Source organism: Mycobacterium sp. OAE908 (assembly GCF_017872775.1).
GTDB lineage: Bacteria > Actinomycetota > Actinomycetes > Mycobacteriales > Mycobacteriaceae > Mycobacterium.
In genome coordinates this window covers 4758596-4816266 of the sequence record NZ_JAGGJL010000001.1, presented here as the reverse complement: position 1 = coordinate 4816266, position 57671 = coordinate 4758596, and the positions used below count along the sequence as shown (strand labels likewise).

The 57671-nt window shown below is 66.0% G+C and carries 50 protein-coding genes (2 of these 50 running past the window's edge); 13 read left to right on the top strand and 37 right to left on the bottom strand.

The annotated features are described in order from the left end of the window. The 5 genes in view from J3E61_RS23770 to J3E61_RS23750 are tightly spaced (at most 40 nt apart) and all read right to left on the bottom strand, a layout consistent with a single transcriptional unit that may run on beyond the window. On the bottom strand, positions 1-323 hold the 5' end (the start) of the coding sequence (locus J3E61_RS23770) for an amino acid ABC transporter substrate-binding protein (RefSeq protein ID WP_210085209.1). 388 nt of this gene lie to the left of the window's left edge; 323 of the gene's 711 nt are visible here — the first part of the coding sequence; the start codon lies at positions 321-323; the stop codon falls past the left edge of the window. A gap of 4 nt (positions 324-327) precedes the next feature. Next, positions 328-2955, bottom strand: coding sequence for an adenylate/guanylate cyclase domain-containing protein (locus J3E61_RS23765; protein WP_210085208.1), 2628 nt, complete (start codon positions 2953-2955; stop codon positions 328-330). Continuing rightward, on the bottom strand, positions 2952-5609 hold the full coding sequence (locus tag J3E61_RS23760) for an adenylate/guanylate cyclase domain-containing protein (RefSeq protein ID WP_210085207.1): 2658 nt from the start codon (positions 5607-5609) through the stop codon (positions 2952-2954). Before J3E61_RS23760 ends, J3E61_RS23765 begins: the two co-directional genes overlap by 4 nt. Then, positions 5606-8242, bottom strand: a complete 2637-nt coding sequence (locus J3E61_RS23755) for an adenylate/guanylate cyclase domain-containing protein (protein ID WP_210085206.1) — start codon at positions 8240-8242, stop codon at positions 5606-5608. Before J3E61_RS23755 ends, J3E61_RS23760 begins: the two co-directional genes overlap by 4 nt. Before the next feature lie 40 nt (positions 8243-8282). Next, positions 8283-8804 carry a short chain dehydrogenase gene (locus J3E61_RS23750; RefSeq protein WP_210085205.1) on the bottom strand — a complete coding sequence of 174 codons (522 nt, stop codon included), beginning with the start codon at positions 8802-8804 and terminating at the stop codon, positions 8283-8285. A 176-nt stretch (positions 8805-8980) separates the two neighbouring features. Here J3E61_RS23750 and J3E61_RS23745 point away from each other — a divergent pair, with 176 nt between their 5' ends. Continuing rightward, on the top strand, positions 8981-9232 hold the full coding sequence (locus J3E61_RS23745; RefSeq protein ID WP_192720658.1) for a hypothetical protein: 252 nt from the start codon (positions 8981-8983) through the stop codon (positions 9230-9232). Between the two features lies 1 nt (position 9233). On the opposite strand, the gene whiA is transcribed toward J3E61_RS23745, so the two are convergent. Genes whiA through uvrC form a run of 4 tightly spaced genes read right to left on the bottom strand, consistent with a single transcriptional unit; the run spans position 9234 to position 14120 of the window. Next, positions 9234-10211, bottom strand: coding sequence for a DNA-binding protein WhiA (gene whiA, locus J3E61_RS23740; protein WP_192722350.1), 978 nt, complete (start codon positions 10209-10211; stop codon positions 9234-9236). Then, positions 10208-11233 (bottom strand): uridine diphosphate-N-acetylglucosamine-binding protein YvcK, encoded by a 1026-nt coding sequence (gene yvcK / locus J3E61_RS23735; protein ID WP_210085204.1) that lies wholly within the window; start codon positions 11231-11233, stop codon positions 10208-10210. The genes whiA and yvcK overlap by 4 nt, the downstream gene beginning before the upstream one ends. After that, a complete protein-coding gene (gene rapZ, locus J3E61_RS23730; protein WP_192722351.1) occupies positions 11230-12129 on the bottom strand; it encodes an RNase adapter RapZ in 900 nt (299 codons plus the stop codon). The genes yvcK and rapZ overlap by 4 nt, the downstream gene beginning before the upstream one ends. An 8-nt stretch (positions 12130-12137) precedes the next feature. Further along, on the bottom strand, positions 12138-14120 hold the full coding sequence (uvrC, locus tag J3E61_RS23725; RefSeq protein ID WP_210085203.1) for an excinuclease ABC subunit UvrC: 1983 nt from the start codon (positions 14118-14120) through the stop codon (positions 12138-12140). Between the two features lie 53 nt (positions 14121-14173). On the opposite strand from uvrC, the gene J3E61_RS23720 reads away from it, so the two are divergent. Together J3E61_RS23720 and J3E61_RS23715 are read left to right on the top strand one after the other, a co-directional pair. Continuing rightward, entirely contained in the window at positions 14174-16114 is a 1941-nt protein-coding gene (locus J3E61_RS23720; RefSeq protein ID WP_210085202.1) for a gamma-glutamyltransferase family protein, read from the top strand. Then, on the top strand, positions 16111-16587 hold the full coding sequence (locus tag J3E61_RS23715) for a GNAT family N-acetyltransferase (RefSeq protein ID WP_210085201.1): 477 nt from the start codon (positions 16111-16113) through the stop codon (positions 16585-16587). The genes J3E61_RS23720 and J3E61_RS23715 overlap by 4 nt, the downstream gene beginning before the upstream one ends. On the opposite strand, the gene J3E61_RS23710 is transcribed toward J3E61_RS23715, so the two are convergent. The 4 genes from J3E61_RS23710 to J3E61_RS23695 form a co-directional block, all read right to left on the bottom strand. After that, positions 16574-17026 (bottom strand): PH domain-containing protein, encoded by a 453-nt coding sequence (locus tag J3E61_RS23710; protein WP_210085200.1) that lies wholly within the window; start codon positions 17024-17026, stop codon positions 16574-16576. The genes J3E61_RS23715 and J3E61_RS23710 overlap by 14 nt on opposite strands. Further along, positions 17023-17499 carry a 6,7-dimethyl-8-ribityllumazine synthase gene (locus tag J3E61_RS23705; RefSeq protein ID WP_210085199.1) on the bottom strand — a complete coding sequence of 159 codons (477 nt, stop codon included), beginning with the start codon at positions 17497-17499 and terminating at the stop codon, positions 17023-17025. Before J3E61_RS23705 ends, J3E61_RS23710 begins: the two co-directional genes overlap by 4 nt. A 28-nt stretch (positions 17500-17527) precedes the next feature. After that, complete coding sequence (locus tag J3E61_RS23700; RefSeq protein WP_192720665.1) at positions 17528-18799, bottom strand: bifunctional 3,4-dihydroxy-2-butanone-4-phosphate synthase/GTP cyclohydrolase II; 1272 nt, start codon at positions 18797-18799, stop codon at positions 17528-17530. A gap of 62 nt (positions 18800-18861) precedes the next feature. Then, on the bottom strand, positions 18862-20661 hold the full coding sequence (locus J3E61_RS23695; RefSeq protein WP_210085198.1) for a VCBS domain-containing protein: 1800 nt from the start codon (positions 20659-20661) through the stop codon (positions 18862-18864). 73 nt (positions 20662-20734) lie between these two features. On the opposite strand from J3E61_RS23695, the gene J3E61_RS23690 reads away from it, so the two are divergent. Further along, positions 20735-21187: a hypothetical protein gene (locus tag J3E61_RS23690; RefSeq protein ID WP_210085197.1), complete on the top strand. Its 453-nt coding sequence runs from the start codon at positions 20735-20737 to the stop codon at positions 21185-21187. 393 nt (positions 21188-21580) lie between these two features. Here the strand turns inward: J3E61_RS23690 and J3E61_RS23685 are convergent, their stop codons facing one another. Further along, complete coding sequence (locus J3E61_RS23685; protein ID WP_192722352.1) at positions 21581-22174, bottom strand: riboflavin synthase; 594 nt, start codon at positions 22172-22174, stop codon at positions 21581-21583. A 109-nt stretch (positions 22175-22283) separates the two neighbouring features. Between J3E61_RS23685 and J3E61_RS23680 the strand changes: the two genes are divergently transcribed. After that, a complete protein-coding gene (locus J3E61_RS23680) occupies positions 22284-22982 on the top strand; it encodes an LppX_LprAFG lipoprotein (protein WP_210085196.1) in 699 nt (232 codons plus the stop codon). After that, positions 22982-24547 (top strand): MFS transporter, encoded by a 1566-nt coding sequence (locus J3E61_RS23675; RefSeq protein WP_210085672.1) that lies wholly within the window; start codon positions 22982-22984, stop codon positions 24545-24547. The genes J3E61_RS23680 and J3E61_RS23675 overlap by 1 nt, the downstream gene beginning before the upstream one ends. Positions 24548-24551: 4 nt before the next feature. On the opposite strand, the gene J3E61_RS23670 is transcribed toward J3E61_RS23675, so the two are convergent. Further along, on the bottom strand, positions 24552-24704 hold the full coding sequence (locus J3E61_RS23670) for a hypothetical protein (protein ID WP_210085195.1): 153 nt from the start codon (positions 24702-24704) through the stop codon (positions 24552-24554). A 148-nt stretch (positions 24705-24852) separates the two neighbouring features. On the opposite strand from J3E61_RS23670, the gene J3E61_RS23665 reads away from it, so the two are divergent. From J3E61_RS23665 to J3E61_RS23650, 4 genes are read left to right on the top strand one after another with little or no spacing between them, the layout of a single operon-like run. Then, positions 24853-25416, top strand: coding sequence for a type 1 glutamine amidotransferase (locus tag J3E61_RS23665; protein ID WP_210085194.1), 564 nt, complete (start codon positions 24853-24855; stop codon positions 25414-25416). A 46-nt stretch (positions 25417-25462) separates the two neighbouring features. Further along, a complete protein-coding gene (locus tag J3E61_RS23660) occupies positions 25463-26512 on the top strand; it encodes an ABC transporter permease (protein ID WP_210085193.1) in 1050 nt (349 codons plus the stop codon). 3 nt (positions 26513-26515) lie between these two features. Next, a complete protein-coding gene (locus tag J3E61_RS23655; RefSeq protein ID WP_210085192.1) occupies positions 26516-27508 on the top strand; it encodes an ATP-binding cassette domain-containing protein in 993 nt (330 codons plus the stop codon). 32 nt (positions 27509-27540) lie between these two features. Continuing rightward, positions 27541-27975 carry an ester cyclase gene (locus J3E61_RS23650; RefSeq protein WP_210085191.1) on the top strand — a complete coding sequence of 145 codons (435 nt, stop codon included), beginning with the start codon at positions 27541-27543 and terminating at the stop codon, positions 27973-27975. On the opposite strand, the gene ribD is transcribed toward J3E61_RS23650, so the two are convergent. Genes ribD through J3E61_RS23610 form a run of 8 tightly spaced genes read right to left on the bottom strand, consistent with a single transcriptional unit; the run spans position 27956 to position 37057 of the window. Beyond that, entirely contained in the window at positions 27956-28957 is a 1002-nt protein-coding gene (ribD, locus tag J3E61_RS23645; RefSeq protein WP_210085190.1) for a bifunctional diaminohydroxyphosphoribosylaminopyrimidine deaminase/5-amino-6-(5-phosphoribosylamino)uracil reductase RibD, read from the bottom strand. The genes J3E61_RS23650 and ribD overlap by 20 nt on opposite strands. Continuing rightward, complete coding sequence (gene rpe, locus J3E61_RS23640; RefSeq protein ID WP_192720675.1) at positions 28954-29631, bottom strand: ribulose-phosphate 3-epimerase; 678 nt, start codon at positions 29629-29631, stop codon at positions 28954-28956. The genes ribD and rpe overlap by 4 nt, the downstream gene beginning before the upstream one ends. Before the next feature lie 5 nt (positions 29632-29636). Then, the gene (locus J3E61_RS23635; RefSeq protein ID WP_210085189.1) at positions 29637-31007 is read right to left on the bottom strand and encodes an rRNA cytosine-C5-methyltransferase; all 1371 of its coding nucleotides are present in this window, start codon (positions 31005-31007) and stop codon (positions 29637-29639) included. Beyond that, a complete protein-coding gene (fmt, locus tag J3E61_RS23630; RefSeq protein ID WP_210085188.1) occupies positions 31004-31933 on the bottom strand; it encodes a methionyl-tRNA formyltransferase in 930 nt (309 codons plus the stop codon). Before fmt ends, J3E61_RS23635 begins: the two co-directional genes overlap by 4 nt. 31 nt (positions 31934-31964) lie before the next feature. Beyond that, on the bottom strand, positions 31965-32501 hold the full coding sequence (locus J3E61_RS23625; protein ID WP_210085187.1) for a LemA family protein: 537 nt from the start codon (positions 32499-32501) through the stop codon (positions 31965-31967). Further along, on the bottom strand, positions 32495-34306 hold the full coding sequence (locus J3E61_RS23620; RefSeq protein ID WP_210085186.1) for a DUF2207 domain-containing protein: 1812 nt from the start codon (positions 34304-34306) through the stop codon (positions 32495-32497). Before J3E61_RS23620 ends, J3E61_RS23625 begins: the two co-directional genes overlap by 7 nt. Positions 34307-34343: 37 nt before the next feature. Further along, a complete protein-coding gene (locus J3E61_RS23615) occupies positions 34344-36338 on the bottom strand; it encodes a primosomal protein N' (RefSeq protein ID WP_210085185.1) in 1995 nt (664 codons plus the stop codon). After that, positions 36335-37057, bottom strand: coding sequence for a lysoplasmalogenase (locus J3E61_RS23610; RefSeq protein WP_210085184.1), 723 nt, complete (start codon positions 37055-37057; stop codon positions 36335-36337). The genes J3E61_RS23615 and J3E61_RS23610 overlap by 4 nt, the downstream gene beginning before the upstream one ends. Between J3E61_RS23610 and J3E61_RS23605 the strand changes: the two genes are divergently transcribed. Continuing rightward, entirely contained in the window at positions 37056-38003 is a 948-nt protein-coding gene (locus tag J3E61_RS23605; RefSeq protein WP_210085183.1) for an alpha/beta hydrolase, read from the top strand. The two genes, J3E61_RS23610 and J3E61_RS23605, sit on opposite strands and share 2 nt — an antisense overlap. Before the next feature lie 10 nt (positions 38004-38013). Here the strand turns inward: J3E61_RS23605 and J3E61_RS23600 are convergent, their stop codons facing one another. Further along, the gene (locus tag J3E61_RS23600; RefSeq protein WP_210085182.1) at positions 38014-38970 is read right to left on the bottom strand and encodes a GlxA family transcriptional regulator; all 957 of its coding nucleotides are present in this window, start codon (positions 38968-38970) and stop codon (positions 38014-38016) included. Between the two features lie 83 nt (positions 38971-39053). On the opposite strand from J3E61_RS23600, the gene J3E61_RS23595 reads away from it, so the two are divergent. Then, positions 39054-39695 carry an HD domain-containing protein gene (locus J3E61_RS23595; protein ID WP_192720683.1) on the top strand — a complete coding sequence of 214 codons (642 nt, stop codon included), beginning with the start codon at positions 39054-39056 and terminating at the stop codon, positions 39693-39695. Between the two features lie 90 nt (positions 39696-39785). Next, positions 39786-41276: an NAD(P)/FAD-dependent oxidoreductase gene (locus tag J3E61_RS23590; protein ID WP_210085181.1), complete on the top strand. Its 1491-nt coding sequence runs from the start codon at positions 39786-39788 to the stop codon at positions 41274-41276. A 14-nt stretch (positions 41277-41290) separates the two neighbouring features. Here the strand turns inward: J3E61_RS23590 and metK are convergent, their stop codons facing one another. The 13 genes from metK to J3E61_RS23525 form a co-directional block, all read right to left on the bottom strand. Next, the gene (gene metK / locus J3E61_RS23585; RefSeq protein ID WP_192720685.1) at positions 41291-42499 is read right to left on the bottom strand and encodes a methionine adenosyltransferase; all 1209 of its coding nucleotides are present in this window, start codon (positions 42497-42499) and stop codon (positions 41291-41293) included. A 115-nt stretch (positions 42500-42614) separates the two neighbouring features. After that, complete coding sequence (coaBC, locus tag J3E61_RS23580) at positions 42615-43868, bottom strand: bifunctional phosphopantothenoylcysteine decarboxylase/phosphopantothenate--cysteine ligase CoaBC (protein ID WP_192720686.1); 1254 nt, start codon at positions 43866-43868, stop codon at positions 42615-42617. A gap of 13 nt (positions 43869-43881) precedes the next feature. Then, entirely contained in the window at positions 43882-44199 is a 318-nt protein-coding gene (locus J3E61_RS23575) for a DNA-directed RNA polymerase subunit omega (RefSeq protein ID WP_192720687.1), read from the bottom strand. 62 nt (positions 44200-44261) lie between these two features. Further along, positions 44262-44861, bottom strand: a complete 600-nt coding sequence (gmk, locus tag J3E61_RS23570) for a guanylate kinase (RefSeq protein WP_192720688.1) — start codon at positions 44859-44861, stop codon at positions 44262-44264. Positions 44862-44870: 9 nt separating this feature from the next. Beyond that, positions 44871-45188 carry an integration host factor MihF gene (mihF, locus tag J3E61_RS23565; RefSeq protein WP_003932123.1) on the bottom strand — a complete coding sequence of 106 codons (318 nt, stop codon included), beginning with the start codon at positions 45186-45188 and terminating at the stop codon, positions 44871-44873. Positions 45189-45755: 567 nt separating this feature from the next. Next, positions 45756-46574 carry an orotidine-5'-phosphate decarboxylase gene (pyrF, locus tag J3E61_RS23560; protein ID WP_210085180.1) on the bottom strand — a complete coding sequence of 273 codons (819 nt, stop codon included), beginning with the start codon at positions 46572-46574 and terminating at the stop codon, positions 45756-45758. After that, a complete protein-coding gene (carB, locus tag J3E61_RS23555; RefSeq protein WP_210085179.1) occupies positions 46575-49913 on the bottom strand; it encodes a carbamoyl-phosphate synthase large subunit in 3339 nt (1112 codons plus the stop codon). An 87-nt stretch (positions 49914-50000) separates the two neighbouring features. Further along, complete coding sequence (carA, locus tag J3E61_RS23550; RefSeq protein WP_210085178.1) at positions 50001-51119, bottom strand: glutamine-hydrolyzing carbamoyl-phosphate synthase small subunit; 1119 nt, start codon at positions 51117-51119, stop codon at positions 50001-50003. Continuing rightward, the gene (locus tag J3E61_RS23545; protein WP_192720692.1) at positions 51116-51613 is read right to left on the bottom strand and encodes a transporter; all 498 of its coding nucleotides are present in this window, start codon (positions 51611-51613) and stop codon (positions 51116-51118) included. The genes carA and J3E61_RS23545 overlap by 4 nt, the downstream gene beginning before the upstream one ends. A 31-nt stretch (positions 51614-51644) precedes the next feature. Beyond that, positions 51645-52937, bottom strand: a complete 1293-nt coding sequence (locus tag J3E61_RS23540; RefSeq protein WP_192720693.1) for a dihydroorotase — start codon at positions 52935-52937, stop codon at positions 51645-51647. Then, positions 52934-53878: an aspartate carbamoyltransferase catalytic subunit gene (locus tag J3E61_RS23535; RefSeq protein WP_192720694.1), complete on the bottom strand. Its 945-nt coding sequence runs from the start codon at positions 53876-53878 to the stop codon at positions 52934-52936. The genes J3E61_RS23540 and J3E61_RS23535 overlap by 4 nt, the downstream gene beginning before the upstream one ends. A gap of 28 nt (positions 53879-53906) precedes the next feature. Continuing rightward, a complete protein-coding gene (gene pyrR / locus J3E61_RS23530) occupies positions 53907-54491 on the bottom strand; it encodes a bifunctional pyr operon transcriptional regulator/uracil phosphoribosyltransferase PyrR (RefSeq protein WP_192720695.1) in 585 nt (194 codons plus the stop codon). 121 nt (positions 54492-54612) lie between these two features. After that, positions 54613-57671, bottom strand: partial view of a beta-propeller fold lactonase family protein gene (locus J3E61_RS23525; RefSeq protein WP_210085177.1) — the 3' portion only. It continues 1519 nt past the right edge of the window; the window shows 3059 of its 4578 coding nt (coding positions 1520-4578); the start codon falls outside the window, past its right edge; the stop codon is at positions 54613-54615.

Sequence of the window (57671 nt, the reverse complement as noted above, 5' to 3'; positions counted from 1 at the left end):
TCGAGGTCGTCGACGGACGTGACGTTCGGCAACCGGGTGGTGTCGACGGCCAGCGACTGGCCGGAGATCAGGTAGGGCGCGACGAACTGCGCCTTCGTTTCGCGTTCGGGGGTGACGGTGGTGCCTGCGGCCACGCAGTCGTAGGCGGAGCCGAGGGCATCGAAGATGCCGTTGAAGTCAGCACCGCCATACGGGATGAATTCAACTGTGGCGCCGAGGGCTTCGGCGATCGCGGTCATCAGGTCGATATCGAGTCCGCTGTTATCCGGCATGCCGTTGAACGGTGGATCGGGAAAGGCCGCACCGACCCTCAGCGTCTCCATGCGTTCACCGTAGTAGTTCGAGTTGCGCTCGCGCCTGGTCGATTTGGTCGTAGGCGTGGGCGACCACCGCAGCGGCGGTCATTGACTGGCCCACGTTGGCAAGCGTTTCGTAGACCTCATCGCCGAGCGCATCCCTCAGTTGAGCGATCGCGCTCTCCAGGTCCGGAACGGCCCCTACAGCGAGAGGGCTGTACGCGAATCCTGCGATCGTCGCCGCCGGTTCGAAACGCCTGAGCCGGATTAGAAATCCTGCGAGCACAGCCAGCGGGCTGCGTAGACTCGCGACGTTTCCGGAGTCGTGATAGTTGCGAATGACTAGAGTCAGATGATCGATCGCCTGCACATTGACGGCTTCCTGTGCCTCGAGGCGGGCCAGGTTCAGCGCAAGGATTGATTCGTTGAAGTGATTGCCGCTGGATTGAGCCAGTGCCAGCCCTTCGCGACACGCCTGCATCGCATGCGCATTATCACCAGTGGTGAGAAAGAAGGCGGAGGCGGCGACCGCGAACGTACGCATGTACGGATTGCCTGTCGCTATCCCTGCTTCGATCAGTCCTTCGGCGTCGTCAACGGCCTCATCTATCGCGCCGGCAAAACTGAGCGCGAAGACCCGGCAAGCACGTATGTAGACGTGGTTGTCACCTCGGCGTTCGAGCTGAGCGCGGCATAGTTCCGCCCATCGCTCTGGCTGCCCGACGACTGCATACGCCGCTCCGACCCAGCCTTCCATCGCGTACGGCGGCGTACGCAGTGCGCTGCCCATGACGGTTTGAGCGGTGTCGGCATAGCCGAGCGCGTCATCAACCCGGCCAGCCATCCAACACAGCGACGCAATCACATACAAACTCGCGAGGCGCGGGTGTCCAGTCGCGCGGGCGGGCTCGATCAGCTCTTCTGCCCAGGAAACCGGCTCGTAGTTCTCAACGCCGAAGCCGAGAAGGCCGACGAAGGTCACGATGGAAGCGGCGACCTCGAGGTCGCCGTGATCGGCCGCCCAACGAAACGCTATGCGCAGGTTGGCGAGTTCGGTGCCGAACCAGTCATAAGCCTCGCGCTGGCGCGCGCTGTCCCATAACGCCATGATTTCGGTTTCGCGGCCGGCGAAATGCTCGGCGTGCGCCGAGCTTGCCTCTGCTGCCGCCCCGCGCGCGACCAGCTTCTCCTCGGCGAACTGGCGGATGGTCTCCAACATGGAAAAGCGGGTTCGCCCTGTCGACCGATGCGCGACGACCAACGATTTTCGCACCAGCGCGTCGAGCAAGTCAAGGACTACAAACTCGTCGATGTTGTCGAATCCCGCTACAGCACAGGCGCTTTGAACATCAAAACTGCCCGCGAATACCGAACAACGTTCCAGCAGCGATCTTTCCGAGTCATCGAGCAGGTCATACGACCAGGACACCGCCTGGCGCAGCGTCTGGTGGCGTGCGAGTCCGCGTCGCGACCGGACGAGTAGCTTGAATCGGTGATCGAGGCGGTCGCGCATCTCTGTCGCGGTCATCGATTCCATCCGCGAGGCGGCAAGCTCGATAGCCAACGGAATACCGTCGAGTCGGCGACACACCTCCTCGACCGCCCCTGATTCGTCAGCCGACAATGCCCGCGCAGCCCGTTCCGTGAACAACTCAATGGCCGCAACGACTTCCAGTGATGGAACTCGCCACAACCGTTCGTCGGCGAGTCCCAACCCCTCACGGCTTGTGGACAGGATCTTCACCGTGGCCGAGCGCGCGAGGACCAGATCGATCAGATCCGCTGCGGAGTCGACGACGTGCTCGCAGTTGTCGAAGACCAGGAGGCGGACCCTGCCCTCCAAAGTGGCAGCAATCGACTCACTCATCGTCATGCCGGGCTGCTGTGTGATGCCCAGCACCGCGGCCACGGCGTCGGGTACGGCCGCAGGATCAGTGACCGAAGCCAGTTCGAAAACCCAGACGCCGTCCGGAAATTCGTCGGCCAGCACGGTGGCAATCTCAAGCGCCAATCGAGTCTTACCGACACCACCCACACCCGCCAACGTGACAAGCCGGTGCGACCGCATCGCCGCTGCGACGAGGTCGACTTCGTCGTCGCGACCGATGAGCCGGCTGGCTGCCGGCCGCAGATTGCCAAGACTGGAATCGATCGTCCGTAATGGCGGAAAATCCGTCGGCAAGCCAGATGCGTGCAATTGAAACACTGTGATCGGATTCGGTAGATCTCGCAGCCGACGAGGTCCGAGGCTGACCAGCTCAGCGTCGCTGAGCAGGCTTGCCGTTGAGTCTGCGACCAGTATCTGGCCGCCGTGGCCCGCGGCCATCACCCGCGCAGCGCGGTTGAGCACCGTGCCGAAGTAATCGTTGTCGCGCAGTTCGGCCTCACCCGTCGCGATGCCCATCCGCACCGGCAACTGCAACTCGCGCTGCGCATCGATTGCCGCGTCCACGGCCGCCTTCGGTGATGCGAAAGCCGCGACCACGCCATCGCCGGTATGACTGAACAGGTAGCCGTCGTGCGCCTCGATCGCGGTGCGCAGCACCTTGTCATGGGCAAGTAGTGCGACCCGCATCGCATCCGCGTCTGCTTCCCACCGACGGGTCGAGCCCTCGATATCGGTGAACAGAAACGTCACAACCCCCGACGGCGGCTTCATTGCGATTGTTCGAGTTCTACTCGCGCCTGGTCGATTTGGTCATAGGCGTAGGCCACCAACGTGGCGGCGGTCATCGCTGCCCCCTTTTCGCTGAGTTCGACGTATCTCTGGTCGCCGAGAACGTCCCGCAGATGCGCTATCGCGCTGCCGAGTTCAGGGAGCCACGCCCTGGCAAGGTGACCGGACGCAAAGCCCGCGATGACCGCCGCTCCTTCCCAATACTCGAGGCGCTCGAGGCACGCCGCGAGGCTGGCGAGCGGGATCCGAAGAGTAGAGGTGTTTCCGCAGTCGTGGTAGTTGCCGATCGACAGTTGGAGGTATTCGAGCGCCGACCTCGCGTCACCGTGTCGCGCCTCCAGCCGACCAAGGACGCTCGCCAGATGCGATTCGTTGTAGCGAATACCGCTGTCCTGAGCAATCGCAAGGCCCCGCCGCAGAGCGTCACGAGCACCGGCAGGATCGGCATCACACCACGCCATGCCGTACACCAACAGGGCGTAGGACTGTCCCCATGGGTTGATTATCTCTCCGGCAGAGTCGACAAGATCCTTGGCGACGGCCATCGCCTCGGCGGGAGACCCAGCTCTCATCAGGCCCAATGCGAGCCCCGAGCGCGTCAACCCGTACGGGTCATCGTCTCGGCGTGCGAGCATGCGACGGTATGCCTCGATCGAGTCCTCGGGCAGCCCGATGTTGTTGGACACGCCGGCCGACCAGCTCTCCAACCCGCGCGGCACCCCGTATCGGCCGCTGTCGACGAGCGCTTGTCCTTCGTCGCCGTACTGCACGGCCTGATCGATGCGTCCCACCATCCAACAATGCGTGGCCAGCAGATACAGCGATGTGAGCCTGGGATGGTCGGCGGCACGGGCGGCCGGGATGAGTTCTTCGACCCATGTCACGGGTTCGAAGTTCTCCGTCAGCACGCCGAACAAGGCCGCATACGTCGCGACCGGCGCCGCGGTGTCGAGATCATCGTGCTCGGCAGCCCATCGAAACGCAGTGCGCAGATTGGCCAACTCCGTGTTGAACCAGGCGTAGGCGTCACGCTGCCGCGGGCTGTTCCACAGCGCCAAAATGTCGTCTTCGCGCGCAGCGAAGTAGGACGCATGCGTTGCCCGGGCCGCATCCGCGTCGGCACCTTCCGCGAGCTGCTCCTCGGCGAATTGGCGCACCGTTTCCAACATCGAATATCGCGCCTTACCGGCGGACCGGCCTGCGACCACCAACGACTTGCGCACCAGCGCGTCGAGCAGATCGAGCGTGGCGAAGTCGTCATTGAGTCCGCCCACCGCACAGGCACTTTCGACATCAAAGCCACCGGTGAACACCGAACACCGAGTCAACAATGTCTTTTCTTCGTCACTGAGCAAATCGTAGGACCACGCCACCGCGTGGCGCAGCGTCTGGTGACGTTCCAACCCTCGACGGGTCCCCACCAGCAACCGGAACCGATGGTCGAGGCGGTCCCTGACGTCGCTGGCGGTCATCGACGCCATTCGGGAGGCCGCAAGCTCGATCGCCAACGGTATTCCATCGAGGCGGCGACATATCTCAGTCACGGCGTTGGCGTCCTCGGGGTCGGCCACCGCGAAGTGCGAGGCAACGCTTACCGCACGGTCAACGAAAAGTCTTGCTGCAGCGGAGTTCAAGCCGGCCCGAACCTCGAGGGAGGGAACCAGCCACACGCGCTCGTCTTCGACACCCAGTCCTTCGCGACTGGTGGCGAGTATCCGAACCGATGAGGAACGGGCAAGGATTGTCTCGACCAGATCGCCGACCGTATCGCGGACATGTTCGCAGTTGTCGAAAATCAGCAGTCGCGTTCTGCCCTCGAGTGCCGCAGCCACCGAATCCGAGACAGTCTTGCCGGGCTGCTGGGTGATTCCCAGCACCGCCGCAGCGGCATCCGGCACCGCGTCGGGATCGGCTATTGCGGCCAACTCGAAAACCCATGTTCCGTCCGGAAACTCGGCTGCTAACCGGGCGCCCACTTCCAGTGCCAGACGGGTCTTGCCGACTCCGCCGGATCCCGTCAACGTGACCAGTCGATGTGCCCGCAACTCGGTTTCCACTTCGGCAATCGCGGAGTCACGCCCGATGAAACTTGTCGCCGGTCGTCGCAGATTGCCAGGGGTGGTATCGGCGGTCCGCAACGGCGGGAAGTCTTCACGTAGTCCCGGCGCGCGCAACTGAAAGATGTTGACGGGGCTAGGAACGTCGCGTAACCGCCGCTGACCGAGATCGACGAGGTCGAGTCCGCTCAGCAGTCCCGCCGTCGAGTCTGCGATCAGAATCTGACCCCCGTGCCCGGCCGCCATCACCCGCGCAGCGCGATTGAGCACCGTGCCGAAGTAGTCACCGTCACGCAATTCTGCTTCACCGGTTGCAATGCCCATCCGCACCGGCAACTCCAGCGCGCGCTGCGCATCGATCGCCGCGTCAACAGCAGCCCTCGGCGACGCGAACGCAGCGACCACACCATCGCCGGTGTGGCTGAACAAGAAACCCTCATATGCCTCGATTGCCGTGCGCAGCACCTTGTCATGCGCGAGCAACGCCACCCGCATCGCATCCGCGTCCGTCTCCCACCGACGGGTCGAACCCTCAATATCAGTGAACAGAAACGTCACAACCCCCGACGGCGGCCTCATGGCGACCGCTCGAGTTGCGCTCGGGCCCGGTCGATTTGGTCGTATGCAAAGGTGACCAAATCAGCGATGGTCATCGCCGCACCTTCATCGGCGAGCGACTCGTACGCGTCCTCGCCAAGTACACGGCGGAGGTGTGCGATCGCGGTATCGATTTTGGGAAACGAGGCGGCAGTAAGAGGACTGCGGGCGAAGCCGGCGATGGTCGCCGCTGCTTCGTAGTGTTCTAGCCGATTGAGCAAGATCGCGAAGTTCGCCAACGGCGACCGGACAGTGGTGATGTTCCCCGAATCGTGCATATCGCGAATCGCCAAGCCGATGTGTTCGAGAGCGGAGAGGGGATCACCGCGCTCGACGTCGAGTTGGGCCAGATTGGCTGTCAGGTGGGATTCGTTGAAGCGATTCCCACTGTCGTGGGCTATACCGAGGCCGCGGTTCATCGCCTTCAATGCGCGGTCGGGGTCCGCACTGCGCCAGGCGAAGCCGTCAGCCATAAGCGCGAGCGAGAGTGTGTAGGGGTTGCGGGTGGTCTCGGCGAGGTCGACCAGACCGGCCGCGGCAGCGATTGCTTCCTCTTCGCGACCCGCGATCGTCAAGCTCATGGACAGCGTCGCTCTGATGTTGGCTTGCGCGTGCGTATCCAGCCCGCCTCCAAGTCGCGCACGGAGCCACTCGACCGCCCGATCAGGCTGACCGACGGCCAGATAGGAGGTGGCCATCATGCCATCGAGGCCAAACGGTATCGCGGCAGGACCGTTGCACAGCGCCGCCTGTCCGACGTCGCAACACCGCACTGCCGCCTCGGCGGGACCCACGAACCAGCCGAGCGCTGCCATTGCGCACAGGAAGGCGAGCCGTGAGTGATCAGCAGCGCTCGCGCGCTCGATCAACTCCCCGGCCCACGGCACAGCCTCGTAGTTCTCAACGCAGTAGCCGAGGAACGCTGCGTAACACGCGATGGTGGCCGCATCATCGAGATCCTCGCGGTCGGCGGCCCAGCGAAACGCGGTGCGCAGATTGGCGAGTTCGACTGTGAACCAGTCATATGCTTCCCGCTGCCCTGGGCCATCCCACAGGGTCAGGATCTCGGCTTCCTTACCGGCGTAGTGGTGGGCATGCGCAGTACGCGCATCGTCGATCCCCCCACCAGCCAAGAGTTGCTCCTCGGCGAACTGGCGGATCGTCTCCAGCATCGAATACCGGGTCCGTCCGGCAGACCGGTCGGCGACCAACAGCGATTTGCGCACGAGTGCGTCGAGCAGATCCAGCACGGCATACTCGTCGGAATCCTCATAGCCGGCCACTGCGCAAGCACTTTGAAGACCGAATCCACCGGCGAACACCGAACACCGTTGCAGCAGAGCACGTTCGGCATCATCCAACAAGTCGTATGACCATGCCATGGCCTGACGTAGTGTTTGGTGGCGCTCCAATCCGCGCCGGGCTCCGACGAGCAGTTTGAATCGGTGATCGAGTCGATCGCGAACCTCGGTTGCCGTCATCGACTCCATCCGTGAGGCGGCCAGTTCGATCGCCAACGGAATGCCGTCGAGGCGTCGACAAACTTCTTCCACCGCCGTCGATTCGTCAGCGGAGAAGCTGTGGGCGCGTTCGACGAACAGCTCGGTGGCGGCGTTCACCTCGAGCGAAGGCACCCGTCGCAGTCGCTCATCCACGACACCCAGGCCCTCACGGCTGGTGGCCAGAATTCGCACCGTTGCCGACTGAGCAAGGATGGCCTCGACAAGTTGTGCTGCGGCATCGACGACGTGTTCGCAGTTATCGATTACCAGCAGACGCACCCTTCCGTCCAAAGCGGCGGCCAGCGATTGGCTGACTGTCTTGCCGGGCTGCTGGGTGATGCCCAGCACCGAAGCTACTGCGGCGGGGACCGCCGCCGGATCCAAAACCGATGCCAGTTCGAAAACCCAAACACCGTCGGGAAATTCGTCGGACAGCACAGCGGCGACTTCGAGAGCCAACCTGGTCTTACCCACTCCGCCCACTCCGGTCAACGTGACCAAACGGTGCAATCGCACCTCTGCCGCGATGTCATCGACCTCATCGCCGCGGCCGACCAGCCTGCCTACCGCCGGCCGCAGATTTCCCGGATTCGGATCGGTTGTCCGCACCGGCGGAAACTCCGACCGCAGTCCGGGGCCCTGCACCTGGTACAACGTGATTCGGCTCGGGACGTCGCGTAGCCGCCGCGGACCGAGGTTCATGAGCTCGACACCGCTGAGCAGACCCGCCGTCGAGTCTGCGATCAGAATCTGACCCCCGTGCCCGGCCGCCATCACCCGCGCAGCGCGATTGAGCACCGTGCCGAAGTAGTCACCGTCACGCAATTCGGCTTCACCGGTTGCAATGCCCATCCGCACCGGCAACTCCAGCGCGCGCTGCGCATCGATCGCCGCGTCAACAGCAGCCCTCGGCGACGCGAACGCAGCGACCACACCATCGCCGGTGTGGCTGAACAAGAAACCCTCGTGCGCCTCGATTGCCGTGCGCAGCACCTTGTCATGGGCCACCAGCGCCGCCCGCATCGACGCCGCGTCTGCCTCCCACCGACGGGTCGAACCCTCGATATCGGTGAACAAAAACGTCACAACCCCCGAAGGCGGCGAAGCCACCATCCCCGCAGAATGCCACAGAAGACGCAGTGTCAGGCGATGTTCAGCCGTAGGCGCGGATGATCTGACCGGTCATCTCGGTTTCGATGCAGTCGACGTAGTGCCCGACGAGGGTGTCCATCGGAATAGCGGACAACCCGGGAAACAGCGGAGCGTATTCGTCGACCGAGTCGCTGACCATCGTCGGGCTGACGACATTGACACGGTAGCGGCCCTGCAACTCCAGTGCCGCGGACAGCACGAAGCTGTGCAGCGCCCCACTCACGACACCGCCGCCGGTCACGCCCGTGGCGGGCTGGTCGGCGAACACACCCGACGTCAACGTGAACGACCCGCCGGCGTTCACGTAGCGCTGACCGATCAGCACGAGATTGACTTGGCCGAAGAACTTCCCGCGCATGTTGTCGAGAAGTTGTTCTTCGGTGAGAGTAGCGAATTCGTCGAGCGCACCCGATGCCGCGATGCCGACAACTGCGTCCACTCCGGGCAGTTCCTGATACATCGCCTCGATCGACTCTGCAGAGGTGATGTCGACATGGATGTCGCCGGAAGTTCGCCCTGCCACCACGATTCCATGACGCTGCGCCTACCGAACGCACGCTTGTTTACGGGCCGTGTCGATGTTTACGTACATCAACCGTGCGCTCGGCACGCTTGTTCCGACGCCAAGAATCCGCCAAGGCTCGCCTCTGATGCTGGAGCCCAACCGGAACCACCGGGAGACTCGAACAAGGAGAAACCATGAAGAAGATCGTCGTCGGGGCGCTGCTGTCAGGCAGCATCGCGCTCGCCGGACTTGGACTGAGCATGGGTACCGCCCAGGCCTTCAACCCGCAGCCGGACCCGCCCGGCAAGGTGGCCACGTCACCCATCACCAATCCGGGTGTCATTCGCGGCTTCAACCCGCAGCCCGATCCGCCGGGTGTGCCGGTGCTGAACCCCGGCATCCTCCGCGGCTTCAACCCGCAACCGGAACCGCCGACGGCCGGCTAGCCTAGGCGTCCTCAAGCAGATCAGGCGTGACGGCAGACTCGGTATCGGGAATGCCGTCTTGCTTGGCCTTGCGGTCGGCCATCGACAGCAACCGTCGAATCCGGCCCGCCACAGCATCTTTCGTCATCGGTGGGTCAGCAAGTCGACCCAGCTCCTCCAGCGACGCCTGCCTGTGCTCGACGCGCAACTTACCTGCGGCGGCCAGATGATCAGGCACGGTGTCGCCGAGGATCTCCAGCGCCCGCTCCACCCTTGCCGCTGCGGCCACCGCCGCCCGTGCCGAACGCCGCAGGTTGGCGTCATCGAAGTTGGCCAGCCGATTCGCGGTCGCCCGTACCTCGCGGCGCATCCGACGCTCTTCCCAGGTCAACCGGGTGTCCTGGGCGCCCATCCGCGTCAACAACGCGCCGATGGCCTCGCCATCGCGCACCACCACCCGGTCGCTGCCCCGTACCTCGCGCGCCTTGGCGCTCACGCCAAGCCGCCGCGCCGCACCGACCAATGCCAGCGCCGCCTCCGGCCCGGGACAGCTGACCTCCAGCGCCGACGACCGGCCTGGCTCGGTCAGTGATCCGTGCGCCAAAAACGCTCCGCGCCAAGCAGCTTCGGCGTCGGCGACACTGCCGCCAACCACCTGCGCCGGCAGCCCTCGCACCGGCCGGCCGCGCAGATCCAGTAGACCTGTCTGCCTCGCCAGCGCTTCCCCATCTTTGGCCACCCGCACCACATAGCGCGTGCTCTTGCGAATGCCGCTGGCCGACAGCACGTGCACCACCGCGCTATATCCGTACAGGTCGTAGATGTCCTTACGCAGTCGCCTGGCGATGATCCCCAGGTCGACCTCCGCCTCGACCACCACGCGTCCGGACACGATGTGCAGGCCGCCCGCAAAGCGCAGCAAGGACGCCACCTCGGCACGGCGGGCGCTGACGGAGTTCACCACCAGCCGGCTCAGTTCGTCCTTGACCTCGGCCGTCATCGCCACGGGTCGTCACCTCTCGGTCCGTTCACTGTCGGTGCGGGCACGGTCGGCTCCTGGATGTTCGGGGTCGGAGCCATCCCGCGAACACGCACACCCTCCAGAGCCGCGGCCAACCTCGCCGGGTCATGTAAAGGTGTACCAGGTCTGGACACCTCAGCAAACTCAACTTCGGCATTGAGGATGGTAGCGGTCCGACGCAACTGCTCACGTTCGCGTTCGCTTGGCACCCGGCTGGAATCAACGATGATGTCGTGTACCGAGAACCCCGGCGCGTGCTGGGCAAGCACATGGATGTGCCGCTCCACCGAGAAGCCTGCGGTTTCCCCCGGCTCGGCGACCAGGTTCACCACCAGAGCCCGCCGGGCGGTCGTGGCCTGCAGCGCCGCTGCCAGTTGCGGCACCAGCACGTGCGGAATGACACTGGTGAACCAGGAGCCGGGACCCAACACCACCAGATCGGCTGACATGATCGCGTCAACCGCCTGCCGGGTGGCAGGTGGATCCGCAGGCTGCAGCCGCACCCGTCGCACCTGACCAACGGTGGTGGCGATCGCCACCTGCCCGCGGATCACCCGGAACATTCGCGGATCCGACTCGAGCCCCGAAACGTCCGCCTCGATGCTCAGTCCCATCGGGCACATCGGCAACACCCGGCCCTTGACGCCAAGGACGCGGCCCAGTTCGTCGAGCGCCGCCACCGGATCGGCCAACACCTCGTTGAGGCCCGCTAGCATCAGATTGCCGATCGGGTGGCCGGCCAGTGCGCCGTTGCCGCCGAACCGGTGCTGAATGATGGTCGCCCACAGTCGGCCGTGCGGGCTGTCAGATGCCAACGCCGCCAACGCCATTCGCAGATCGCCCGGCGGCACCACATCGAGCTCGCTGCGTAACCGGCCCGATGACCCGCCGTCGTCGGCGACGGTGACGACAGCTGTCACATGCGGGGTGAGCCGACGTGCGGCGGACAGCGTGGCATAAAGCCCATGCCCGCCACCGAGTGCGACGATGCGGGGGCTCATTCGCGGCCCAGATCCCGGTGCAGCACCCGCACCGTGAGCTCATCGTCCTGCAGTCGCGACGCCAGCGCCTCGGCCATCGCGACACTGCGGTGCTTGCCGCCGGTGCAGCCGATGGCAACGGTCATGTAGCGCTTCCCCTCCCGGCGATAGCCTTCGATCACGACGTCCAGCAGCTGATGGTAGGTATCCAGGAACTCCGCGGCCCCCGGCTGCCCGAGCACGTAATCCCGCACCGCGGGGTGTTGGCCGGTGTGTGGCCGCAGTTCGTCCACCCAGTGCGGATTCGGCAGGAACCGGACGTCCATCACCGTGTCGGCGTCCATCGGCAGCCCGTATTTATACCCGAACGATTCGACGGTCACGCTCGTCTGGGCGATGGTCTCGCCACCGAACGCGCGCTCAATGCTCTCGCGCAACGCGGGCACCGACAACTTCGACGTATCGATCACCAAATCTGCCACGGCGCGCAGCGGCGCGAGCATCTGCCGCTCCGCTGCGATGCCTTCGGCCAGAGTTTGATTGCCCTGCAACGGATGACTGCGCCGGTTCTGTTCGTATCGGCGGACCAGAATGTCGTCGGAAGCCTCCAGAAACAGCACCCTCGGCGTGATGCCCCGCGTGGCCAGATCGTTGCGCACCCAGTCCAGATCGCCGGTGAATCCGCGCGAGCGCACATCCATCACGACCGCCAGCTGGGTGATGCGCGACCCCGCCGCCAGTCCGAGTTCGACCATCTGGGCGATCAGCTCCGGCGGCAGGTTGTCCGCGACGTACCAGCCGAGGTCCTCCAGCACCTTTGCGGCGGTGCCACGCCCTGCCCCCGACAACCCGGTGACCAGCACGACATCGATGTCCGATTCGGTGTCGCCGGCGCTGTCGCGCAGTTCCTCGTGCATATGCTCCGTCATCCCGATGCCCTGGTCTGATCATTGCCGATGACCGGAGCGGGCGCTTCGGAATCGGTCGGCGCGCCGAGGGCCTCCAGCACCGCCTTCGCCGTTGCCACGCCGATCCCCGGCACCGCGGTGATCTCCTCGACGCTGGCCTGCTTGAGCCGGGCCACCGAGCCGAAGTGCGTGACCAAGGCCTTACGTCGGTGCTCCCCCAACCCCCGCACCGAGTCCAGCGCCGAGGCCGTCATCCGCTTCGAGCGCTTGCTGCGGTGATAGGCGATCGCAAACCGGTGTGCTTCGTCACGCACCCGCTGCAGCAGATACAGCCCCTCGCTGTTGCGCGGCATGATGACGGGGTCCGGCTCCGAGGGCACCCACACCTCTTCCAGCCGCTTCGCCAGCCCGATCACCGCGACGTCCGTGATGCCAAGATCATCGAGCACCGCCTGCGCCGCGTTGACCTGCGGCGCGCCGCCGTCCACAACATACAAGTTGGGCGGATACGCGAACTTGCGCGATTTCCCTTCCGCGGCAAGCTCAGTCGGGTGCTGCGTATCGTGCAGATGCCGATAGAACCGCCGACGCGTCACCTCCGCGATCGACGCCACGTCATCGGAACGACCCTCTCCGGCAGCCTCGCGGATCGCGTAGTGCCGGTAGTCCGATTTGCGCGGCAGCCCGTCCTCGAACACCACGAGCGAAGCCACCACGTCGGTGCCCATCACGTGGCTGATGTCGACGCATTCGATGCGCAGCGGCGCCTCAGCCAACCCGAGCGCATCCTGGATGCTTTGCAGCGCAGCCGTTCTCGCGGTGAAGTCACCCGCGCGCTTGAGCTTGTGCTGGTTCAGCGCATCCTGCGCGTTGCGCTTGACGGTTTCGGCGAGGGCCCGCTTGTCGCCGCGCTGCGCCACCCGCAGCGAGACGCGCGACCCGCGCAGTTGCGACAGCCAGGTGGCCAACTCCTCGGAGTTGTCGGGAAGGCACGGCACCAACACCTGGCGCGGCACCGGGTTCAGCGACTCGTCGGCAGCGCCGTCCAGTTCGGCCTGATCGCCGTAGAACTGCGTCAAGAACTGCTCGACAAGTTGACTCTGGTCGGATCCCCCTGGCTCGCCGGACTTTTCCACGATCCACCCACGCTGGCCCCTGACGCGTCCGCCGCGGACATGGAACACCTGTACGGCCGCCTCGAGATCGTCGTCGGCGAATGCGACGACGTCGGCGTCGGTGCCGTCGCCGAACACCACGGCCTGCTTTTCCAACGCGCGCTTCAGCGCGGAGATGTTGTCCCGCAACCGGGCAGCGCGCTCGAAGTCGAGTTCGGCGGCGGCCTGGTTCATCTGATGTTCCATGTCGCGGGCAAGGCGGTCGGTCTTGCCCGCGAGGAAATCGCAGAAGTCGTTGACGATCTGGCGATGCTCGTCAGCGCTGACCCGCTCGACGCATGGTGCCGAGCACTTGTCGATGTAACCGAGCAAACACGGCCGTCCGATTTGCCTGTGCCGCTTGAAAACTCCCGCAGAACAGGTACGGGCGGGAAATACCCGGGTGAGCAGATCAAGCGTCTCCCGAATGGCCCAGGCATGGGAATACGGCCCGAAGTATCGAACGCCTTTACGTCTTGCCCCCCGGTACACCATCAGCCGCGGATACTCTTCGTTCAGCGTGACAGCCAGCACCGGATACGACTTGTCATCGCGATAGCGGATGTTGAACCGCGGATCGAACTCCTTGATCCAGTTGTATTCCAGCTGCAGCGCCTCGACTTCGGTGGTCACCACCGTCCACTCGACGCTGCCCGCGGCCATCACCATCTGCCGGGTGCGCGGTGCCAGACCCGCGATGTCGGCGAAATAGGAGTTCAGCCGGCTGCGCAGGCTCTTGGCTTTGCCCACGTAGATCACCCGGCCGTGCGGATCCCGGAACCGGTAAACGCCCGGCTCGACGGGGATCGACCCGGCGGCAGGCCGGTATGTCGCTGGATCGGGCACGGATTCCAGGTTACTGCCGTCGCCGCACGGCTCAGATCAACTACCGTCGTGTGATGCGGATCCTGGCACCGCTCGCAGCTCTGATCTTGGTTCTGGCCGGATGTGCCGCCGAGGAGACCACACCACCGGCCACCCAAGCCGGCCCCTGCTCGATCGTCGCGAACGGGACACCGGCCCCCAAGACCTCCGCGGCGCCGGCCTCAGGTTCGGCCACCACCTCCAAGAACATCTCGACCAATCCCGAGGTCGCCACCGGCTACCGCAAAGATATGACGGCGGTCCGGACGGCCCACTATGCCGTCGCCACCGCCAACCCGCTGGCCACGCGGGCCGCCTGCGAGGTGCTCAAAAACGGCGGGACCGCCGCCGACGCACTCGTCACCGCACAGGCGGTGCTAGGGCTGGTCGAGCCGCAGTCCTCCGGCATCGGTGGCGGCGGCTTCCTGCTGTACTACGACGCCGCCTCCGGTTCGGTGCAGGCCTACGACGGCCGCGAAACGGCACCGATGGCCGCCACCGAGAATTACCTGCGCTGGATCTCCGATGCCGACCGCACCGAGCCCAAACCCAATGCCCGCGCCTCGGGACGGTCCATCGGAGTGCCCGGCATTCTTCGGCTGCTGCAGACCGTCCACACCGAGCACGGCAAGACCCCATGGCGCGACCTGTTCAGTCCCGCGGTGTCGATGGCAGACGACGGCTTCGACATCAGCCCGCGGCTCGCCGCCGCGATCGCCGACTCCGCGCCGCAGCTGAAGGTGGATCCCAATGCGTCGGCCTACTTCCTCAACCCCGACGGCAGCCCGAAGGCGTCGGGCCTGAAGCTCACCAACCCGGCGTACTCAAAGACGTTGGGCGTCATCGCATCCGATCCGGAAGCCTTCTACACCGGCGACCTCGCACGGGCCATCGTGGCCGCGGCGGGCGACACCAGCGGCGGCCGTACCCCAAGCCTGATGACGCTCGACGATCTGTCCCGCTACACCGCCAGGAAACGCGAGGCCCTCTGTACGGCCTACCGCGGCAAAGAGATCTGCGGCATGCCGCCCCCGTCCTCGGGCGGCATCGCAGTGGCGGCGACACTGGGCATGCTCGAACATTTCCCGATGGCCGATCACAAACCCACCGACGTCGACCTCAACGGTGGCAAGCCAACAGTGATGGGTGTGCACCTGATCTCCGAAGCCGAACGGCTGGCCTACGCCGACCGCGACAAATACGTTGCCGACACTGATTTCGTGGCGCTGCCCGGTGGCTCACCGAACACACTTCTCGGCAGTGACTACCTCGCAGGCCGCGCCGCGCTGATTTCCGAACAGCACACCATGGGCACCGCGAAGCCCGGTGAATTCGGTCCACCGACACCGCCCGCCCCGCCGACACCCGAACACGGCACCAGCCAGATCAGCATCGTCGACGCCCAAGGCAACGCGGCGTCGATGACCACCACGGTGGAATCGGCGTTCGGCTCGTTCCACATGGTGGACGGGTTCATCCTCAACAATCAACTCACCGACTTCTCTGCCGAGCCGGCCAAGGACGGGGTGCCGGTGGCCAACCGCGTCGAGCCAGGAAAGCGACCACGCAGCTCGATGGCGCCCACGCTCGTGTTCAACCTGACCGATCCAGGCCAGTCGAAGCGGACCCTTTATGCGGTGACGGGGTCCCCTGGAGGTTCCGTCATCATTCAGTTCGTCGTGAAAACCCTTGTCGGAATGATTGATTGGGGCCTGGATCCGCAGCAGGCGGTGTCGGCGGTGGACTTCGGTGCGGCGAACTCACCGAAGACCAATGTCGGCGGTGAACATCCGGCGATCAACACGGCCGACAACGGTGACCATGACCCGTTGGTAATTGGTTTGCGTAAGCTCGGGCACCAGGTCGACATCGCCGATCAATCCAGCGGGCTGTCGGCGATCGTCCGCGACGGTGGAGGCTGGAGCGGCGGTGCAGACCCGCGTCGCGAAGGCCTCGTCATGGGCGACACTCGGTGACCGCAGTAGTGGCCCGTGTCGCCAGACTGACAGAGGCGGACTGGCGAGTCTTCGCCGCAGTTCGATTGCGCGCGTTGGCCGATTCGCTCGGCGAAGACGACCCCCAATATCAACAGGAAGCGGCGTTCACCGCCGCGAAGTGGCGCCGCCGACTGCGTGATCATGCTCAGCTCGCGGTGCTGATCGACGACCGGCCCGTTGGTCTGATCGGCGCGCAGCTGGAGAACGCCGAAACGGTCTATCTGTATTCGCTGTGGCTCGACCCGGCAGCCCGCGGCCGGGGTTTGGCGCGCCCGCTCGTCGCCGCCGCGGTGCAGTGGGCCCGCCAGCGCCGCGCCCGCACCGTCACCCTGCGGGTAGCGGCCGACAATGCCGTGGCTCGCGCCGTGTACGAGAGTCTCGGCTTCGCGCTGAATCCAGCCGAAAGCCCAAGCGAGCGCGGCGAAGTGGCGATGACCCTCAGTGTGAGTTGATGTCTGGCCGGTAGCGCACCAGCAGACCCCGCACGCGATCCATCGCGTCGACCGCGCGGTCCTTGTCGACAGCCTGGATCGCCATCACCGGAATGTACTCGTCGTCGGGCAGGTCCACCCGCGCCCACCGTGCCCCACGCGGAAACGACACGTCCACGACATCCGACCACGGGATCAGCTTGTAACCGAACAGGTTTCGCACCGCAATACCGGCGGGCCCGGCCCGAAGCCGCGGCCGGGCGAACAACAGAACGGCACCCGCGATGACAGCACCGAGGAGTGCGATGGCCACCTGGTCGGCGGTTTGAAAGATCACGCCCGTCGACGAAATCTTCAGCAGCGCACCGACGGCGATGTGAGCGGCCAGGATCAGCGCGGCCGCGCCGTAGGCGAAGTAGGGCGTCAGATGCGGCCGCACCTCGATATCCCAGTCGCTCATGACCTCAGATCGCGCAATGTCATCGCAGTCGACAACGCCGCAGCGGCGGCCTGCGCGCCCTTGTCCTCGGCCGAATCCGGCAGTCCCGCCCGATCCAGCGCCTGCTGCTCGGTGTTCGTCGTCAGCACACCGTTGGCCACCGGCGTCGAAGCATCGAGCGACACGCGCGTCAGCCCTTGGGTGACAGCGTCGCACACATAGTCGAAATGCGGTGTCTCGCCGCGAATCACCACACCGAGCGCCACCACCGCGTCGTGGGTTGCGGCCAGTGCCTGTGCCACGACCGGGATCTCGATCGCGCCGAGCACGCGGACGATCGTCGGGTTGTGAATGCCCGCGTCCGCTGCCACCTTTCGCGCGCCCTCGAGCAGTGCGTCGCAGATCTTCTCGTGCCACGTGCTGGCGACGATGCCCAGCGTCACACCCCTCGCGTCCAGATCCGGTAGATCAGGAACGCCGGCGCCACCGCTCAATTCACAGCTCCACTGCTCACTTCGGCGCTCACAGCGCGCCGCCGAATTCGCCAGGCACCGCTTCGTCGTAGTCGTCGAGGCCGACCAGATCGTGACCCATCCGGTCGCGCTTGGTCATCAGATAACGGATGTTCTCCGCGTTCGCCCGCACCGGTAGCGGCACGCGCTCGATGATGTGCAGCCCGTAACCGTCGAGGCCGACCCGCTTGGCGGGGTTGTTGGTCAGCAGTCGCATCGACCGCACACCGAGATCCACCAGGATCTGCGCGCCGATACCGTAATCGCGCGCGTCGGCGGGCAGGCCGAGTTTGAGGTTCGCGTCGACGGTGTCGTCGCCCGCGTCCTGCAGCTGATACGCCTGCAGCTTGTGCATCAACCCGATGCCGCGCCCTTCGTGACCGCGCATGTACAGCACGACACCACGACCCTCGCGGGCGACCATGGCCAGCGCGGCGTCCAGTTGCGGACCGCAATCGCAGCGCCTGGAACCGAACACGTCGCCGGTGAGGCACTCCGAGTGCACCCGCACCAACACGTCGTGCCCGTCACCGTGGGGCCCTGCGATATCGCCACGGACCAGCGCCACATGCTCGACGTCTTCGTAGATGCTGGTGTAGCCGACAGCGCGGAACTCACCGTGCCGGGTCGGGATGCGCGCCTCGGCGATGCGCTCGATGTGCTTCTCGTGCTTGCGCCGCCACTCGATCAGGTCGGCGATCGAGATCAGCGCAAGTTCGTGCTCGTCGGCGAAAACACGCAGCTCATCGGTCTGCGCCATGGCGCCTTCGTCCTTCTGGCTGACGATTTCACAGATCGCACCTGCCGGCTGCAAACCAGCGAGACGGGCGAGGTCGACGGCGGCCTCGGTGTGGCCGGGACGGCGCAACACGCCACCGTCCTTCGCGCGCAGTGGCACCACATGCCCCGGCTTGGTGAAATCCTCAGCGACGCTTGACGGATCGGCGAGCAGACGCATGGTGGTAGCTCGATCAGAAGCCGAAATACCCGTTCCCACACCGTTTTTCGCATCGACCGTGACGGTGTATGCGGTACCGTGCTTGTCCTGGTTGACCGCGTACATCGGAAGCAGTCCAAGACGGTCGCAGACCTCACCGTCCAGTGGCACGCAGAGGTAACCCGACGTGTAACGGACCATGAACGCGACAAGCTCGGGAGTGGCCTTCTCGGCGGCGAAGATGAGGTCGCCCTCGTTCTCGCGATCCTCGTCGTCGATGACGACGACGGCCTTACCCGCGGCGATATCGGCAACCGCTCGCTCGACGGTGTCCAGCCTCGTCATCACATCAGTATGAACCACGCCGGCTGGATAGTTATTGCCACTCCCCTGACCTGGGCATTGACCTAGATGGTCAGGGTGATCGGCACGTTGCCTCCATGCCCGTCGGACATGGTCACGACGAAGGTCTTACCGCTCTCCGTCCCCAGGCTGACGAGCGTGACGGTGTTGCCCAAGACCACCGGCACGTTCACCAAGCCTCCCGACGGCAGGGACGTGACGGCCAGCGTCAGCGTGTCGCTGTCGGCATCGGCCATGCCGTTGACGGTCCACGTCTTGGTCAGGTTCAGCAGACCGCTGCTGGACTTGCTCACACTCGTGTACGTCGGGTTGGTGTTCTGCGGTGTGACGTCGACCGTCTGCGTGAACGTCTTCACCCCGCCATAGCCGTCGCTGACGTTGATCGTGACAGTGTCCTGCTTGGTGGCCGTGCTCGCGCCGTCGGCGGCCGCGGCGTGGCGCGCCGTCAACGTCGGGGTGTAGGTGAAGTTGGCGCCGGTGAAGGTCACGGTGCCCTTACCCGCTGTTCCGCTGTAGGCCAGCGTGTCGTTGTCGGCGTCGGTCACCGACACCGCGCCCGTGATCACGCCGTTCGAGCCCGGGCTGTTGAAGGTGGCGGTTCCGGTCGGGACCGCATTGGTTGCGCTGATCGTAACCTGAACTGTCGCAACGGTAATCGACCTGCCGTTGGCATCGGTGCCCTTGATGGTGAACGAGTCGGTCTTGTCGGCGTCGGTGGCAGTCAGCTTCGCCGCGGCATGCCGCGCTGCGTCGGTGGGCGTGTAGATGAAGCCGCCAGTGGATGTGACGAACACGCTGCCCTTGGAGGACGGGCCGGTGCCGACGCTGTAGGTCAGCAAGCCGTTGTCGCCTGCCGGGACGTTCAGGCTGCCGCTGTACGCGCCGGTCGTCGGGTTGGTGCTGGTTCCGGTTACCGCGATACCGAGGTCGGCCCCCACTGAAACGGTCGTCTGCACCGAACCGCCCGGGTGACCGTCGTCGACGGTGACCACGAACGTGTCCGTGTGCGTCGGGATGCCCAGCACGTTGCCCGACACGGCGGGCACGTAAGTCCAGTCGCCGGTGGTCTGGTTGAGGGTCACGATGCCGCCCAGGCTGGTGAACGCCGACGTGGCGGTGGCACCCGCGGAGTTGCCGTTCGCCAGGCTGAAGGTGCGCCCGGCGCCGGTGAGGTCGTCGAGGTCGACCACGGTGAAACCACCGCGCACCACGCCGATGGAGTCGCGCGGACCCTGAGTCGCAGTGGGCACCGGGGGCAGATCGATGCCGGTGCCGACATAGTTGATGTTGATTGTTTCCGCGGTGGTGTGGCCATTCGGGGCGTAGGGGTGATCGACCGCCCCGCCGCTGTCGTCGATGGTGACGGTGAAGCTGTCGGTGCCACCGTCGCGCGACAACAGCGTGTTCGGGGTGTAGACGTACGACGTGCCCACGAACGCGACCGTGCCCTTGGTCGGTGGTGTGGTCACCGTGTACGTCAGCGGGTCACCGTCGGGATCCGTTGCCGTTCCGATGTCGCCGACGACGGTGCCCGTCGGCAATTGCAAAGGCGTGGAAGGGGTTCCCGCGACCGGAACGTGGTTGGTTGCGAGTTCGGTCAAGCGTTGGTACGCGGCGATCACCAGCATGTAGAGCGGAATCGCGATCGGGTTCGGAACCGGACCTGAGAGCGCCGTTTGCAGCGCCTTGCCCAAGACCACGAAAACGGCCAGCGCCACCTTGGTCGGCGAAACGCCGGGCACCGTGGGGTACGGCGGCAACGTGATGGTCGGCAGGGCGGGTGCCGTCGTCGTCGACGCGGTCGACATGGTCATCATCCGCGCGGCAGGCGCGACCGTCGCCACTTCGGTCTTCGCCTCGGCGTTTTGCGTTGTGGCGCTTAGTGTTTCGGCAGTCTCTGGCTTACCCTCGACAGGCTTGGCCGCGACGGTCTCCGCTGTCGGGGTGGCGGTCTGCTCGGTAGTGGTGGTGGATGACTTCTGCTTGCCCTCGGTCTCAGAGGTCTGCGTGGCGGGAGTCGTGGTGCTCGAACTGGTCTCGGTCGGCTTCGGCTTCTCCGTTGTCGGTTCGGTCGTGGACTGCGTCGACGTTCCAGATGATGACCCTTCGCCCGAGACGGTGGTCCCCGAACCGCCCGAGGCGCTGATCGATGAGGTCGGTCCGTCGCCGGATGTTGTTGTCGTCGAACCGGAGGTCGTGCTACCGGACGTCGTCGTCGACGTTTCCGTACCTGTCGTGGTGGTTGTTGAAGTACCGGAAGTCGTTGCGCCCGAAGCGCTACCGGTCGTCGGGTCCGTCTTCGTTCCGGTGTCGGCATTCGCAGAAGGGTCCGATTGGCCGTCGCCCGTGCTGGCGGATGCGACGCCATGACCCGTGGCGACCGCCATTCCCAGTCCGACGGCGAACGCTAACCCGCTGGCACGGTTGGCCCGACTCGGCCGTTTGGCATGCCTGCCACGCCTAGCTGACGCCATTGCGTGCTCCCGACTCCCCCGAGTGACGGTTCATGGGACCCCGGAAGCCGGGGCGGTGCTGCTAATTAACTGCGGCGAAACTTAACATGATCGTCAATATCTGGGCAAGCACATTTCGCAAACCATCCGCGCGTGTCCGCGTTTTTGCATTTGGACGGGTATCCGGCGCTGAGCTGCATGAACCACAGTGCGGATCCTTGAACGCGGGAAGTTGCGGCAAAGCGACACCAAAATCGCAGCAGATAGTGTATTGGCGGCCAAAGTTGGTAGCCGCTGGTCAGGTGGAGCGCTATTCCGTTCCCATGAGCCGCTCGACGTACTTCGCGATGATGTCGACTTCGAGGTTCACCCGAGTGCCGACTTCTGCCCTGCCCAGCGTCGTGAGACCCAGCGTCGTCGGGATCAACGACACCTCGAACCAGTCATGACCAAGAGCCGAAACCGTAAGGGAGACACCGTCGACGGTGATCGAACCCTTCTCGACGACATAGCGGGACAGCGCTGTCGGCAATGCGATCCGGACGACTTCCCAGTGTTCGGACGGCGTTCGCGCGATGACATGCCCGGTGCCGTCGACGTGTCCCTGCACGATGTGTCCGCCGAGGCGGCTGTTGACTGCGGCGGCGCGCTCCAAGTTCACCTGGCTGCCCACGCCCACGCCGCGCAGACTCGACCGGTTCAGCGTCTCGCCCATCACGTCGGCGCTGAACGCACCATCCGGCAGCACCTCGACCACGGTGAGGCAGACGCCGTTCACCGCGATCGAGTCCCCGTGTCCCGCATCGGAGGTGACGACGGGCCCGCGGATGACGAAGCGCGCCGAGTCACCAAGCTCTTCCTTGCCGACGACCTCGCCCAGCTCTTCGACGATTCCGGTGAACACGCCGACGAGCCTAGCGTCCCGCCGAAAGTCCAGTTCGAAAGCCACGATTGCATTTCGGCCGGCACCACGCGAAACGCGTACGGACAGGCGCACCCTCTACGATGCACTCATGCAGACGCGCCTCTTGGCCATCTTCGCCGCCCTTTTCGCCACCGTCGCCCTGATCGCGGGGTGCTCCTCGAAATCACAGGACTCGTCCAAGGAGCTCCCGGACGCCGCGACCCTGCTCAAGGAGTCCAGCGAGACCACCAAGGCCCAGTCGAGCGTCCACCTCAAGCTCAGCGTGCAGGGCGAGATCAAGGAACTGCCGATCGAGACCCTCGAAGGCGATCTGACGAACAAGCCAGCCGTCGCCGCCCAGGGGACCGCCAACATCATCTTCTTGGGCCAGCGCCTCGAGGGGGTCGACTTCGTGGTCGCCGATGGCAACCTGTTCGGCGCCATCACCAAGGGCAGCTTCCAGGACTTCGGACCTGCCGCCGACATCTACGACGTGTCGGTGCTGCTGAACCCTGACGCCGGGCTGGGCAATGTGCTGGCCAACTTCTCCAACCCCAAGGCCGACGGCCGCGAGACCATCGCCGGCATCGACGCGGTCCGGATCACCGGGACCGTGAGCGCCGACGCCGTCAACAAGATCGCGCCCCAGATCGGCGCGACCGGACCCGTTCCCAGCACCGCGTGGATCCGCGAGGACGGCAACCATGAACTCGTGCAGGCGAAGCTCGAACCGACACCGGGCAACAGCATCACGATGACATGCACCGACTGGGGCAAGTCGGTGACCGTCACCAAACCGACGGTCTGATGCGCTCCTCGCGCAGAGTCGCGATCAGCGCCGGCAGCCTCGCGGTGCTGCTAGGTGCCCTCGACACCTATGTCGTGGTCACGATCATGACCGACATCATGAAAGACGTCGGGATCGGGATCAACCAGATCCAGCGGGTCACCCCGATCGTCACCTGGTATCTACTCGGCTATATCGCGGCGATGCCGCTGCTTGGCCGGGCCTCGGACCGGTTCGGCCGCAAGCTGGTGCTACAGGTGAGCCTCGCCGGGTTCGCGCTGGGCTCGGTCGTCACCGCGCTTTCGAGTGATCTTTTTCAGCTCATCATCGGGCGTGCCATCCAGGGCACCGCCAGCGGAGCGCTGCTGCCCGTCACGCTGGCGCTCGCCGCCGACCTCTGGTCCGCGCGCAACCGCGCTGCCGTGCTCGGCGGCATCGGTGCCGCCCAGGAGCTGGGCAGCGTGCTCGGACCGCTCTACGGCATCGCGGTGGTCTGGGCGCTGAACACCTGGCGCGACGTCTTCTGGATCAACGTGCCGCTGACCGCGGTCGCGATGGTGATGATCCACTTCAGCCTGCCGTCGCGGGAGAAGACCGACAAACCCGAGAAGGTCGACGTGATCGGCGGCATCCTGCTCGCGATCACGCTTGGCCTGGCCACTTGGGGCCTGTACAACCCCGCCCCCGACGGCAAGCAGGTGCTGCCGAGCTATGGCCTGCCGCTGCTCATCGGCGCCGCGATCGCCTGCGTGGCGTTCTTCGTGTGGGAGAAACTCGCCCGCACCCGGCTGATCGAGCCGGCCGGTGTGCACTTCCGGCCATTCCTCGCCGCGCTCGGCGCATCGCTGACCGCGGGCGCGGCGCTGATGGTCACGCTCGTCAACGTCGAACTGTTCGGCCAGGGCGTGCTCGGGCTCGACAAGAACGGAGCAGCCGCCCTCCTGGTCCGGTTCCTGATCGCATTGCCGATCGGCGCGCTGCTTGGCGGCTGGATCGCCACGAAGGTCGGCGACCGGATCGTGGCGTTCGTCGGCCTGATGATCGCGGCAGGCGGCTACTGGCTGATCTCCAAGTGGCCCGTCGACCTGCTTGCCGCGCGCCACGACCTCGGTTTCATCAGCCTGCCGACTCTCGACACCGACCTCGCGATCGCGGGCCTGGGCCTCGGCCTGGTGATCGGGCCGCTGACATCGGCGACGTTGCGCGTGGTGCCTGCAGCCCAGCACGGCATCGCCTCGGCGGCCGTGGTGGTGTCGCGGATGATCGGCATGCTGATCGGGATCGCCGCGCTGAGCGCGTGGGGGCTCTATCGCTTCAACCAGCACCTGGCCAGCCTGCCCGCCGGCACCGGCAACAACCTCGTCGAACGGCTCGCCGCGCAGGCCGCCCGAGTCCGCACCGCCTATGTCATGCAATACGGCGAGATCTTCGGCATCACGGCGCTCGTGTGTGTGATCGGTGCCCTGCTGGGCCTGCTGATCGCAGGCAGGCACGAGCACGCCGAGGAGATTGCGCCCCTGCCCGAGGCCGAGCAGACGCCTGTCGATGAAGAGGTTGCGAGGCCGGGCCGACACCGGCAGGACTAAGCGCTCAGCAGCGCTCGAGTCCGCGGCGCAGCAGCGCAGGCTCGTCGGTCTTTGCCGGCTCTTCGGCGGTCAGGTTCCGCCAGGCGTCGCAGATGGCTGTCTTGAGGCCTCGCGGATCTACGGGTCGGGTACTGAGCCAGTCCTGCAGTGCAGTCACGCTCGTTTTCCTTTGTTAGTGCTCACCAGGCGGCAACTCTCGTCGGTGAAAGCGCTTTGGTACGAGTGTACCGACGGCAACGCCCTGATTGGTTGCTCGCCGCGCCGGGTACGCGTGCGATAGCCAACAATTTGAAGGGAGGAAATTCATGCCAAGTTCACTGAAAGGCAAGACTATTGCGTTCCTCGTCGCCCCCGAAGGAGTCGAACAGGTCGAGTTGACCGAGCCCTGGAAGGCCGTCGAGCAGGCAGGCGGCACACCCGAGTTGGTGTCGACGGAAGTCGGAAAGATCCAGGCGTTCAACCACCTGACCCCGGCCGACACGTTCGAGGCGGACAAAGCGGCCGATTCTGCCTCCGCGTCGGACTACGCCGCACTGGTGTTGCCCGGCGGAGTGGCCAATCCCGATTTCCTGCGCACCAACGACGCGGCTGTTGCGTTCGTGAAGAGTTTCTTCGACGCGGGCAAGCCGGTCGCGGTGATCTGCCACGGCCCCTGGACACTGATCGAGGCCGACGCTGTCCGCGGCCGGACCATGACGTCGTGGCCGAGTGTGGCGACCGACCTTCGCAACGCAGGCGCCAATTGGGTCGATGACGAAGTTGTCGAATGCTCGCGTGGGCCAAACACGTTGGTGTCGAGTCGCAAGCCCGACGACCTACCCGCGTTCTGCCGGACCCTGGTCGATGCGTTCGCCAAGGAGAAGTCATAACCCCAACTCCGCCCGCAATTGTTAAGGCGTCGGTAATCTCGCGGACATGCTGATCGCCGCGCTGCGCGACATGCAGTGGCGGAAACGGCGCTTCGTCATCGCAATCCTGTCCACGTCCATCATCTTCGCGATGACGCTCGCGCTGACGGGGCTTGCGAACGGCTTTCGGGTGGAGGCTGAGAAGACTGTCGATGCGCTTGGCGTAGATCTCTTCCTCGTCAAGGCCGGCGCCTCCGGGCCCTTTGTCGGCGCAACGCCGTTCGCGCCTGTCGACCTGCAACGGATCGCAGCCACCCCCGGCGTGAGCGCGGCCGCTCCGCTTGCCTACGCCGGGGGTACGGCCACGCTGGGCGACACGACCCGCAACGTCGACATCTTCGGTGCACCGGAGAGCGGGCCAGGGATGCCTGCGGTTTCAGAAGGTCGGCCGCCGAGGACGCCCGATGAGGTGGTGGTGTCGACCACGCTCGGCCGCAACATTGGTGACGACGTCGAAATCGCTTCGCGCAGACTGCACATCGTCGGCCGCGTCGAGAACTCGACGGCGCTGGCCAACCTGCCGAATGTGTTCCTCACCACTCAGGGCGCGCAGCAGTTGGTGTACGGCGGTCAACCGCTCGTCGCCTCCATCGGCATCCGCGGAACACTTGCGCAGATACCCGCCGGTTATCGCGGCATCGATCGAGCGGGCGCGGTCGCCGATCTCCTTCGGCCGTTGAAGGTGGCTGTGAATTCGATCACGATCGTGGCGGTTCTGCTCTGGGTGGTGGCGGCGCTCGTGGTCGGATCGGTGATCTATCTGTCGGCGCTCGAACGCCTGCGAGACTTCGCAGTCTTCAAGGCGATTGGCGTTCCCACGCGGAGCATCGCGGCGGGTCTCGCGATGCAGTCGGTGATCGTCGCGTTGCTCGCCGCGCTCGTCGGCGCGGGATTATCGATGCTGCTGGGCCCGTTGTTCCCCATGCAAGTCATCGTGCCCGCTTATGCTTTCGTCGCGCTTCCATTGGTCGCCGTCGTCATCGGTCTGATCGCCAGCGCGACAGGACTGAGCCGCGCGGTGTCCGTTGATCCAGCGCTGGCGTTCGGGGGTCCTTGAGCCATGGGCGATCTCAGCATTCAGGACCTCGTGGTCGAGTACGCGAGCGGCGCCGATACCGTTCGCCCGATTGACGGTTTCAGCCTCGACGTTGCCGCCGGTTCGCTGGTGATCCTGTTGGGTCCCAGCGGTTGCGGCAAGACGACGCTGCTGTCCTGCCTCGGCGGCATACTCAAACCCACTGGCGGTGCCATCAAATTCGGCGACGTCGACGTCACCGCCCTCGACGCACGCGGACTGTCGACCTACCGTCGGGAAACAGTCGGCATCGTGTTTCAGGCCTTCAATCTCGTCCCGAGCCTCACGGCGCTGGAGAACGTGATGGTGCCGCTGCTGGCCTCGGGCATGTCGCGCCGCGCCGCGTTCAAGAAGGCCGAACAGCTGTTGTCCCGCGTCGGTCTGCAGGATCGGATGTCCCATCGTCCGGGCGACCTCAGCGGTGGGCAGCAGCAGCGCGTCGCAGTCGCGCGCGCGATCGCTCTCGATCCGCCGCTGATATTGGCCGACGAGCCCACTGCGCACCTGGATTTCATTCAGGTCGAGGAGATCCTGCGGCTGATTCGCGAGCTGGCGTCGGGCGATCGAATGGTCGTCGTCGCAACGCACGACAGCCGGATTCTGCCGCTGGCCGACCGTGTCGTCGAACTCGTGCCGGACTTCGCGTCCACCGACCGGCCCCCCGAGACCGTGGAGTTGGAGGCAGGCGAGGTCTTGTTCGAGCAGGGCACGATGGGCGAGCTGATCTACATCGTCTCCGAGGGAGATCTTGAGATCGTGCGCGAATTGCCCAGTGGCGCAACAGAAATCCTGAAGGTCGTCAAACGCGGTGATTACTTCGGTGAAATCGGCCCGGTGTTTCATCTACCACGCAACGCAACGGCGCGGGCTTGCACCGACGCCACGGTGGTCGGGTATACCGTACGCGCCTTCCGTGAGCGTCTCGGCGTCGGTGGGGTGCGCGATCTGATCGAGCACCGCCCGCTGGAGGTGGACTGAACCAATCGGGAGGTAGCCCCGTTGGGATGGTTGTGCAAACCACGAATGAGTCACTTGCCGAAGGCGTGATCAGCGCGATGAACTCCAGGCAGTTGGAGCGAATCCGTGACCTGGTCACCGACGATTTCGTCGACCACGGCTCCCCCGTCTCCCTTCCGCCCGGACCCGACGGCTACATCGCGATCCTGACGTTCGTCACGACCGTGCTGCAGGTCCGCTACGAGGGGCACGACGTCGTCTCCGCTGGTGACACCGTCGCGATCCGTGCGACCGCCCATGGCGTCAATGCGGTTTCGCCACCCGGCGTCGACGTCACAGGGCGACCGTTCGCGATGAAGACCGCGCACTTCTTCCGCACTCGCGACGGCCGGCTGTGCGAGCACTGGGGAATCCGCGACGAGCTCGACGTCCTTTACCAGGTCGGTGCGCTGGCTCCGCCCGCGATCCCTATGCCGGCACCAGGCTGAGCAGCAGGTCGGGCCCGATCGGCTCGATGCCGTCGAAGCGCCACCGCTGCGCGTGCGCGATCGAGAGCACGCCGACGTCATCGACCGCGGTGATGGGTCCGCCCAACAGAATTGGCGCCACATAGGCCAGGATCCGGTCGATTGCCCCGGCCCGCAGAAACGCTCCCGCCAATGTCGGTCCGCCCTCGAGGATCACATCGGTGCGATCCGATAGGGCCTTGATCACCTCGTGTGGATCATGGGTGCGGATCACCATGGTGCGCGAGTCATCGTTGAGAACCCGTGCCTCGGAGGATATTTCGCGCTCACCGACGACGACGCGAAGGGGCTGGCGCACGGCCAGCGTGCCATCGGGCAACCGGGCGGTCAGCGTGGGGTCGTCGACGAACACCGTTCCGGTTCCGACGATGATGGCGTCGGCGGTCGCCCGACGGCGATGCACGTCGGCCCTGGCGGCGTCGCTGGTGATCCACTGACTGGTGCCGTCGGCGGCCGCGCTGCGACCGTCGACGCTGGTGGCGTATTTCCATGTGATGTGCGGAAGTCCGGTGCGTTGTTTGTGCAGCCATTCGCGTAGCGGCCCGCCCGCGACGACATCGGTCAATACGCCGGCTTCGACTTTGATGCCGGATGCGGCGAGCCGCGTCGCACCACCCGCGGCTTCTGGATTCGGGTCCGCGACCGCATAAGCGACGCGCGAAATACCGGCGGCGACAAGCGCATCCACACATGGCGGCGTCCTGCCGTAGTGGTTGCACGGTTCGAGCGTCACGATTGCGGTGCCGCCGACGGCGCGCTCCCCCGCCCTGCGCAACGCCACGACTTCGGCGTGCGGACCGCCGGGCGGTTCCGTCGCGCCCGCTCCTGCGATCTCGCCGTCGCGGTCCAAAATGACCGCCCCCACAGGGGGATTCGGGTATGTGGTGCCCTTGACCCGGTCGGCGTGCTCGACAGCCAACCGCATCGCGGCGTCGAGGTTCATAACGTCAAATGCTTGGATGCCGAGGCGGCCTGTCGGCGCAGCGATTCCACTGCGGCGGCCGGATCCTCGGCGCTGTAGACCGCCGACCCCGCGACGAAGCAGTCCACACCGGCCAGCGCCGCCTCTTCGATGGTGTCGGCGTTGATGCCCCCGTCGATCTCCACCACGATCGTCAGCTCGCCGGCGTCGACGAGCCTGCGCACAGTGCCGACCTTGGGCAGCACCTCCGGGATGAACTTCTGCCCGCCGAAGCCGGGCTCCACGGACATGATCAGCAGCGTGTCGAAGTGCGGCAGGATCTCCAGGTACGGTTCGATCGGCGTGCCTGGCTTGACCGAGAGCCCCGCTTTGGCGCCTGCCGCCCGGATGTCGCGGGCCACCCCGATCGGATTGTCGGTGGCCTCGGCGTGGAAGGTCACGTTGTACGCGCCTGCCTCGGCGTAGGGCGGGGCCCACTTGTCGGGGTTGTCGATCATCAGATGGCAGTCCATCGGGATGTCGGTTCTCTTGAGCAACGCCTCGACGACCGGCAGCCCGATGGTGAGGTTGGGCACGAAGTGGTTGTCCATCACATCGACGTGCAGCCAATCGGCGCCGGTCACCGCCGCGGCTTCGGCACCGAGTTCGGCGAAGTCGGCCGCCAGGATCGACGGCGCGATCAGGGGTTCTGCCATGGCGCTCACCCTACTAAGAGGGCGGCGGCGAACATCGCATCGGTGCCGTGCCGGTGCGGCCAGAGCTGCACGTAGGGCCCGTCACCCAGATCGTCGACCGGGTCGAACAGCGGCCGGGTGTCCAATGCGGTGACCGGGTGGCGGCGCAGCGCATCGGCGACGATGCCGACCGTCTCGGACAGATGCGGCGAACACGTGGCGTACAGCACGACCCCGCCCGGTCGGGTCAGCCGGATCGCCGAGGCCAGCAGTTCGCGCTGCAGCTTGGCCAGCGTCGGCACGTCAGTGGGCTGGCGCCGCCAGCGGGCCTCCGGCCTGCGCCGCAGTGCGCCGAGCCCGGTGCATGGCGCGTCGACGAGCACCCGGTCGAATCCCGGCTCGAGCCCGGGCTCGCGGCCGTCAACGCGCAGCACCTCGACCGGAAGGCCGCGGGTGTTCTCCTCGACCATCTCGGCACGTCTGGCAGCAGGTTCGATCGCGGTGACCTGGGCACCGCCGGCCAAGGCGGCCAGCAGCGCGGTCTTGCCGCCAGGGCCTGAGCACAAGTCCAGCCACCGGCCACTGTCCGGACCTTCCACAGAGGCGAGGGTCAGTGCCCGGGCCACCAGTTGGCTGCCTTCGTCCTGCACCAGCGCAGCGCCGTCACGAACCGGATCCAGCCGGCCGGGATCACCGCCGGACAGGTAGACGGCGTACGGCGAGTAGCGGCCGACCGCACCGTCGACCTGATCGGCCAGTTCCTCAGCGGTCAGCACCCCGGGCCGTGCGGCCAGATGCACGGCAGGGCGGGCGTCGTCACTGGCCAGAAGCGCATCCAGCTGCCCCGCGTCGGCGCCGAGCGCGTCGGCGAAGGCCTGCGCAACCCAGCGCGGATGGGCGTGTACGAACGCGAGGTGCCCGACGGGATCGCTGCCGGCAGCCGGGGCCAGCTCCGCCAACCACGACTGCTCGTCGCGGCGCGCGATGGTGCGTAGCACGCCATTGACGAAACCTGCTCGCGCCGAATCGAATTCGATACCCGCCTGTTCGACGGTGGTCGAAACAGCCGCATGCTGTTCCACGCGGGTGCGCAGCAGTTGGTAGGCGCCGAGCCGCAACAGGTCCAGCAGCACGGGGTCGATGTTCTCCGGCGGTCGCTCAGCGGCCTTGGCGATGATCACGTCGAGCAGGCCGCGGGTGCGGCAGGTGCCGTAGGCGAGTTCGGTGGCGAACGCGGCGTCGCGGCCGGTGATGCCGCGTTCGCGCAGCATCGCGGGAAGTGCGAGGTTGGCGTAGGCGTCGCGCTCTGACACCGCGCGCAGCACGTCGAACGCCGCGCGGCGGGCCGGGTCGAGCGGTTTACGCCGGGGCCGATGTTTGTTGGGCGGTCTGGTCATTCGGCGTGTGCGGTTTCGTCAAGGCGTGCTCCGCGCGCCCAGTCGGCTGCCTTCATCGGCTTCTTGCCGGGCGGTTGGATCTGGCCGAGGAGCACGGGGTGTGACCCGGTGCCGATGTGGACACCCTTGCGTTCGATGCGAATCGCACCGGGCGGCAGGCTGTTTGACGACTCGTCGACGGTAACGGGTCCCACCTTGACGCGCAGGTCGCCGATCATGGTCCAGGCACCGGGGTTCGGCGTGACGGCCCGGATGCGGCGATCGACCACATGCGCGGGCAGGTCCCACCGCACCCGCGCATCCTCGACGGTGACCTTCGGTGCGATGGTGACGCCATCGGCAGGTTGCGGTACCGCGGTCAGCGAGCCGTCGGCGATGCCGTCGAGAGTGGTCTCCAGCAGGGCTGCACCCGAAATCGACAGCCGCTCAAGCAGATCGCCCGCGGTGTCGGCGGACCGGATGGTCTCGGTAACAACGCCGTACACCGGGCCGGAGTCCAGCGCGAGTTCGATCTGAAACGTGGTCGCACCGGTCACGGCATCACCGGCGGCGATCGCGGCCTGTACCGGTGCGGCGCCCCGCCATGCGGGCAACAGCGAGAAATGCAGGTTGATCCAGCCGTTGGCCGGCACCGCGAGCAGCCGCTCCGACAGCAGCGCGCCATAGGCGACGACTGCGCACGCGTCCGGCGCCAGCTCCGTCAGCTCGGCGATGAATTCCGCGGAGTTGGGACGCGACGGCCTCAGCACCGGGATGTCGTGTTCGACTGCCACCTGGGCCACCGGGGAGGGCGACGGCTTGCCGTGCCGCCCCTTCGCGGCGTCGGGACGGGTCAACACCGCGATGACGTCGTGGCGCGGCGACTCGATCAGCCGTCGCAGCGACGGCAGCGCGGGTTCGGGGGTCCCTGCGAAGACGATGCGCACCGCGCCAGTGTAGGGACGCCTACTTCGTGCTCTAGCGAGGAGTCTGGTAGTACTCCCGCTCCGAGACCCCGGTCATCGGCGCGACGAACATCCACGGGATGGTGCTGATCAGCCGGTTCAGCGTCGCGGCGGCATCGTTGTAGTACTGCCGCGCAAAGGCCAGCTTGTTCTCGGTGTCGGCGAGGTTGTCCTGCAGATTCAGGAAGTTGTTCGACGAGTTCAGCTGCGGGTAGCTCTGACCGAGCGCCAGCACTGGCGCCAGTGCGCTGTCGAGTTCCTTCTCGGCAGCACTGCGCTGCGCGACCGATTTTCCGGTCGTGGCAGACGTCAATGCCGCGCGCGCGTTGGTGACGTGGTCGAGGATGCTCTTCTCGTGGGCGGCGAAGGTCTGCACGGTGTGCACCAGGCTGGGAATCAGCGACGCACGTCGCGTCAGCTCCACGTCGATGCCGGACAACGCTTCGGCGACGCGGATGTCGGCGCTGCGAATCTTGTTGTAGCCCATCACGAAACCGATCAGCACCAGCACCGCCAGCACCAACACCAAGATGAGCAGAAACCTCACCATGAGCCGCCTCCTCCTCCGCCACCGCCGCCTCCACCGCCGCCGCTGAAGCCGCCGCTACTGCTACCGGAGGAGGACGACGACGACTGCGACGCGGTGTAGGCGCCGATCGACGACGATAACGCCGACTCGAAGCTGTCGAAACTCGGACCGCTGGAGCCGTGGCTGAAGCCCCACGAGGTCGATGACGACGAGTTGTACCAATCCGGTTGTGGCGCAGGCGCTCCCACCGTTGTCTCGTACTTCTTCGCCCACAGCGCCGCGACGCCTGCGGCGACCGCGAACGGGACGTATGCGCTGTAGAGGTCTTTGCGGGCCCCGAAGTCGAACCGTGCCTCAGCGGAGTCGGTCGACAGCATGCGGTGGAATCCACCTGCCTGCGACCACAATTGGCGACCGCTTTCGGTGCGGCGAGTGCCGACGCCATCGGCCCACGCCCCAACCGAGAGCAGGAAGAACGCCGCGAACGGCAGCGCCCACATGGTGGTCGGGAAGCCCCACCGGAAGAAGCCGCAGATCATGACCAGAAAGGCGACCGCGTTGGCGGTGCGGACCCACATCTCCTTCTTGCGTTTGACCATCAGTTCGTTCTTGAATGCCCACTTCTCGACGGCCTTGGCCATGTCGGTCTTGGCCTTGTTGAGTTTCTGACCGGCCTTCACGGTCTTCCTGGCCTCGAACTCCTTGCCTGCCGTCATCACATCGAGTGCCGAACCAACCGCGACACTGACGGGATCCACATCGGCCCACGCTCCGTGCGCTGCCGTGCCGCGGATGTTCCACTGCTTGTCATTGACCTGTCGCAAGTCGATCAGTCGCCGCTCAGCAAGGTAGAACAGCGTGGCGGTGAGCCCGTTCTTCGGCACGCTCTCGGTGCGGATGTACTCGGTCTGCACCGGCCCAAGGCCCGGCGGTGGCGCGTACTGCAACGGGAATCCTGGCGGCGGTTCGACGGTGGTGCGGTACCACAGAACCGCGCCGAGGCCGAAAGCCACTGTCAGGCCTGCGATCCAGATGACGCCGGACCAGGACTGGCCCAGGATGCGGTCCCAGGTGTACGGCCACGGCAGGCTGGTTCGCGGTGGCGTCGGCACGTCGACACCGGCGCGCACGGTGACGGGCGTGCGCGGCGCCAGGCCGGTGGCCGTCAACCTGACCGTGTTGCCGTCGACGGAAAGCCCGTCGCACTTTCTGCCGACACCGAAGCCGACCGAGCACTGGGCGAGGCCGACCTCGCCCGGCAGGGTCACCGTGACGTCGACGTTGTCGATCTGGTTGTTCCACGAGGGTGCGATCACGTTCCAGAAGAACACCGAAGGCGACCTCGGCGGGGCACCGACGCCTCGGGCGAATGTCTTGTCGGCGCCGGCGCTGCCGGGGTCGAGCACTCCGGGGATCCGGTAGCGGATCTCATAGGTGTGGGTGCCGTAGCTCAGGTATTTGTCGGCATCGCCGATCTTGGCCACCAGGAAGCGCTCCCCGCTCTCCCACAGCATTTGATATGACGCGGGCTCACCGTCGACCAGGATCGAGGTGATCTCGGGCTTCTGCCGCACGCGTGGGCTGTTCTGGTTGGCGACGTCCCAGTACCGGAAGATGCCGTGCCGCCCGCCGGGGAATTCAGCGGTGATGGTCTCGACGGCGTCGAGTTCGCCGTCGCCGTTGACGACGTAATCGGCCTGGTAATTGCTGAAGACCACCGGATCGGAAACGTCCGATGCGTCGGAACCGCCGCGGATGACGAGGGGCCACAGCATGCCAAAAGTGATGAGCGCCAACGGGATCAGCCACTTGAACAGCCGCCCCATGACCACCTCCTGACCGGCGCGAGTCACCGTGTCCGCATCACCCTATGTGCAACGGGTCGATTTGCACACGCGTCGGCTCCTGATCGTGTCGGGCGCTGAGCACCCCGGTGGCGCGGCGAAGCGCCGCAGCGAGCGCCAGCCCACCGTCGCGCGGCACCCGCACCAGCATCCGGTTCACCGTCGTGTCAGCCGAAAGTCCGGGCGGCCGGCGCGCGCCGATCGGCAGATCGACGGGCCCAAGCACCTGCGTGCTTTCGGGCAATTCCGCGGTGTCGAGCAGGGCCGCCACGGCCGCGGGTGTGCCGTCGACAGCCGCGATGTGCACGGCGGGCGGCAGGCCGACCTCGGCGCGTGCGTCGAACTCGGCGTCGGCGTGGCCGACCGGGTCCCATCGGATCAACGACTGCACCGTCGGGATCGCCGACTCCGCCACCACTGCGACGGTGCCGCCGTCCTCGCGCGGCCGCACCAGCGAGGCCGCCGCCATCCAGCGCCGCAACGCGTCTTCGGCGGCGCGCAGATCCTGACGACCGAGCAGCGCCCACGCGTCGAGCAGCAGCGCCGCGCCGTAGCCGCCGACAGCTGTGGGTTCGGCACCGGGCGTCGCGACGACGACCGCCGGTTCTGCGGGCACCTCGGCCACCATCGCCTCCCCGCCTGAGGTGATCACCGGTGTTTCGGGAAACGCCTTGCCGAGTTCCTCAGCTGTGCGTTTCGCGCCGATGACAACGGCACGCACCGCGTCGGATCCACAGCGTGCGCAGCGCAGCGCCGGCTCCTCGCGACCGCACCACCGGCACACCGCGGCGTCGCGGTTCAGCAGCGACAGCGGTCCGGTGCAGTGTCTGCACCTCGCGACGGTGCGACACCGCGCACACGCCAGCGCAGGTATGTAGCCGCGCCGGGGCACCTGCACCAGCACGGGATGCCCGGCCTGCAGGGCGGTCCGCGCCGCACGCAGAGCCAGGGAAGGAATCCGGGCCGTGCGGGCCGCCGGGTCGCGCTCCTGCTCGTGGCCGCTGTCGTCGAGTGCGACGACACGAGGCGAGCGGGCGCGCACAACCGGGCGGGGCGCAACCAAGTCGTGCGCCCACCGACTGCGCACCAGCGCCTGCGCTTCCGCGGTGCGGGCGTAGCCGCCGATCAATGCGGCACAACGGAGTTGGTGGGCGCGCAACATCGCCACCTCCCGCGCGTGCGGATAGGGAGCGCGGGGCTCGGAGAGGGTGTCGTCGCCGTCGTCCCAGACGATGGCCAGCCCGAGATCGGTGACTGGGGCGAAAACCGCGCTGCGCGTGCCGATGACCATGCGCGCGCCGCCGCGCAGCACAGACAGCCAACGGCGATAGCGCTGCGCAGGGCCGAGTCCCGCCGAGAGCGTGGCCACCCTCTCCTCGTCGATGTATCGAATTGCGCTGGCGTGCAACGCATCAACGTCGCGTTGATCGGGCACGATCGCCAATACACCGCGGCCCGAATTGACCGTGACGGCGGCGGCTTCGGCCAGTCGGTCGGTCCACCGCTCCCCCGGCAGCGCCTGCCACACTGCGCGGGCGGCGCGGCCGTCACCGAGGGCGGCAAGGAATTGTTCGCCGCGCCCGTAGGCGGCCCACGCAGCGGTGTCGACAGGTTTTACGGCCAACGGCGCCAAGTCGGGGGCCGGTTGCTTTTCGACGTTGGCGTGCCGCGGCGGGACGGCGAGGCGCAACACATCGGAGCGGGTGCCTGCGTAGCGCGCGGCCACCGCGTCGACGAGGCGACGCACGTCGGGCGTCAGCACCGCCTCGGCCGAAACGACACGGTCGAGCCAGCCGAGCTTGCCGACATGGTCTGTGTCAGAACGTCTTTCGAGCACGAACGCGTCGACAAGCCTGCCGTGGAAGCGCACCCGCACCCGCACACCGGGCTGCGCGTCGTCGGACTGCTCGGCCGAAACCAGATAGTCGAATTCACGGTCGAGATGCGGCACCGTCAGCATCGGCAGCACACGCGCGATCGGCTCGTGCTCGGCCTGCTGGCGGGTAGTGCTCACGCAGCAGGTCTAGCAGAGGGCACAGACGCGCGGCCGAAGAAGAAGCCCGCCGTGATGAGCAGGATCGACGCGGCGTACGCCCACCAGATCGGCACCGCCAACGCCTCGGAACCCAACACGAACTTGCCGATGCCGATCATCCCGTCCGACACCGCGAAGCAGACCGCGCCCATTGCCGTCCACGGCGTCGGCAACCGGGCCAGCAGCGCGGCGCACACCATCGCCCCGAGCACGGCGATGTAGAGCGTCACCGGTACGGCCATTCCCTCTTCCAGCAGCCGCGGCCAGAACCACACCAGCAGCCCGATGCAGGCCAACACAATGGCGGCGGCGGCAGCAAGCCGCGGACCCGACCGGGAGACCAGCGGAATCAGCGCGGCCAGGAAGCACAGATGCGCGATCAGGAAGGCGCCGAGGCCCAGCACGAACGACGGTTTCCACCATGGCATCGCCAGCAGGAAATCCCCGGCAGCCGAGAGCATCAGCGCCGCGATCAGCCAACGGCGCTCCCGAGCGACGGGGTGTGTCAACGCCGCGGCGGCCAACAGCACCGCCGTCAGCGCCTTGACCGCAGGCTGCAGCCTGAACTGGCCGGTGAGCTCCGCGCCCGAGGGCAACCGCATTGCGGTGACGATGAGGAAGGCGCCATAGCAGGCGCCGACGACTGCGGCGGTCACCCAAAACAGCCTGGTTCGCGAGTGTGCGTACGGTGTCCCCATGTCTGTTGCTAACGAGAAACCCGCGGTCGACGCCATTCTGCTGAAGGTACTGGAGGCGGTTCCGTTTCAGTTGACAACCGACGGGGGTGTCGAGGCGGCCCGGCAACGGTTCCGCGATCTGCCGCGCCGTTCGGTCCACCCCGATGTGCGCACCGAGGACCGCACGATCGACGGGCCCGCCGGCCCGATCCCCATCCGCATTTACCGGCCGCCCACGGACAACCAGACAACGCCGCCGGTGGTCGTCTTCCTCCACGGTGGCGGCTGGTGCGTCGGCGACCTCGACACCTATGACGGCGACGCACGCAACCACGCGGTCGGAGCCGAAGCGGTGGTGGTGTCGGTGGACTACCGGCTGGCCCCCGAACACCCCTACCCGGCCGCGGTCGAAGATGCCTGGGCCGCAACGCAATGGGTGGCGGCACACGCGGGCGAGCTCGGCGTCGATCCCGACCGGATCGCCGTTGCGGGCGACTCGGCGGGCGGCAACCTCTCGGCGGTGGTGGCGCTGCTGGCACGCGATGCCGGCGCGCCGGCCATCCGCTTCCAGCTGTTGTGGTATCCGGCGACGACGTGGGACACCTCGCTGCCCTCGTTCACCGAGAACGCCGACGCCCCGCTGCTCAACCTCTCGTCTGTCGGCGGGTTTTCCCGTTGGTACGTCGGCGATTTGGATCTCTCCGACATGCCGGCGACGCTGGCTCCCGGCCGGGCGAAGGATCTGACCGGACTGCCCCCGGCGTACATCGCCGTCGCAGGCCACGACCCCTTGCGTGATGACGGCGCCCGCTACGCCGAACTTCTCGACGCTGCCGGAGTGCCGGTTCAACTGCACAACGCCGAGACACTGATCCACGGCTACCTCGGTTATGCCGGGGTGGTGCCGGCCGCGACCGACGCGACCGAAAGTGGATTGTCGGCGCTGCGGGACGCATTGCACGGATGAATTCAGCGGCTCACGCCGTCGACTTGAACCGATCGCGGTATGCCCGTGGTGAGAGGCCGAGCTGGCTGACGAACACGCGCCGTAACGTCTCGGCGCTGCCGAATCCGGCCAATCGCGCGGAGTCCGCGACCGAGCGGCCCGCGTCCAGCGCCGAGCGGGCCGCATCGATGCGGATCATCTCCACGTAGCGGGCCGGGGTCGTCCCCAGCTCGCTTTGAAACAGCCGGGTCAGCTGCCGCGTACTCAGAGATGCTTGTGCCGCAAGCATTTTCACGGTGTGGTCGGCACCGGGGTCGGCTGCGATCGCGTCGGTCACCCTGCGCAGCTGCGACCGCTCGGGTGCCCGCGATTCGACCAGCACGGAAAACTGCGACTGTCCGCCTGCCCGCTTGAGATAGACCACCAACGACCGGGCGACATCGCGACTGAGGTCAGGACCGTGGTCGTCTTCGACGAGGGCCAACGCCAGGTCGATGCCTGCGGACACCCCGGCCGACGTGTAGACGTCGCCGTCGCGCACGAAGATCGCATCCGGCTCGACGTTGATCGATGGATAGGCGCGCGACATCAGGGCGGTTTGCCGCCAGTGGGTGGTCGCGCGGCGGCCGTCGAGCAGCCCGGTTTGTGCCAGGATGAACGACCCTGTGCAGATCGACGCCATCCGCCGGGTACGCGGCCGCAGCGCGGCCACGGCCGCCACGAGTTGCGGATCGATCGGGCGGCCGACCAGATTGTCACCACCTGACACCACCACCGTGTCGACCTGCTTCACCGAGGCGATCGGCGCGGAGACCGCGAGCCGCACCCCAACCGACGTCAGCACGTCCTGACCGTCGACCGAGGCCATCGACACCCGGTAGGACGCTCCGAATCGGTTCGCCTCCGCGAACACCTCCGCCGGGCCAGCCACGTCGAGCAACGTCATACCGTCGAACACCACGAACACGACGTCGCGAGCAGCAGCCATGGGTCCAGCATATGTCGCTTTTTGTGGGAAAGATGGCAGAACGGACATGGGCCGAGGGGTTTCCGCACGCCCACACTTGGGCCATGACTACACAGACGATCGCGGGCATCGCGATTCCAGACACCCAACTTGTCCGTGACACCACCGAATACATCCGGGATGTCGAAGACGACCTGCTCTTCGATCACTCTCGGCGCGTCTTCCTGTTCGGCGCGCTACAGGGCCGCCGTCGCGGGCTGGACCCCGACCTCGAACTGTTGTATGTCGGGGCGATGTTCCATGACATCGGCCTGACCGACGGCTTCCGCGACTCCACGCTGCGCTTCGAGGTCGACGGCGCCAACGCGGCCGAGAAGTTCTTGCGCGACCGCGGGTTCGACGACGCTGCCGTGCGCAAGGTATGGCTCGCCATCGCGCTGCACACCACTCCCGGTGTTCCCGAGTTCCTCGACCCGGAGATCGCACTCGTGACCGCGGGAGTCGAGACCGACGTGCTCGGCATCGGCCGTGACGACTTGTCGGAGGATGCCCGCAACGCCGTTACGGCCGCGCATCCGAGGCCGAATTTCAAGCGTCAGATTCTGCAGGCCTTCAACGGCGGCATGGCGCACCGGCCGCAGACCACCTTCGGCACGGTAAACGACGACGTGTTGGCCCATTTCGATCCGACGTTCGTCCGTGAGGATTTCGTCGACATCATCCTCAGCAACGGCTGGCCGGAGTAGGCGCTGCGCTGCACTAGCGACCCATTGATCCTTTGACCCGGCGCGGGGCTTCCTGTGAAATGGGGAAGGAACCCAGCGACGGGAGTCCACATGACAGCGCCGACAGTGCCCGACTACGAGACCGTCATCGTCGGTGCCGGGTTTTCCGGCATCGGCACCGCGATCAAGCTCGACAAAGTGGGCCTGGGCGACTACCTCGTCATCGAGGCGGGTGAGGGGCCGGGCGGAACGTGGTACTGGAACACGTATCCCGGTATCGCCGTTGACATTCCGTCGTTCTCCTACCAATTCTCGTTCGAGCAGAGCCCAGACTGGTCGCGCACCTACGCGCCGGGGCACGAACTGAGGGCCTACGCCGAGCACTGCGTCGACAAGTACGACCTGCGTCGCAAGATCCGGTTCAACACCAAGGTGCTCGGCGCCGACTTCGACGAGACCCAGAACCTGTGGCTGATCCGCACCGATCCAGGCGGCGTGGTCACCGCGCGGTTTCTGGTCAATGCCAGCGGTGTGCTCGTCACACCCAAGCTCCCCGACATCGATGGCGTCGACTCCTTCGCGGGTCTGACGATGCACACCGCGCGCTGGGATCACGGGCAGGACCTGACCGGCAAGCGGGTCGCGATCATCGGTACCGGGGCCTCAGCGGTGCAGGTGATTCCCGAGATAGCGCCAATTGTCAAGCACCTCACCGTTTTTCAGCGCACACCGATCTGGTGCTTCCCGAAGCTCGACGTGCCGCTACCGCCCTGGTCGCGCCGCGCGATGGGCCTTCCTGGCGGCAGGACCGTACAGCGGCTGCTCAGTCAGGCCTATGTCGAGCTGACGTTCCCGTTGGCTGCGCAGTACTTCACGGTCAACCCGATGGCCAAGAACATGTCGAAGGTCGGTGAGGCGTATCTGCGCAAACAGGTCAAAGACCCCGACGTGCGGGACAAGCTGACGCCGAGGTATGCCGTCGGCTGCAAGCGGCCCGGATTCCACAACACGTACCTGTCGACGTTCAACCGCGACAACGTCCGGCTGGTCACTGAGCCGATCGACAAGATCACCGGTTCAGGGGTTGCCACCGGGGACGGCGAAAACCACGACATCGACGTGCTCATCCTGGCGACCGGATTCAAGGTGATGGACACCGACGACCTGCCGACATATCCGGTCACCGGGCCCGGCGGCCGATCGTGGAGCAGCTATTGGGACGAGCATCGCCTGCAGGCCTACGAAGGCGTGAGCATCCCCGACTTCCCCAACTTCTTCATGGTCTTCGGGCCGTACGGCTATGTCGGGTCGTCGTACTTCGCACTGATCGAGACGCAGACCCACCACATCGCGCGTTGCCTGAAGCGAGCCCATCGCCGCAACGCCACCCGGGTCGCGGTGAGGCAGGAGGCCAACGACCGCTACTTCGCCGAGATGATGCGCAAGCGGCACCGGCAGATTTTCTGGCAGGACAGCTGCCGGCTGGCCAACAGCTATTACTTCGACAAGAACGGCGATGTGCCGCTGCGGCCGGCCAGCACGATCGAGGCGTACTGGCGCAGCCGCCGCTTCCCGCTCGAGGACTACGTGTTCAGTTCCTAGCGCCGCAGCGTTGACTAAACGGCGGCCTTCAGCTCGTCGACCTTGTTCAGCTGCTCCCACGGCAGCTCGACGTCGGTGCGGCCGAAGTGGCCGTAGGCGGCCGTCTGCGCGTAGATCGGACGCAGCAAGTCCAGGTCGCGGACGATCGCGCCCGGTCGCAGGTCGAAGACCGACGTGATGGCCTTCTCGATGCGGGCGGGGTCGACGGTCTCGCTGCCGAAGGTCTCCACGAACAGGCCGACGGGGGCCGCCTTGCCGATCGCGTAGGCCACCTGCACCTCGACCCGCTCCGCCAGGCCCGCAGCGACCACGTTTTTGGCCACCCAGCGCATCGCGTACGCTGCGGAACGGTCCACCTTTGACGGATCCTTGCCCGAGAACGCGCCGCCACCGTGGCGGGCCCAGCCGCCGTAGGTGTCGACGATGATCTTGCGGCCGGTCAGCCCGGCGTCGCCCATCGGGCCGCCGAGCACGAACTTTCCGGTCGGATTGACCAGCAGTCGGAAGTCCGAGGTGTCCATCGTGTCGTGGCTCAGATCGGCCAGCACCGTGTTGACGACCTTCTCGCGGATGTCCGGGGTCAGCGTGGCGTCGAGGTCGATGCCCGCGGCGTGCTGGGTCGAGAGCACGACGGTGTCCAGGCGCACCGGCGTCGTGCCGTCGTACTGCACGGTGACCTGGGTCTTGCCGTCGGGGCGAAGGTAGCCAAGCACGCCGTTCTTGCGAACCTCGGTCAGCCGGCGCGACAGCCGGTGCGCCAGCGCGATCGGCAGCGGCATCAGCTCAGGGGTGTCCTTGATGGCGTAGCCGAACATCAGCCCCTGGTCGCCGGCGCCCTGCAGGTCCAGCGGATCGCCCGCGCCCTCGACGCGGGTCTCATGGGCGGTGTCGACGCCTTGGGCGATATCGGGCGACTGTGCGCCGATGCCGATGTTGACGCCGCAGGTCTCGCCGTCGAAGCCCTTCTCCGAGGAGTCGTAGCCGATGTCGAGGATCCGTCGACGCACGGTGTTGGTGATGTCGGCGAAGGCCTCCCTGGCGTTCGTCGTCACCTCCCCGACGACGTGTACCTGTCCCGTGGTGACCAGTGTCTCCACTGCTACACGTGATTTGGGGTCGTCCGCGAGCAACGCGTCGAGCACCGAGTCGCTGATGGCGTCACAGATCTTGTCGGGGTGGCCCTCGGTTACCGACTCACTGGTAAACAGCCGAGCATCGCTCACGGTTCGAACCCTTTCCGAAACTTAGTTAGTCAAATTATATCCCTGCTTCGCTGCAGCCAACCGTGCGCCAGCCTCTCGCGCAACCCTTAGCCGCAGCCTGACGCCTGCGTCGGTGTTATCCGCCGCTGCTGTGCAGGAACGCCACGATCGCGTCCACAATACGGCTGGCCATCAGAGTTTTCGAACCGTGCTCCAGTGCCGATTCGGTCCCGTCCGACGCAAGCAGCCATCCGTCGTTGTTGTCGACTTCGAACGCCCGATTCTCACCGACAGCATTGACCACGAGCAAATCGCAGCCTTTCCGCTGCAATTTGGCCCTGGCATGGAAAAGCACATCGCCGTTGGCGTCGCCCGTTTCTGCAGCGAAGCCGACGATGGCCCGCATGTTGGGCAGCTGGCCGTCGGCACGGGCCCGCACGGCACCGGCGAGTACGTCGTCGGTGCGGGTCAGCTCGATCACCGGGGCCGCTGCGTTGGGGTCGGCGGACTTCTTGATCTTGCTGGTTTGCACGGTCGTCGGCCGGAAATCCGCCACCGCGGCCGCCATCACCAGCACGTGCGCGTCGGGGGCATGCTTGGACACCGCGTCTTTCAGCTGGGCGGCCGAACCGATGTGGACGACCTCGACGCCGGCCGGGTCGATCAGGCCCGCGGTGTTGCCCGCAATGAGCGTGACGTCGGCGCCGCGCTGTGCCATCACCCGGGCCATCGCATAACCCTGCTTGCCTGAGCTGCGGTTCCCGATGAAACGCACGGGGTCGATCGTCTCGCGGGTGCCACCGGCACTGACCAACACCTTGACGCCGGCCATGTCGTAGGGCAGCGCATCGCCGCGTTCGAGCAACAGACCCGCGAGCGTGGTGATCTCCTCGGCCTCGGGCAACCGGCCAGCGCCGGTGTCCGCTCCTGTCAGTCGGCCCGAAGCGGGCTCGAGAACGATTGCGCCCCTTCGCCGTAACGTCGCGACGTTCTCGACGGTGGCTGGGTGAAACCACATCTCGGTATGCATCGCGGGCGCGAACAACACCGGACATCGCGCGGTGAGCAGCGTCGCGGTCAGCAGGTCGTCAGCGCGGCCTGCCACCGCTCGGGCCAACAGGTCGGCCGTGGCTGGGGCAACCACCACGAGGTCGGCCTCCTGGCCGATGCGGACGTGCGGGACCTCGTGGACATCGTCGAAGACGCCCGTGTGCACGGGATTTCCGGACAGCGCTTCGAACGTCGCGGCGCCGATGAAGCGCAGCGCCGAGTCGGTCGGCACGACGCGGACCGAGTGGCCGGCTTCGGTCAGCTGGCGGACGACTGTGGCCGCCTTGTAGGCGGCGATGCCGCCGGCGACGCCGACGATGATCCGCTTGCGGTCCGTCACCGCGTGGCCTTAGCTACTCGCCCTCGGTGTGCTCGAGCAGGTCTTCGTGGATCTCGCGCATGGCGATCGAAAGCGGCTTTTCCTGCAGGCCGGGCTCGACCAGTGGGCCGACGTATTCGAGGATGCCGTCGCCGAGCTGGTTGTAGTAGTCGTTGATCTGGCGCGCCCGCTTGGCGGCGTAGATCACCAGCGCGTACTTGCTCGACGCGCGGTCCAGCAACTCGTCGATGGGCGGGTTGGTGATGCCCAACGGCGTGTCGTAGGCGCTGGCGGCGGACGTGTCGATGTCGTCCACAGCGGCCAGCTGCGCGTCGGCGTGCGGGGTGCTCACGTAGAAAGTCTCCTGAGGGTTTAGGTGGTTCTCGGGCGGGATGGCGAACGGCTACGGGCGCCTCAACAAGTCCTGCCCACCAGCAAGGATACCAATTCGGTGCAGGCAGATTCCAACTCGCTGTTCACGACGACCTCGTCGAAGTCGCCCTGAGCGGCTAATTCGGCCCGTGCAGTGGCCAGCCGGCGAGCCATCACCTCGGCCGTTTCGGTGCCTCGCCCGACCAGTCGGCTCTCCAGCTCCTCCCAGCTGGGCGGGGCCAAGAAAACCGTAATGACCTCGGGCATTGCCTGTTTGACGGCCCGCGCGCCAGCCAGATCGACCTCGATCAGAACTGGCCGGCCGGCCTCGGTTGCCTCGCGCACCGGCGCGGCTGGCGTCCCAGACCTGTGCAGGCCACCGTGAATTTCCGCCCATTCCAGCAGGGCGCCCTCGTCGATCAGCTGCTGGAATCGGTCCGCGGTCACGAACGTGTAATCGACGCCGTCCACCTCACCCGGGCGGGGTGCCCTGGTGGTGACGGACACGGAAAAGTGCAGGTCGGGAAGCCGGTCCCGCAAGCAGCGAACGACTGAGGACTTCCCGACGGCAGACGGGCCGGACAACACTAAGACCGGTGCCTTAGAGCGCCGAGTGCCGGCCGGCCCTCCGCCTTCGCTCACTGACCTCCCTTACGAGAAGTCGAACTTTTCCAGCAGCGCCTTCCGCTGACGGTCGCCCAGGCCGCGCAGGCGGCGGGTCGGGGCGATCTCGAGTTCAGTCATGATTTCCTGCGCCTTGACCTTGCCGACCTTGGGCAATGCCTCCAGAAGCGCAGAAACCTTCATCTTGCCCAAGACCTCGTCGGTCTCGGCATCCTTGAGCACCTGCTTGAGGTTGGTGCCGCCGCGCTTGAGCCGATCCTTGAGTTCGGCACGTGCTCGACGTGCGGCAGCAGCCTTCTCCAACGCTGCCGCGCGCTGTTCGTCGGTCAACTGGGGAAGGGCCACGGGTTCCTCCGTATCGTCACCATCATCTGTTTTGTCTCGGCTGACCTAGAAACTTCCTAGAACCAGCCAGCGAGCACGACCGTACCCACGCAATCTGACGAAAGCTAACCCCACCCCCTGGTTCTTGGGTCAAAAGCCCAGCGTGTAGCGCGCACGCGTGAGTCGGACGGGACGGCCGTCAGAGGCGTCAGCGGCGCCACTCTTCCGGCTATTTCGGCGGAACTGCCTGCATATCAACGGTTTTCGGGATTTGTGTCATACGTCACGCGGAGGGCCGAGATGTGACCCAGTCGAGGGTCCGCGGCGGCCGCGATCGCATTATTAAAATTTTCCCAGGTCATGGCGTGTCGGGCGTGTCGCGGCCGGTCAGTTGACAGGTAATCGGCCCAGCACAGAGCGCAAAATTGTTGGATTCAACTAGACCGCCGTGACCTCTGTGCCTGGTGTGACAAAAGTGGCATTTGCGCGGGGTTCAGCCGCGACAACTACCTGACGTAGTAGCTCGGTGATGACCATCCGACGACCAGGAGCGGTCGATGGGCGGCGATACCCGTCGCCCACCGTCGGTTACGCCAGGTACGCCACCGCATCGCGGAAGCGCTCGGCGGCGGCGCGCAGCGCGGCCACATCGGGCCCGGCACGCAGCACGTCGCGCGACACCGCGGGCAGCAACTGTCCGGGCAGGGCCCCGCCGAAGCCGCCGAGCGCCTCGGGCCGTCCACCCTGGGCACCGACGCCCGGCACCAAGACCGGACCGCCAAGGGCGCTCAGGTCGGGTGGGTCGGACAGGGTGGCCCCGACAACCACGCCGACCGAGCCGGGTTCAGGCGATGACAAGCGGTTGACTGCCGCGGCGGCGTCGACAATCGACTGGGCGACGGTGCCCCCGTCGGTCTTGGCACGCTGGACGCTTGCGCCCTCCGGGTTCGATGTCGCGGCGAGCACGAAGACGCCGCGGCCGTGGGCCTTCGCGGTGTCGAGCAGCGGTTGCAGAGAGCCGAAGCCGAGATACGGCGATGCAGTCACCGCATCGGCGGCCAGCGGCGAGTCACCGGCCCAGGCGTCGGCGTACGCGGCCATCGTCGAGCCGATGTCGCCGCGTTTCGCGTCGGCAAGCACCAGCACGCCCGACGCCTGCAGCGCGCCGATCGTGCGCTCCAGCACCGCGAAACCCTTGGCGCCGAACGCTTCGAAGAACGCGACCTGTGGTTTGACGATCGCGAAATCGTCGAAGGCTTGCACGCAGATGTCGCAGAACTCGGCCAGGCCGTCGCTGTCAGTGGACAATCCCCAGGCCTGCAGGAGCTCCTTGTGCGGATCGATGCCCGGGCACAGCGGACCGCGTCGCGACACCGCCTCGGCCAGCCGTCGCCCGAACCCGTCCACTTATGAACCCAAACTGCTGTGCAATTCCTGCAGCGACATCACGCCGATATCGTCGCGGATTCCGGCCTCGATGCCTTGCACCGCCGCTGAGGCGCCCTGCACCGTCGTCACGCACGGGATGTTCATCGACACTGCGGCAGAACGGATTTCGTAGCCGTCGATACGGGGGCCCGAGTTGCCGTACGGGGTGTTGATCACCATGTCGACCTCGCCGGCCCGAATGGCGTCGACCGCCGACAGCTCCGGGCGGCCTTCGCTGGGCTCTTCGAAGTGCTTGCGTACCTCGTCGCAGGGAATGCCGTTGCGCCGCAGCATCTCCGCCGTGCCCGCGGTGGCCAGCACCCGGAAGCCCAAGTCCGCGAGGCGCTTCACCGGGAACACCAGTGAGCGCTTGTCGCGGTTGGCGACCGAGACGAACACCGTGCCCTCGGCAGGCAGCGACCCGTAGGCCGCCGTCTGGCTCTTCGCGAACGCGCTGCCGAAGTCGTGGTCGATGCCCATCACCTCGCCGGTCGACTTCATCTCCGGGCCCAGCAGCGAGTCGACCTGGGCGCCGTCGGCCTTGCGGAATCGGTTGAACGGCAGGACGGCTTCCTTGACCGCGACGGGCGCGTTGCGCGCTGTGGTGGCGCCGTCACCGGTCCTGACCAGGATGCCTTCATCGCGAAGCTGAGCAATGGTGGCGCCCAACATGATTCGCGCGCACGCCTTGGCCAGGGGGACGGCCGTGGCCTTGGAGACGAAAGGCACGGTGCGGCTGGCGCGCGGGTTGGCCTCCAGCACGTAGAGCACGTCGTCCTTGAGTGCGTACTGCACGTTGAGCAGGCCGACCACTCCGATGCCGTGGGCGATCGCTTCGGTCGCGCGCCGTACGGATTCGATGTCGCTGCGGCCCAAGGTGACTGGCGGCAGTGCGCATGCCGAGTCGCCGGAGTGGATGCCGGCTTCCTCGATGTGTTCCATGATGCCGCCGATGTACACCTCGGTGCCGTCGCACAGCGCGTCGACGTCGATTTCGATGGCGTCCTCGAGAAATCGGTCGACCAGCACGGGGTGTTCGGGCGACAGTTGGGTGGCGCGGGTGATGTAGCCCTTCAGAGTCTCTTCGTCGTAGACGATTTCCATGCCACGACCGCCGAGCACGTAGGACGGTCGCACCAGCACCGGGTAGCCGATATCGGCGGCGATCCGGCGCGCCTGCTCGAAGCTGGTTGCGGTGCCGAACCGTGGTGCGGGCAGTCCCGCATTCATCAGAACTTCACCGAATGCGCCCCGGTCCTCGGCGAGATCGATCGCCTTCGGACTGGTGCCGACGATCGGCACACCCGCCTTCTCGAGGCGCTCGGCCAACCCGAGCGGGGTCTGCCCGCCGAGCTGCACGATGGCGCCGACGACCCCGGGACCGCCCTTCCCCGAGGCGGATTCGGCGTAAAACACCTCCAAGACGTCTTCGAACGTCAGCGGTTCGAAGTACAGCCGATCGGCGGTGTCGTAGTCGGTGGACACGGTCTCGGGATTGCAGTTGATCATCACGGTCTCGAAACCGGCCTGGCTCAGCGTGGTGGCGGCATGCACACAGCTGTAGTCGAATTCGATGCCCTGCCCGATCCGGTTCGGGCCGGAGCCGAGGATGAGTACCTTCGGCTTCTCGGCCTGCGGGGCGACCTCGGTCTCGGCGGCCGGATCGAGTTCGTAGCTGCTGTAGTGGTAGGGCGTCTTGGCCTCGAATTCGGCCGCACACGTGTCTACGGTCTTGAAGACGGGGTGGATGCCGAGCCGCTCACGCAATGCGCGCACGCCGACCTCGCCGGCCAATTCCGGTCGCAGCGCGGCGATCTGGCGGTCCGAAAGACCGTAATGCTTGCTGCGGCGCAGCAGCGCCTCGTCCAGCACCGGCGCGTCCAGCAGCTCCGAGCGCAGCGCCACGAGCCCGGCGATCTGCTCGACGAACCAGGGGTCGACGCCCGAGGCCGCCGCTACCTGCTCGACGGTCGCGCCAAGGCGCAGCGCTTGTTCGATGTCGTAGAGCCGGCCGTCGGTGGGCGTCTTGAGACCTTCGAGCAGGTCGTCGACAGACAGGTCGGGATCGGGGGCGGTCCAGAACCCGGCTCGCCCGGTCTCCAGTGAACGCATCACCTTGCCGAGAGCCTCGATGAAGTTGCGGCCCAACGACATCGCTTCGCCGACGGATTTCATCGTGGTGGTCAGCGTCGGGTCGGCGCCGGGGAACTTTTCGAACGCGAACCGAGGAGCCTTGACCACGACGTAGTCCAGCGTCGGTTCGAAGCAGGCAGGCGTTTCCTTGGTGATGTCGTTGAGGATCTCGTCGAGCGTGTAGCCGATGGCCAGCTTGGCGGCGATTTTGGCGATCGGGAAGCCGGTTGCCTTGGAGGCCAGGGCCGACGAGCGTGACACTCGCGGGTTCATCTCGATGACGATGAGGCGGCCGTCGGCCGGATTGACCGCGAATTGGATGTTGCAGCCGCCGGTGTCGACGCCGACCTCGCGCAGGATCGCGATGCCGAGGTCGCGCATCTTCTGGTACTCCCGGTCGGTCAGCGTCATCGCAGGCGCCACAGTCACGGAGTCGCCGGTGTGCACACCCATCGGGTCGACGTTCTCGATCGAACACACCACGACCACGTTGTCGTGGTGGTCGCGCATCAACTCGAGCTCGAATTCCTTCCAGCCGTAGATGGATTCCTCGATGAGCACGTTGGCGCTCGGCGAGGCGGCCAGGCCGTCGCCAGCCATCCGCTCGACGTCGTCAGTGGAATACGCCATGCCGGACCCGAGACCGCCCATCGTGAACGACGGTCGCACCACTACGGGCAGCCCGAGTTCAGCTACTGTCTCGCGGACCTCGTCCATGGTGAAACAGACTCGGGAGCGGGCCGATTCGCCGCCGACCTTCGCGACGATGTCCTTGAATCGCTGTCGATCCTCGCCCCGCTGGATGGCCTCGAAGTCAGCGCCGATCATCTCGACGTTGTACTTGTCGAGCACGCCGTTTTCGAAGAGCGCGACGGCGGTGTTGAGCGCCGTCTGGCCGCCAAGCGTGGCCAGTACCGCGTCAATCTTGTTGCCGCGCGCCGCTTGCTGGGCAATCACCTTCTCGACGAACGCCGGCGTGATCGGCTCCACGTACGTGTGATCGGCGTATTCGGGGTCGGTCATGATCGTCGCCGGGTTCGAGTTGACCAGGCTGACCTGCAGGCCCTCGGCGCGCAGCACACGACACGCCTGGGTGCCGGAGTAGTCGAACTCGCAGGCCTGCCCGATGACGATCGGCCCGGAGCCGATCACCAGCACGTGGTTGAGGTCACTCCGCCGCGGCATCTACTGCTCCCCCTTCTCCGCGAGTGACCGTGTTTGTACACGACACGCCGCGGGTTTCTGTGCAAAAGCGGTCGCTCGCCGCGGAAATCATCGCCCGCCACCCATCAGGTCGATGAACTGGTCGAACAGGTACTCGGCGTCGTGCGGGCCCGCCGCCGCCTCCGGGTGGTATTGCACCGAAAAGGCGCGGCCGTCAACGAGTTTGATGCCCTCGACGACACCGTCGTTGGCGCAGGTATGGCTGACCTCGGCGAGTCCGAACGGGGTATCGAACCGCTCCCCCGCTTCGCCCTCGAGCGCGAATCCATGGTTCTGCGCGGTCACCGCCACCCGCCCGGTGGCGTGATCCATGACCGGCACATTGATGCCGCGGTGCCCGAAGACCATCTTGTAGGTGGACCGGCCGAGCGCCCTGCCGAGGATCTGGTTGCCGAAACAGATGCCGAACAACGGAATCCCGGCTCCGAGCACCTCTCGGGTGACCCCGACGATGTGGTCGGCGGTCGCAGGGTCACCGGGACCGTTCGACAGGAACACGCCGTCCGGGTTGAGGTCGGCGATCTGCCCGAACTCCACCGTCGACGGCAACACGTGACTGCGCACCCCTCGCCGGGCGAAGTTGCGTGGCGTGTTGGTCTTGATGCCGAGATCGATCGCAGCGACCGTGAATCGTTGCGGCCCATCTGGTTCCACGATGTAGGTGGCATCGGTGCTGACTTCACCCGCGAGATTGGCGCCGAGCATCGACGGCTGGTCGCGGACCCTGTCCAGCAGCTCATCGGGGTCCGCCAGCGCATTGCCCGAGAACACGCCGGCCTTCATCGAACCGAGGCTGCGCAGGTGCCGAACGACTGCACGGGTGTCGATGCCGGCGACACCGACGATGCCCTGGCGGACGAGTTCGTCCTGGAGGGTGCCGGTCGCGCGCCAGTTCGAGGCGCGCGGTGACGGGTCACGCACCGCGTAACCGGCCACCCAGATCTTGTCGCCGCGACTCTCCGCGTCTTCGTGGTTCCATCCGGTGTTGCCGATTTGCGGTGCCGTCGCCACCACGATCTGGCCGTGATAACTCGGGTCGGTCAGCGTCTCCTGATAGCCGGACATCCCGGTGGAGAAGACGGCCTCGCCAAGCGTCTGCCCGACAGCCCCGAACTCGGTGCCGGTGAAGATGCGGCCGTCCTCGAGGACGAGCACTGCCTTACTCATGCGACCTCCAGCCATCGGTCGTACTCCCGGCGATCGTCGGCGCGAAACCCGGTGTCGATTTCGGCGCCCGACGGCAATCGCCAGCGGATGGCCAAGATGCCTTCGTGGGTCATCGCCTTGCCAGCGATGCCCTTCTCGGTGCGGATCGCTTCGATCGAGTCGTCGGGTATCCAGATGGGCCCGGCGCCGGTGCGTTGCAACATGATTCCTTCGGGATAGCGGGTCAGCACGGCCTTCGCGCGATAGCCGAGGTCACCGACGGCGATGCGATCGAGCCAGCTCGGGGCCAGTGTGCTGCCGACATAGAGGCCCTTGGTGGCGGGAATCAGCGCCGGGCCGACACTATCGGGCAGCTGCGGCAGCGTGCCAATCAATTGGGCCTGCCGCTGGGCTCGATGCAACCAGCCGCGCAGCATCTGCCGGATCGCCAGCGCGATCAGCACCGCGAGCACCGCGGCTACAACCAGCATCGTGACAAGCGTTCCGGTGTTCATGCGCGATCCGCCTGCGCTACTCGCTCGAAGTTCACGCCGGGCTCTTCCCATCCCGCGCCGTCACCTTGCCCCGCAGCAGCGTCAACGTGACGGCCGCAGGCAACTCCATCGACTCGTAAGGCGTGTTGTCCGAGCGACTGGCCAGCGCCGTGCCCTCGACCGTCCAGGCGGCGTCGGGGTCGACGACCGTCAGGTTGGCAGGCTCACCGATCTCCAGCGGTCGGCCCTGGTCGGGCAGTCCGACTATGCGGGCGGGGTTTTCGCTCATCACCCGCGCGACATCGCGCCACGTCATCAGGCCGGTGCGCAGCATCGTCTCGACCACCACCGAAAGCGCGGTCTGCAGGCCGAGCATGCCCGGGCGCGCGTTGGCGAACTCACACATCTTCTCGTGCTCGGCGTGCGGCGCATGGTCGGTGGCGACGCAGTCGATCACACCGTCGGCAAGCGCTTGGCGCAACGCCTCGGCGTCGGAGGCCTCCCGCAGCGGCGGATTGACGCGGTTGCGGCCGTCGTAGCTGACCAGCCGAGTGTCGTCCAGCAGCAGATGATGAGGTGTCACCTCGGCAGTGATCGAAATACCTTGCGCCTTCGCCCATTTGACGATCTCGACGGTACCTGCGGTGGAAGCGTGGCAGATGTGTACCCGGGCACCGGCGTCCCGGGCGAGCAACGCATCGCGCGCGACGATGGATTCTTCCGCAGCGCGCGGCCAACCGGCCAGGCCGAGCCGGGCGGCGTTGGGTCCTTCGTGCGCGACGGCGCCGACTGTGAGGCGCGGTTCTTCGGCGTGCTGGGCGATCAGCACACCCAGGCCCGTGGCGTACTCCAGTGCGCGGCGCATGATCAGCGGGTCGTCGACACAGATGCCGTCGTCGGAGAACATCCGCACCTGACCCACACCGGCGGCCATCATGCCCATCTCGGTGAGCTGCTTGCCTTGCAAGCCCATGGTGACCGCGCCGACGGGGTGCACGTCGACGAGTCCGACCTGCTGGCCGCGGTGCCATACGTGGTCCGTGACGACCGGGCTGTCTGCGACCGGATTGGTGTTGGCCATCGCGAACACCGCGGTGTAGCCCCCCAAAGCCGCTGCTGCCGAACCGGTTTCGATGTCCTCGGCATACTCGCGGCCGGGTTCGCGCAGGTGCGTGTGCAGGTCGACGAAGCCAGGAAGCAGGACCTGATCGGTGGCATCGAACACGTCGGCGTCGTCGGGGGCGGCCAGGTCCGCGCCGATGTCGGCGATCTGGCCGTCGGACGCGAGAACGTCGACCCGGTCGCCCTCACCGTAGAGGCGCACCCCTCGTATCAACACGCTCATACGCTGACCTCCTGCTCGGCGCCGACGAGTAAGTGGAACAGCACCGCCATCCGGACATGTACACCGTTGGAAACCTGTTGCAGGACAGCCGATTGCGTCGAATCGGCGACTGCGAACGCGATCTCCATGCCGCGCACCATCGGGCCGGGGTGCAGCACCACGGCGTTGCCGGGCAGCATCGCCTGACGTTTCTCGGACAGTCCGTACAGCACCGAATACTCCCGTGCCGACGGGAAGAAGCCGCCGTTCATCCGCTCTGCCTGGACGCGAAGCATCAGTACCGCGTCGGCGAGCGGCAGTTCGGCATCGAGGTCGTGTGAAACGGTGACCGGCCAGTCGGCGACACCGACGGGCAGCAGCGTCGGCGGCGCGACGAGCACCACCTCGGCGCCGAGGGTGGCCAGCAGCAGCACGTTGGACCGCGCGACGCGGCTATGAAGGACGTCGCCCACGATCACCACCCGTTTGCCGTCGATGCTGCCCAGCCGTTGGCGGATGGTCAGCGCGTCGAGCAGCGCCTGCGTCGGATGTTCGTGGGTGCCGTCACCTGCGTTGATCACCACCGGACCGCCCTGCTCGGTGGCCGTCCACTCGGCCAGCTGCTGGGCCGCGCCGGAGGCGGGGTGGCGGATGATGAGCGCGTCAGCGCCGGCGGCCCGCAGCGTCAACGCGGTGTCGCGCAGCGATTCCCCTTTGGAGACAGACGATCCCGACGCGCTGACGTTGATCACGTCGGCGCTCATCCACTTGCCTGCGACCTCGAACGACACCCGGGTTCGGGTGGAGTTCTCGTAGAACATCGTGATGATGGTGCGGCCGCGCAGCGTCGGCAGCTTCTTGACCTCACGCCCGAGCAGGGCCTGGCTGAAGCGGTCGGCGTCGTCGAGAATGGCCAGCGCGTCGTCGCGGGACAGGTCGCCGGCCGAGAGAAGATGCTTCATGATTGTGCTTTCTTCGCGCGAGCGCTCATCAACGGACCGGCCCTCCGTGAGGTGCGATCCAGATGCCGTCGACCTGATCGTCTTCGACGAGGCGGACCTTGACGTTCTCGCTGCGCGAGGTGGGCACGTTCTTGCCGACGTAGTCGGCGCGCAGCGGCAACTCGCGGTGGCCGCGGTCGACAAGGACCGCGAGTTGCACGGCGCGGGGCCTGCCGATGTCGCGCAGCGCGTCCAGGGCCGAGCGGACCGAGCGTCCGGTGTACAGGACGTCGTCGACGAGAATCACCAGCGCGCCGTCGATGCCGCCCTCGGGAATGGAGGTGTCCTCGAGCGGACGCGGTGGTTTGAAGTCGAGGTCGTCGCGGTAGAGCGTGATGTCCAGGCCGCCGTGCGGGACGGTGACGCCGGAGAATTCGTTGATCTTGTCGGCCAGCCGCGCGGCCAGCGTGACGCCCCTGGTCGGGATGCCGAGCAGGATGACGCGGGGAGCATCGGAGCCGTCGAGTGCGGTCTTTTCGATGATCTGATGGGCGATGCGGGAGATGGTTCGACCGACGTCCGCTGCGGACATCAACTCCCGGTCGGTGCCTGATGAGGCTGCGCTAGAGCCCAAGTGACCCTGACCTCCTTCTCCGCCTCTCTGGACGGATCGTTAAAGGACGTCGAACTTCCGCGAGAGCTTAACACCTCCCGTTCAGGTGGCGGCCAGCGACACCGGTGGACGCCTGCGGCGGCTAGAGGGAGGACGGTGCAGTGCCCACTGTGACGGAGTAAACCGTGCCATTGGCGTAGTCGGTCAAATACACGGTCCCGTCCGGACCGACGGTGAGCGACCCCGAGCTGGGTTTGACGAAGTACCCGAGCGCAGTGTTGCTTGCAGTATCGAAGACCTCGACAGTCGCGCCGTCCGCCAGCGTGACGTAAAGGCGGCTGTTGTCAGGGCTAACAGCGATGTCCTTCGCGCCGTATGCAACCGCGATCTGCCCGATTTGGGTGTTGTATGTCGGACTCGCCGGATCGGTGTCGATCACCGACACATACTTCGAATTCGAGCGGTACGAGAATTCGTCGGTGTTGACGATCGCGTAGGTCCGCCTGCCATCGGGACTTGTTGCGACCGCCGTCGTATACGCCCACCCAGGTTCAGGAGTCGACACATCGATATAGCCAGGCCCGCTCAACGTGGTGGCATCGAACACGTTGACGAAGCGGTAGTCCCCCTCGGCCCCATAGAGTCGGGTGCCGTCGCCCGAGACGTCAATGTCGTTCAACGGGTACGTCCAGGTGGTGGTGGTCACGGTGTTCGTGTTCGTACCGATGATCGACACGCCGCTGAACTGGCCGGTGTCGGTGTAATACTCCCGCACCGCGTAGGCGCGGCTGCCGTCCGGGCTGATCGCAAGATCGGTAATACCCCCCGAACTGCCGTAGCAGGAACCGTTCTCACACAGGTCGGGAATGGTTATCGGAGCTACGACTTCGTTGCCGCTGGCGGTGTCGATCACGGACACCGTGTCGTAGTTGGCGACATACAGCCGTTGCCCATTGGGAGTGACCACGACGGTGGTCGCGCCTGCGCCGACCGGAATGGTCTTGATGACCTGCTTGGTGGTGGTGTCGATCACCGAAATGGTGTCGCTGCCCGTGTTGAGCACGTAGGCCCGATTACCGGCGACTGCAACACCGCTTGGGTTCGAGCCGACTGACACTGCCGTCGAAGTGACGGGTAGCGCGGAGGAGGCCGGAGCAGCAATGGAGAACGACCGAACGACACCGTCGGCGGCGTCGGTGGTGTAGACCCGACCGTACGGGTCGACCGCCAACAGATGCATCCCGGTTTCCGGCGCGGCGTCCATGGTCACGGTACGCACCACAGCGTTGGTCCCCGTATCGATAACCGAAATGGTGTCATTGCCATTGGCCACATAAAGAGTGCCGTCCGGACTCACTGCCACTCCCATCGGGTTGCTTCCGACACCCACGGTGGCGACCACGGTTTTACTGGCTGTGTCGATCACCGACACTGTGTTGCTGGCTTTGTTGGCCACATACACGTGGCTTCCGTCCCCGCTGACCGCCAGCACCATCGGGTTAATGCCTACCGGCACAGTGGCAACCACGGCTTTGGTAGCGGTGTCGATCACGGACACCGTATTGCTGGTCTTGTTGGCCACGTACACGCGAGTACCGTCACCGCTGACAGCCACGCCAGTCGGCGCACCGCCGACCGGGATAGTCGCGACGACACTTCTCGAACTGGTGTCGATCACGGAAACCGTGTTGCTACCGGAATTGGTGACGTACACCTGTGCAAGATTCGGGGTCTCGACGACCCCCCAAGGCTGAGAGCCCACCGGTATCCAGTTGTCGACGGTGTTGGTGTAGGTGTTGATGACCGAGACCGAATTGCTGTCCCGGTTGGTCACATACGCGTATGTGCCCTGATAGCTGGGACTCGCATTGATCGTCGCCACGGACGTCGGCGCTGCGCCGACCGGCAATGTCGCGACAATGGAATTCGTCGTCATGTCGATCACGGAAACGGTGCCGGCCCCCTGGTTCGCCACGAATGCATAGTTGCCGCGGAATGCAATGCCGAGCGCTCCACTTCCCACGGTCGTCGTGGTCGGACTGACAGTCACGTTCGCCGGCGAGATGGGCACCGTCACCGGTGTGGTGACGGTGGCTTTTCCGTCGCTGACCGCGACGGTGAATGTGTCGGTATCGGGGCCGGACGTTTGATTGGCAGCCAACCGGGCCGCCGCCGACGACGTGTATGCATAGCTGCCGGTATACGGGTTCAGCACTACCGTCCCGTGGCTGGGCGCGCCAATTACCGTGTAGGTCAAGGCGTTCCCATCAGCATCAGTGGCATGGACCGATCCGGTAACCGCGCCGACCACCTGATCCTGAGCAAATATCGACGGTGACGCCACCGGTGGATGGTTCGTCGGGTCCGGCGGCGGAGGTGTCGCCGCCTTGGGCGACACGGGAACAGTCACAGTGACGTCTTTCGTGGCGTTGAGCGTATCGCTGACGCGCACCGTAAACGTGTCGGTGGTGTTGGGCCCTGCCTGCAGACGAGCCGCGTCCATCGGCGTGTAGCTGTAGCTTCCGTTGGGGCTGATCGTCACAGTGCCCTTGGTGGGTTGAGTAATCACGTTATAACCCAACGCATCTCCGTCAGTATCGACGACTTGCAAGTCGCCGACGACAGTTCCCGTCGCTGAATCGGGCGTGCCCTGCGTTGGCATTTGGGACGATTGCGGCGCAGTCTCCACCCGAGCGACATTGATGGTCCGCACCCAATCATCGACATAGTCAGTAACGTAAAGCTTGTCGCCGCTCACCGCGATAGCGTGCGCACCGCTTTCAGCCGGTGAATCTATCGAAACAGCCGGTCCCAGAATGGTATTGGTGCGAGTATCGATAACGGACACGGTGTCTTTGCCGTTGGCGACATAGACGAGACTGCCGTCTTTGGTCATCGCGATGCCCTCTGGCTGAGTCCCCACGGTGAGCGTCTTCACGAACACCGGCGTGTTGCCAGAGGTGTCGAGCACGGTAACCGTGCCGGAGTTGTAATTGGACACGTAGATTCGTTTGCCGTCTGGACTGACGACTACGCCGCGTGGCGAATCACCAACCGTCGCACTGCCGATCACCACATTGTCCGAGGTGCGTATCACCGTCACCTTGTCTGTGTAGCGACTCAGCGCATAGACGCGGCTGTCGTCGGGGCTGACCGCGAGGCCGGATGGCTGCGATCCCACTGTGACCCTGGTGATCTCGG

What these genes read in the sequence shown, in the direction of transcription:
- J3E61_RS23765 (WP_210085208.1), bottom strand. Translation starts at nt 2,955, where the DNA reads ATGAAGCCGCCGTCGGGGGTTGTGACGTTTCTGTTCACCGATATCGAG.
- J3E61_RS23760 (WP_210085207.1), bottom strand. Translation starts at nt 5,609, where the DNA reads ATGAGGCCGCCGTCGGGGGTTGTGACGTTTCTGTTCACTGATATTGAG.
- J3E61_RS23755 (WP_210085206.1), bottom strand. Translation starts at nt 8,242, where the DNA reads ATGGTGGCTTCGCCGCCTTCGGGGGTTGTGACGTTTTTGTTCACCGAT.
- J3E61_RS23745 (WP_192720658.1), top strand. Translation starts at nt 8,981, where the DNA reads ATGAAGAAGATCGTCGTCGGGGCGCTGCTGTCAGGCAGCATCGCGCTC.
- whiA (WP_192722350.1), bottom strand. Translation starts at nt 10,211, where the DNA reads ATGACGGCCGAGGTCAAGGACGAACTGAGCCGGCTGGTGGTGAACTCC.
- yvcK (WP_210085204.1), bottom strand. Translation starts at nt 11,233, where the DNA reads ATGAGCCCCCGCATCGTCGCACTCGGTGGCGGGCATGGGCTTTATGCC.
- rapZ (WP_192722351.1), bottom strand. Translation starts at nt 12,129, where the DNA reads ATGCACGAGGAACTGCGCGACAGCGCCGGCGACACCGAATCGGACATC.
- J3E61_RS23720 (WP_210085202.1), top strand. Translation starts at nt 14,174, where the DNA reads ATGCGGATCCTGGCACCGCTCGCAGCTCTGATCTTGGTTCTGGCCGGA.
- J3E61_RS23710 (WP_210085200.1), bottom strand. Translation starts at nt 17,026, where the DNA reads ATGAGCGACTGGGATATCGAGGTGCGGCCGCATCTGACGCCCTACTTC.
- J3E61_RS23700 (WP_192720665.1), bottom strand. Translation starts at nt 18,799, where the DNA reads ATGACGAGGCTGGACACCGTCGAGCGAGCGGTTGCCGATATCGCCGCG.
- J3E61_RS23680 (WP_210085196.1), top strand. Translation starts at nt 22,284, where the DNA reads ATGCAGACGCGCCTCTTGGCCATCTTCGCCGCCCTTTTCGCCACCGTC.
- J3E61_RS23675 (WP_210085672.1), top strand. Translation starts at nt 22,982, where the DNA reads ATGCGCTCCTCGCGCAGAGTCGCGATCAGCGCCGGCAGCCTCGCGGTG.
- J3E61_RS23665 (WP_210085194.1), top strand. Translation starts at nt 24,853, where the DNA reads ATGCCAAGTTCACTGAAAGGCAAGACTATTGCGTTCCTCGTCGCCCCC.
- J3E61_RS23660 (WP_210085193.1), top strand. Translation starts at nt 25,463, where the DNA reads ATGCTGATCGCCGCGCTGCGCGACATGCAGTGGCGGAAACGGCGCTTC.
- J3E61_RS23655 (WP_210085192.1), top strand. Translation starts at nt 26,516, where the DNA reads ATGGGCGATCTCAGCATTCAGGACCTCGTGGTCGAGTACGCGAGCGGC.
- ribD (WP_210085190.1), bottom strand. Translation starts at nt 28,957, where the DNA reads ATGAACCTCGACGCCGCGATGCGGTTGGCTGTCGAGCACGCCGACCGG.
- rpe (WP_192720675.1), bottom strand. Translation starts at nt 29,631, where the DNA reads ATGGCAGAACCCCTGATCGCGCCGTCGATCCTGGCGGCCGACTTCGCC.
- J3E61_RS23635 (WP_210085189.1), bottom strand. Translation starts at nt 31,007, where the DNA reads ATGACCAGACCGCCCAACAAACATCGGCCCCGGCGTAAACCGCTCGAC.
- J3E61_RS23625 (WP_210085187.1), bottom strand. Translation starts at nt 32,501, where the DNA reads ATGGTGAGGTTTCTGCTCATCTTGGTGTTGGTGCTGGCGGTGCTGGTG.
- J3E61_RS23620 (WP_210085186.1), bottom strand. Translation starts at nt 34,306, where the DNA reads ATGGGGCGGCTGTTCAAGTGGCTGATCCCGTTGGCGCTCATCACTTTT.
- J3E61_RS23605 (WP_210085183.1), top strand. Translation starts at nt 37,056, where the DNA reads ATGTCTGTTGCTAACGAGAAACCCGCGGTCGACGCCATTCTGCTGAAG.
- J3E61_RS23610 (WP_210085184.1), bottom strand. Translation starts at nt 37,057, where the DNA reads ATGGGGACACCGTACGCACACTCGCGAACCAGGCTGTTTTGGGTGACC.
- J3E61_RS23600 (WP_210085182.1), bottom strand. Translation starts at nt 38,970, where the DNA reads ATGGCTGCTGCTCGCGACGTCGTGTTCGTGGTGTTCGACGGTATGACG.
- J3E61_RS23595 (WP_192720683.1), top strand. Translation starts at nt 39,054, where the DNA reads ATGACTACACAGACGATCGCGGGCATCGCGATTCCAGACACCCAACTT.
- J3E61_RS23590 (WP_210085181.1), top strand. Translation starts at nt 39,786, where the DNA reads ATGACAGCGCCGACAGTGCCCGACTACGAGACCGTCATCGTCGGTGCC.
- carB (WP_210085179.1), bottom strand. Translation starts at nt 49,913, where the DNA reads ATGCCGCGGCGGAGTGACCTCAACCACGTGCTGGTGATCGGCTCCGGG.
- carA (WP_210085178.1), bottom strand. Translation starts at nt 51,119, where the DNA reads ATGAGTAAGGCAGTGCTCGTCCTCGAGGACGGCCGCATCTTCACCGGC.
- J3E61_RS23545 (WP_192720692.1), bottom strand. Translation starts at nt 51,613, where the DNA reads ATGAACACCGGAACGCTTGTCACGATGCTGGTTGTAGCCGCGGTGCTC.
- J3E61_RS23540 (WP_192720693.1), bottom strand. Translation starts at nt 52,937, where the DNA reads ATGAGCGTGTTGATACGAGGGGTGCGCCTCTACGGTGAGGGCGACCGG.
- J3E61_RS23535 (WP_192720694.1), bottom strand. Translation starts at nt 53,878, where the DNA reads ATGAAGCATCTTCTCTCGGCCGGCGACCTGTCCCGCGACGACGCGCTG.